The organism is Sphingomonas sandaracina, assembly GCF_036663695.1.
GTDB lineage: Bacteria > Pseudomonadota > Alphaproteobacteria > Sphingomonadales > Sphingomonadaceae > Sphingomonas.
The window spans coordinates 1-55866 of sequence record NZ_JAXOJK010000002.1 but is presented as its reverse complement, the minus strand read 5'-3'; the positions used below and the strand labels follow the sequence as shown (position 1 = coordinate 55866).

Genomic DNA, 55866 nt, shown 5'->3' with positions numbered 1-55866 from the left:
CGGCCGCGGTCAGGCTCGGCACCGCTTCGTCCTGCATCTGCGCGACGACGAACGCGCGCAACAGCGGGTCGGCGATCGCCTCATGGACGAACGCATGGCCGAGTTGCAGCCCGACATAGGCGAGCGTCGAATGGCTCGCGTTCAACAGCCGCAGCTTGGCGAGTTCGAACGGCGCGACGTCGTCGACGATCTGCGCGCCCGCGGTTTCCCAGGCGGGACGCGGGCCGGCGAAGCGGTCCTCGATCACCCATTGCCGGAACGGCTCGGTGACGATAGCCGCGGCATCGTCGACACCGATCGCCGCCGCTACGCTCGCGCGCTCGGCTTGCGTCGACGCCGGCACGATCCGGTCGATCATCGTATCGGGGGCCGCGACATGCGCGCGGACCCACGCGCCCAGATCGGGATCGCGGCGATCGACGAACGCAGTCAGCAGGCTCATCAACAGCGCGCCGTTGCCCGACAGATTGTCGCACGAGACGAGCGTGAGCCCTCCCGCTCCCGTGCCGCGCCGCCGATCGAGCGCCGCCGCGAGATAGCCGAAGATCGTCCGTGGCACGCCGCCGCCGAGATCGTTGGCGATCGCGGGATCGTCGGTGAGCAGCGCGCCGCTCGCCGGGTGCCGGTAATAGCCTTTTTCGGTGACCGTCAGCGTGACGACGTGCGTGTCGGCGTCGGCCAGCGCGGCGATCACGGCTTCCGGATCTTCGGCAGCCACCAAGAGCGTGTCGATCGCGGTGATCAGCCGGGTCGAGGTCGCGCCGTTCGCCCGTTCGGTCACGGTGTATAAGCCGTCCTGCGGCGCGAGTGTGTCGCGGACCTGCGGCGAGCGCAGCGAAACGCCGGTGATCCGCCAGCCGTCGTCGGCCGTCATCGCATCCTGCGTGTAGACCGCCTGGTGCGCGCGGTGGAACGCGCCGATCCCGAGATGGACGATCCGCCGCACGGGTGCGTCCGATGCAGCGGGCTGCGCAACGTTTTTACCGAGCGCCGCAAGGTTGTCGTGGGACAACCTCACAGCCGGTACGCCTTGCGCACGAGATCGTTGGTCAACTGGTGCGCAAGGTCCGCCGCCTCCCAATCCTCCAGCCGGTGCTCCGCGACCAGCCGCGCGAGGAAGCCGCAATCGACCCGCCGTGCGACATCGTGCCGCGCCGGGATCGAGAGGAACGCACGCGTATCGTCGTTGAAGCCGACGGTGTTGTAGAAGCCCGCTGTCTCGGTGGTCATCTCGCGGAACCGCCGCATGCCCTCCGGACTGTCGTGGAACCACCAGGCCGGCCCCAGCTTCAGGCACGGATAATGGCCCGCGAGCGGTGCCAGCTCCCGCGCGTAGACGCTCTCGTCGAGCGTGAAGAGGATGATCGACAACTCGGTCGAGGTGCCGAACCGGTCGAGCAGTGGCTTCAAGGCATGGACGTAATCGGTGCGCCCGGGAATGTCGGCGCCCTTGTCGCGACCGTGGCTGGCGAACAGCCCGGCATTGTGGTTGCGGACCGAGCCGGGGTGGATCTGCATGACCATGCCGTCCTCGATGCTCATCGCCGCCATTTCGGTGAGCATCTGTGCGCGGAAGAGTTCGGCGTCAGCGGTGGTCCAGGCGTTGCCGACGATGCGCGCGAACAGCGCTTCGCACTCGGGCGGCGACAGGTTGGCGGTCGCGGCGGTCGGGTGGCCGTGATCGGTTGCGGTCGCGCCGGCCGCGCGGAAATCGGCGCGGCGCTTGCGGTGCGCGGCGAGATAGCCCTGCCAGCTATACACGTCCTCGCCGGTCAGCTCGCCGAACCGCCGCAGCGCGCCTGCGAACTGCTCATGCTCGACGTCGATGACGCCATCGGGTCGGTAGGTCGTCACGACGCGGCCGTTCCAGTCGCTCGCCTGGATGCGGTGATGTGCGTCGAGGCTGTCGTGCGCGCCTTCGGTGGTGGCGAGGAAATCGATCCGGAACCTGTCGAACAGCGCGCGCGGGCGGAACGCCTCGGTCGCGAGCTTTTCGCCGATCGTGTCGAAATACAGGTCCGCGGTGGCCGGCTCGAACGCGACGTCGAACCCGAACACCTCGGCGAACACATGATCGAGCCACATCCGCGACGGCGTGCCGCGGAACAGCGGGTAATGCGCCGCGAGCGTCCGCCACGCCGACCGCGGATCGGCAGTGGGCGCGCCATCGAGACGCGGGATCGTCAGCGCATCCAGGTCGACGCCCTGGCTGTACAGCATCCGGAACAGGTAATGATCGGGCGCGAGCAGCAGCGAGGTCGCGTCGGTCCAGTTGCGGTCGTCGGCGAACCACGTCGGATCGGTGTGGCCGTGCGGGCTGACGATCGGCAGGTCGGCGATCTCCGCATACAGCGCGCGGGCGATGGCTCGCGTGGTCGGATCGGCGGGAAACAGCCGGTCGGGATGAAGTTCGAGGGGACGGGTCATGCCACTACTCCTGCCGCATAGGCGATGCCGCGTTCAAGTCCGCGCAGTTCGGCGAGTCCGCGCATCCGGCCGAGCAGCGAATAGCCCGGATTGGTCGTGCGCGTCAGGTCGTCGAGCATTTGATGCCCATGATCGGGCCGCATCGGAATGCTGCGCCCCTCGCGCACCGACAGTCGGTGGATCGCCGCCACCACCGCCGCCATGCCGGCATCGCCCTCGAGATGATCGGCCTCGTGGAACGCGCCATCAGCCTCGCGCTGGACCGAACGCAGGTGGACGAAGCCAATCCGCGCGCCGAGTCGGTCGACCATGCCGGGCAGGTCGTTGTCGGCGCGCACGCCGAACGAGCCGGTGCACAGGCACAGACCGTTCGATGCGTTCGGCACGCGGGCAAAGAGATCGGTCACGTCGGCCTCGGTGCTGACGATGCGGGGCAGTCCGAAGATCGGAAACGGCGGATCGTCGGGATGCACGACCAGCGCGATCCCGAGTTCGTCGGCGAGCGGACACACCGCGTCGAGAAACGCGACGTGATTGTCGCGCAGACGGGCGGCATCGATGTCGGCATAGGTCTCGATCGCCTGGAGAAACGCTGCGGACGTAAAGCCTTCTTCGCTGCCCGGCAGGCCGGCGATAATCGTGCGTTCGAGATGCGCTCGCGCCGCCTCGTCCATCCCGGCAAAGCGGTCCGCCGCAGCAGCCCGCACCGCCGCGTCGTAGCTGTCCTCGGCGCCCGGTCGTTGCAGGATGAACAGGTCGTACACCGCGACCGCGATCGCCTCGAAGCGCAGCGCGCGCGATCCGTCGGGCAGTTCCCAGCCGAGATCGGTCCGCGTCCAATCGAGCAGCGGCATGAAGTTATAGGTGACGACGCGGATGCCGCACGCCGCCAGATTGCGCAGGCTCTGCCGATACGCTTCGATCAGTCGGTCCCAGTCGGCCGAGCGGGTCTTGATACCCTCGTCGACCGGCAGGCTCTCGACCACCGTCCAGTCGAGACCGGCGTCCTGCACCAGCTGCTTGCGCGCCGCGATCGCCGCGCGTGTCCAGACTTCGCCGTTCGGAACCTCGTGCAGCGCGGTCACCACCTCGGTCGCGCCGGATTGGCGGATACCCTGCAAGGACACCGGATCGTTCGGCCCGAACCACCGCATCGTCTGGGTCATCAGACTCTGGGTCATCAACACGCTATTCATTGCTCTCAAACCCTCGAAACCGCTTGCGGCGTACCGCGCAGCAAACTCCACGGCACCACCGCCGCAATCCGGTATCGGTGCCACACTCGAACGCCCCCGCGTGCGCCGCCGGAGCGACCGGGCGACAGGTTGGCACCGTCGCGGGCATGGCGACGACTGCGACGCGCGCAGCTGCGACAGATCCCGTCTGCACAACCCTCTTCTTGCTGGCAGCTTAGCTAGCGCAAATCGGCCTTACCAGTCAAAACTTTTGGTATTGGGTGACCGCGCAGAGGCGAAATGAACGAAACTTTTCAGACAGACATATCGTAGCCCCTGAAGGGTTACGACGGCTGAGTCCGTCTGGTCAGGCCGATTGCTCGACAAAGCTGGTCAAGCTTGGACCGTATCGTCCGGTTCATAGAGTTCAACATGGACATATCAGGGTTACAGGCACGGGATGCCCTTATGTGAGGCACGCGAACCAAGGTTTGCCCGCCTAATCGTGACACAAGTGGAGGACGCGCATCTCAGTGCGTGGAACGCCGCGAACACGGTCGATCGTTCGGGCGGCGTTGCAAGGGCATGAAACCGGGATATGTCGACGCTAGCATCGGACGCGGCATCGGACGCTGGCATCGGCAGGGTCTTGTGATAGGGATTGCTCTGGAAACGCCAGGCGAGTGTTGAGATGGTACTTGGGTTCGATACACTGGCGATGGCTTCGCCCAAGACGGGCGGACGGTTGTATCAGCGACTGGCCGGGCAGCTGTTCGACCAATTGTCATCGGGGCGGTACGCGGTCGGTGACAGATTGCCCGCCGAACGTGAATTGTCGCTCGAACACGGCGTCAGCCGGCCCGCGGTCCGCGAGGCGCTGATCGCGTTGGAGGTGCAGGGCTATATCGACGTCCGCGTCGGCTCCGGGGCTTTCGTGCGGAAGCTGCCCGGCGAGGAAGAGCGCCCCGGGTTCGCGATCACCGCGTTCGAACTGACCGAAGCCCGGATCATGATCGAAGGCGAAGCGGCGGCGCTGGCTGCGATCCATGTTTCGGATGACGAACTGGTGCAGTTGGCGTTGTTGGTGGAACGGATCGACCAGGAAAACCTGCTGCCCGAAGTGACCGAGGACGCCGACCGCGATTTTCATTTCCTGATCGCCGCAGCGACCCGCAACGCCGCGATCCAGTTGGCGATCGAGGGATTCTGGCGGATCCGCGCGACCTCGCCGGAATGCGCGTTGCTGCACAACAAGGCCCGCAGTGCGAACGTCCGGCCGGTCGTCGCCGAACATCGCGCGATCCTCGATGCGTTGCGCGCGCATGATCCAGCCGCGTCGCGACTGGCGATGCGCGCGCACCTGTCGGCGGTCATGGACCATCTGCTGTTCACGACCGAGGAACAGGCAGTCGAGGAGGTTCGCCGCCAGCTGGCGTCCAGCCGCGCCCGGTACCGTGCGACGTCGCAGACGGACTGACCCATACGGACTGACACAGCCGGACTGACGATGCGCGGGTTGCGTTCGACCGCTCCCCTGCAACGGGGTTGATCGCGCGCGCATCCGATCCTAATCGCACACGATGCTGATGCGGCTCTTCCTCGTGCTATTGTTTGCCGCGTTCGCGCTGCCGGCCGCAGCGCCGGCCGCGTGCCACGGCGGATCGACCATGAGCGCGCATGCCGCGACGGCGATGACAGGCGATAGGGCGCACGTCAGGCGCGAGGACGCCGATCTCCGGGCGGCCGATCACACGCCTGCCCATCATGAGGCGGTCGCCGAGCATAGCTGCGTCGGCTGTATTCCCCCCTCGGCGTGGACCGTGGCACGGATCGACGATGTGCCACCGGCCGACACCGCCGCGCCGATCGAGCGGGCCGCCGTGTTCGACATCGGCATGACCGCCGCGCCCATGCTGCGACCACCCCGAACCGCGTGATCGTCGGGTGCACCTGCACCCTCGCCTTCACGCTTTATCGGGATTTCAGACGATGACACGATCAATGCTGCTCGCGGCGAGCGCCGCGGCGCTTTGCCTGCCACAGTCCGCCACCGCGCAACATGGCGCGGGCATGACCATGCCGATGCCGGCCGAGCCCGCGCGGGCCGACAAGACCAAGACGAAAAAGACGGTGCGCCCTGTGGCCAAGACGCGGTCCACCGCGGCCAGGCCAATGCACGCGCCCCTTGAAGCCACGAACGAAGACCACGGGGCAGCCGATCATCACACCGCATCCGCACCGGTCGCGGCGAAGCCTTCCCCCGCCGTGCCGATGATGCCCATGGATCGGGGGCATATGCGCGATGCTCCGATCGACCATTCGGCGATGGATCACGCCGCCATGGGGCATGCCGGCATGGATGACTCCGCCATGGATCACCCCACTGCAGATCACACCGCGATGGGGCATGCGATGATCGCCGACCCGGCGTATCGGGCGGCATCCGATGCCGCACTCGCCAGGGCACCGGCGGGGGCTGCGATGGCCGGGATGGCGATGGGGACGTCTGCGGGATTCTACAGCCAGGGTAGCGGGACGTCGCGGCTGCCTGCCGCCGAAGGGCCGATGCGCGGCTATATGACGCAGGCGGGCGAGTGGATGCTGATGGCGCATGGCTATGCCTGGGGCGTCGTGACCGACCAGGGCGGCCCGCGCGGGAAGAGCGAGGCGTTCGTCCAGTCGATGGCGATGCTGATGGCGGACCGCGATCTCGGCGACCGGTTTCATATCCAGCTGCGGACGATGAACAGCCTGGAGCCGCTGATGGGGGCGCGCGGATACACGAACTTGTTCGCGACCGGCGAGCTGGCGAACGAACGACCGCTGGTCGATCGGCAGCATCCGCACGACCTGTTCATGGAGCTTGCCGCCAAGCTCGATTACCGGCTGGGGAACGGGGCGACGCTGTTCCTGTATGGCGGGCCGGTCGGCGAGCCGGCGCTAGGGCCGAGCGCCTTCATGCACCGGGGATCGGCGCGGTATCAGCCGATGTCGCCGATCACGCATCACTGGTTCGATTCGACGCACATCACGTACGGGGTGGTGACGGCGGGCTATGCGACGCCCGCGTTCCAGCTGGAGGCGTCGGCGTTCAAGGGGCGCGAGCCGGACGAGCATCGCTGGGGGATCGAGGCGCCGCGGCTCGATTCGTGGAGCGTGCGGGGGACGTGGACGCCGTCGCCGTTCTGGGCGGTGCAGGTGAGCCATGGGCGGCTGAAGGAGCCCGAGGCACAGCACCCGGGGGAGGACGAGAGCCGCTCGACCGCCAGCGTCCAATATGCACGGGGCGGGCTGGCGACGACGTTCGCGTACAGCCTGAAGGATCGGGTGCCGGGGGAGAAGCTGAGCGCGTTCCTGGCGGAGGCGACGTACGAGCTTACGCCGCGGCATGCGGTGTTCGGGCGGGTCGAGAACGTGGCGAACGACGAACTTTTCCCCGATCATGACGATCCGCTGCACGACGCCAAGTTCCGGGTAACGAAGGCGGAGGCGGGGTATGCGTATCGGTTGCCGATCGTCGGGCCGCTTGGGTTGGCGCTCGGCGGGACGGTGGCGGCGTATGCGAAGCCGGCGGCGTTGGACGCGGCGTATGGGAAGACGCCGGTGAGCTGGACGTTGTTCAGCAAGCTGGCGGTGGGGCTGTAGGCCGACGGCTAGTGCTGAGTGTTGCGGGCGGCCACCTCCCTTTACCTCCCCGTCACTTCTTTTGCCTCCCCGGCGGAGGCCGGGGTTCAATTGGGTAGGCGGCAGTAACGAAGCGCAATGCCGATCAGCAACGCCCCCCAATTGGGCCCCGGCCTTCGCCGGGGTGGTGCTTCCCCTTGGACAGCCAGCTAGCCCATGCAAACGGTCGCTTTCGCTCGCCGTTCGTGCCGGGTAGGGATCGCGAAAAGTCGCCACCTGCTCGGGACGAACGGTTATGATGAAGAACGCGCTGGCTCTCCTCAGTTCTGCACTCGGGCTGACGCTCGCCGGGTGTGCGTATCCATATACGCCCCCTGCCCTTGCGCCGATTACCGCGCCTGCTCCGACGACCATTTCAGCCATGGCAATGCCGGGCGAGGTGCGCGCGCCGGTGACGATTCTCGTGTCGATCGACGGTTTCCGCCCGGATTACCTCGACCGTGGCGTGACGCCGGCCCTCAACCGGCTGCGCGCGGGCGGGGTGTTCGCGAGCATGCGGCCGTCGTTTCCGAGCGTCACCTTTCCCAATCACTGGACGCTGGTGACGGGGCTCCGGCCCGATCGCAGCGGGATCGTCGGCAACAGGATGGAGGATCCGGCGCGGCCGGGGGAGACGTTCACGATGGCGACCGACGATCCGTTCTGGTGGAACGAGAGCTCGCCGATCTGGGTCGATGCCGAGAAGGCGGGAATCCGGACTGCGACGATGTTCTGGCCGGGCGCGAACGTCGCGATCGGCGGCACGGTGAAGCCGGACAGTCACGGTGCGGTCGAAGGCGGTACGCGGCCGGAGGACTGGCAGCAGTTCAACCAGCAGGTGTCGGGTACGCAGCGGGTCAACGCGGTACTCGACTGGATGCGGCGACCGGCGGCGATCCGGCCGAAGCTGGTGACGCTGTATTTCGATACGGTCGACAGCGCCGGGCATGCGGGTGGGCCGGATAGCGCAGGCGTGACTCAGGCGGTGGCGGATGTCGATGCGAGCATTGGCGCGCTGGTCGACGGGTTGGCCGCGCTGGGGCAGCGGGCGAATCTGGTGATCGTCGCGGACCACGGCATGGCGGCGACGAGCAGCACACGGGTCGTGGCGCTCGATACGATCGCGGACAAGGCGGACTATCGCACCGTGGAGATGGGGCCGTACGCGACGTTGTTCGCGGTGCCGGGGCATGAGGCGGCGCTGGAGGCGCGGTTGCTCAAGCCACATGATCACCTGCAATGCTGGCGGAAGGGGGAGATCCCCGCGCGGTTCCATTATGGCCGCAACCCGCGGGTGCCGAGCTATCTGTGCCTCGCCGATGTCGGCTGGCGGGTCGATGCGAGCGCGCCGACCAAGGCTTCGGTCGGTGGGATGCATGGGTATGACAACATGGCGCCGGAGATGCGCGCGCTGTTCATCGCCAACGGGCCGGCGTTCGTTCGCGGCAAGACGATCCCGAGCTTCGACAACGTCGCGATCGAGCCCTTGCTGCGCGACCTGATCGGGTTGCCGGCCGAGGCGGGGCTGGACGGCACTGACGCACCCTTCCAGAAGGTGATGCAACGATAAGAGGAGAGGTTGTGCAGTATTTCGAGGATATCGAGGTCGGTCGGACCGCGTCGTTCGGGCGTTACGCCGTCACCCGCGAGGAGGTGATGGACTTCGCCGCGAAATACGATCCGCAGGCGTTCCATCTGTCCGACGAGGCGGCGGCGCAGACACATTTCGGGCGGTTGTCTGCGAGCGGCTGGCATACGTGCGCGATGACGATGGCGATGCTGGTCGCGCATCTGAAGGAGAACAGGCAGGCGGGGCTCGGGTCGCCGGGGATCGACGAGCTGAAATGGGTGAAGCCGGTATATCCGGGCGACACGCTACGGTGCGAGACCGAGGTACTGGAGAAGCGCGTGTCGGCGAGTCGGCCAGAGATGGGGATCTTCAAGAGCCGGATGAGGGTGTTCAATCAGGACGACGTGATGGTGATGACGTTCGTGTCGAACGGGCTGGTCGCGACGCGACCGACGGACGTTTGATCGGCAGGCTTTTGCCTCGGACGCCGACAGGCTTCTTAGGTGAAGCCGTTATGGTTCACGCGAAGGCGCGAAGGCGCGGAGAGAATTTTGAATGGTAGAGCCTCGGGTGAGCTTTGCTCTCACTACGGGGGGACCCCACTCTCCTTCTGAACTGTTCTCCGCGTCTCCGCGTGAGATCCGAGCCTTCTCTTCGCGCCTTCGCGCCTTCGCGTGAACCAAATCAGCTCTAGTTACCGCGACGGACGCCCGCCACCACGGTTGCCACCGCCCTGCCGTCCACCGCCGAAGCGCTGGCCGCCGCCGCCGCGATTGCCTCGGAACGCACCGTCGCCGCGATTGCCGCGGAAGCCACCCTGCGCTTGGGGCTGCTGCGGGTTGGCGGCTTGGCCTGGCTGCGTGGGCTGGCCGGGTTGACCGAACTGGCCACGGCCGGGACCACGGCCGCGATAGTCGCCGCGGCCGGGACCGCGGTTGCCGAACTGGCCCTGACCGGGCGTGCCGGGGTTGCCCTGATAACCCGGACGGTTGCCGCGCCAGCCGCCGTCTCGGCCGCCATTGCCGCGGTTGCCGAAACCGCCCCAGTTGCCACGCCCGTTATACCCGTTGCCGCGATACTGCTGGCGCCCCTGCCAATAACGCTGCTGGTTGCCGTTCCAGCGGTGCGGTCGACGGTAGCGATCGTAGACGAAGACGCCCGAGCCGGGATAATAATAGTCGCCGTTCCAGCCGTAATAGGAATTCAGGCCACCGAAGCCTCCGAGGCCGCCATAGCCCCCAAACCCGTCATAGCCTGCGCCGTAATAGCCGTTGCCATACCCGCCGCCGTAATAGGGGTCGCTGGCATAACCGACGCCAGCGCCGCCATAGCCGTAACCGTCCGTGCAGCCGGCGACACCCAATCCAAGGCCCAAGGCTAGGCCGATAATGCCGAAGCGTTTCATAAACATGGAAAATCTCCCGTACGCGGAGGGCGGACACTACGCGCCGCCATTCGTCGCACAACGGAGACGCTATGTCGCAAGTTCCATGAATGGGGTCTGACGGGATTCAGTACCGGAAGTGGGAAACGGGAACTGCGGATGCGGTTGGGGGCTGCTTCGTTGTTTTCTCGCGAACGCGGCGGCCAGGGTAGCGGTGCACTACGGTATTTAGCTGGGCCCCCGCGTCCGCGGGGGAACAACTGGTGGGCTCTCGCGTAAGCGCGTGGTCAGTGGCCGGGGAAGTGGATCAGGGCCGTCGCTTCGATGCCGTCGGTGCGCAGCGCATCCGCGCCGCCGAGATCGGGGAGGTCGACGAGGAACTGCGCCTGCGTGACGATCGCGCCGGCCTTGTGAAGCAGGCGGACGGCGGCGCGGGCGGTGCCGCCGGTGGCGATCAGGTCGTCGACCAGCAGGACGCGCGCGCCGGGTGCGAAGGCGTCGGCGTGGATCGCGATGCGGTCGGTGCCGTATTCGAGCGCGTAATCCTCCGCGATGGTCGCGCCGGGGAGCTTGCCGTCCTTGCGGATCAGCAGCACGCCGGCCTTGAGCGGCGCAGCGAGGGCGGCGGCGAACAGGAAGCCGCGGGCTTCGATACCGGCGACGAGATCGACCGGGCCGGAGACCGCCGCGACCATCCGCTCGATCACAGCCGCCCAGCCCTCCGGGTCGAGCAGCAGCGTGGTGATGTCGCGGAACTGGATGCCGGGCTTGGGGAAGTCCGGGATGGTGCGGATCAGCGCCTTGAGATCGGCATTGCGCGCATCGGTATCGAGCATGGAAGGTCCCTTCTCCCCACACCGGGGGCAGCGGATACGCCGGTACGCGATACTTGGCGCCCCGGCTGAAACGAAAGCGGCGGATCAGGCTCATCGCCCGTCCGCCGCCCCCTGTATCCGTGCGCCCTTACCGCGGGAGCGCGGCCGTCATCAATGCTTAACGTCGCGCCAGACGTTCTGATACGCGCCCCAGGCGAGGCCGCAGAAGATCAGGATGAAGATGATCGACGCGAACCCGGCGGCATGGCGTGCCTCGAGGTTAGGCTCGGCGGTCCAGGTCAGGAACGCGGAGACGTCGGTCGACATCTGGTCGATCGTCGGCTTGGTGCCGTCGGCATAGGTCACCTGACCGTTGGAGGTCAGCGGCGGCGGCATCGCGATGTTGAGGTTCGCGAAATACGGGTTGTAGTGCAGCCCCGCCGGCGTCTTGATATCCGGGAACTCCTTCAGCAGCGCCGCCGGCTGCTTCGTATAGCCGGTCAGCAGCGAGTGGACATACGCGGTACCCTCCTCGCGCGCCTTGGTGATCAGCGAGAGATCGGGCGGCAGCGCATTGTTGTTCGCGGCGCGGGCGGCGATCTCGTTGGCGAACGGCGACGGGAAACGATCCGACGGGATGTTCTTGCGCGTCGCCGGCTCGCCGGTTTCAGGATTGATCGAGGGCTGCTCGATCACCCACTGGCTGGCGATCGCCTTAACCTCGGGCTCCGAATAGCCGATCTTCTGCAGGTCGCGGAACGACACGAGCCGCAGCGAATGGCAGGCGGCGCAGACTTCCTTGTAGACCTGGAACCCGCGCTGCAACTGGCGACGATCGAACTTGCCGAACACGCCATTGGAGGCGAGCTCGAGTTCCTTGGGATGCTTGTGCGCGACGCTCTCGGCGGTCGGCGCGACGGGGTCGGTGATGACCCCGTAGACGCTGCCGAAGAGCGCGATGCCGAGCACCAGCACGAAGGCCGCGCCGACGAAGGATGCGATGAGACGAACCATGTGTGTGTCCTCTAGTTCGTATCAGTGCGCGACGTGCGGTGCAGGCGACGTCGTGGACGTCGCGAGCGCGGTCTTGGCCGGGCTGGTGCCACCGTGATTGGCCAGCACGGCCTCGGTGATCGAGTTGGGCAGCGGCCGCGGCCGTTCGGAGCGCGAGATGATCGGCAGGATGATCAGGAAATGCGCGAAGTAATACGCCGCACAGATCTGGCTGAGGATCACGTAGAACGCGTTGGCGGGGGCGCCACCGCAATAGCCGAGCACCAGAATGTCCGCGACCAGCACCCAGAACGCGATCCGCGCCTTGGGCCGGTAGTTCATCGAACGGACCGGCGAGCTGTCCAGCCAGGGCAGGAAGAACAGCAGCAGGATCGAGCCGAACATCGCCAGCACGCCCCAGAGCTTGGCCGGCAGGATGAAGTCCGCGGTGAAGGCGCGCAGGATCGCGTAGAACGGCCAGAAATACCATTCCGGCACGATGTGCGCGGGCGTCGAAAGCGGGTTCGCCGGGATGTAGTTGTCCGGGTGGCCGAGATAGTTCGGGAAGAAAAACAGCAGCGAAGCGAACACAAGCAGGAAGATGCCGAGCCCGAAGCCGTCCTTCGCCGTGTAATAGGGGTGGAACGGGACGGTGTCCTGCTCGCCCTTCACGTCGACGCCGGTCGGGTTGTTCGAGCCGGGGATGTGCAGCGCCCAGATGTGCAGGATGATAACGCCCGCGATCACGAACGGCAGCAGGTAATGCAACGAGAAGAAGCGGTTGAGCGCGGCGTTGTCCGGCGCGAATCCGCCAAGCAGCCAGATGCGGATGGTGTCGCCGATCAGCGGGATCGCCGAGAAGAACCCGGTGATGACCTGCGCGCCCCAGAAGCTCATCTGGCCCCACGGAAGCACGTAGCCCATGAACGCGGTCGCCATCATCAACAGGAAGATGACGACGCCGAGCAGCCACACCATCTCGCGCGGTGCCTTGTACGAGCCGTAATAGAGCCCGCGGAAGATGTGCGTGTAGACGACGATGAAGAACATCGAGGCGCCGTTCGCGTGGGCGTAGCGCAGGAACCAGCCCGCGTTGACGTCGCGCATGATGCTTTCGACCGAGTCGAACGCGACCGCGCCGTTGGCGGCGTAGTGCATCGCCAGCACGATGCCGGTGATGATCTGGATCGCCAATGCGGCGCCGGCGAGTACGCCGAAGTTCCAGAAGTAATTGAGGTTGCGCGGGACGGGATAGCCGCCGCCGAGTGAATTATAGACGAGCCGGGGAACGGGAAGCCGCTCATCCAGCCACCGCGTCAGCGGCAGCTTCGGTTCGTATTGCTTGGCCCAGGGAAAGCTCATGGTGTTTTCCTCAGCCTACCGTGACGACGGTGTCGGAGTTGAAGGCGTAGTCCGGCACGTGCAGGTTGGTCGGTGCGGGGCCTTTGCGAATGCGCGCGGCGGTGTCGTAGGCCGAACCGTGGCACGGGCAGAAATAGCCGCCGAACGGCCCCTTGTTCTCGCCCTCGCCCGCGCCGAGCGGGACGCAGCCGAGATGCGTGCAGACGCCCAGCGTGATCAGCCAGTTCTTCTTGCCCGCCTTGGTGCGCTCCTCGAGCGTCTGCGGATCGCGCAAGGTCGAGATATCGACCGCGTCGGCTTCCGAGATTTCCTTCGGCGTCAGGTTGCGTACGAACAACGGCTGCTTGCGGAAGCTGGTCTTGATCGCCTGGCCGGGGAGGATCTTCGACAGATCGATCTCGGTGGTCGACTGTGCGAGCACGTCTGCGCTCGGGTTCATCTGGTTGATGAGCGGCAGGACGATCGCGACCGCGCCGACGCCGGCGAAGGATACGGCGGCGATGTTGATGAAATCACGGCGGCGAGGATCGTGCGAGTCCTCGTGAAACGGCTCTGGCGATTCGCCGGGGGGAACCATGTCGTCGACTGTCGCCATTCATCTCGCCCTTGCACGTTATTTTTATCGTGGCCTGGCGGGGCTTCCGGTTTCGACGAACCCTACGTCCACCCTGCCCGACCGTCCCCACGGAGGCTGCGCTTTGATAGACGGCGGGGCGCGGGTTTGCCAACTGCATTTTGCTTTGGGTTACCCCCGGGGCCTTGCTGCGCTAGAGGATCGGGTATGCGTATTGCCCTCTACCAGCCCGATATCGCCGGAAATGTCGGCGCCATCCTGCGCACCGCCGCGTGCATGGGAATCGGCGTCGATCTGATCGAACCGATGGGATTCACCTGGAGCGACAAGGCGGTCGCGCGCTCGGGGATGGACTATGTCGGCGTGGTCGACGTGGTGCGGCATGTCGACTGGGGCGCGTTCCTCGCACAGGTGCGCGGGCGGATCGTGCTGCTGACGACGAAGGGCGCGGTACGGCTGGATGTGGCGGAGTTTCGCGAGGACGACGTGTTGCTGATGGGGAGCGAGGGGGCCGGGGTGCCTGAGGCGGTGCATGCTCGCGCCGACGTGCGCGTGCTGATCCCGATGCGGCCTGGGTTGCGGTCGATGAATATCTCGGTGGCGACGGGGATCGTTGCGGCCGAGGCGTTGCGGCAGACGGACGGGTGGCCCGCCTGACGTCTGTTAGTGCGGGGCGGCCCTGCCCCCCGTCATCCTGACGAAAGTCAGGATCCAGAGCCACGAAAGGCGGCGTCTGTTACCCTGGATCCTGACTTTCGTCAGGATGACGTAAATTCGCGGACAGTAGCGGTTACAGATCGACCTGCCCCCTCCCCGCCTCGCCACGGATTTGGTAGGCCCCCTCCATGACCGACCTCGACACCCAGCAAGCCGCCGCCCGCCACTGGTTCGAATCCCTGCGCGATCGTATCTGCGCCGAGTTCGAGGCGATCGAGCACGAGGCGGGCTCCGATGCGAGCTTCGAATACACCCCGTGGGACCGGATCGATCCCTCGGGCGAGCCCGGCGGCGGCGGCGTGCGCGGGGTGATGAAGGGCCGGGTGTTCGAGAAGGTCGGCGTCAACGTCTCGACCGTCGGCGGGACGTTCGAGGGCGACTTCGCCAAGTCGATTCACGGCGCGGGCGAAGACCCGCGGTTCTTCGCGACCGGGATCAGCCTGGTCGCGCACATGACCAACCCGCACGTGCCGGCTGTCCACATGAACTGCCGCTTCCTCAACACCACCAAGCGCTGGTTCGGCGGCGGTGGCGATCTCAACCCGCCGCTGCCGATCGAGGAAGACACCGCGGATTTCCACGCGACGATGAAGGCGGCGTGCGACGCGCATGACCCGGCCTACTACGCGCGGTTCAGGGAATGGGCGGAAACCTATTTCTACATTCCGCACCGGAAGGTCAGCCGCGGCGCAGGGGGCATCTTCTTCGATCATCTGGACGGTGATTTCGAAACGAATTTCGCCTTCACGCGCGACGTCGGCGAGGCGTTCCTCGATGCGTATCCGCGGATCGTGCGGCGGCGGATGGATACGCCGTTCGACGCCGCCGACGAGGCGCAGATGCTCGAGTGGCGTGGGCGCTATGCCGAGTTCAACCTCGTCTACGACCGGGGCACGTTGTTCGGGCTGAAGACCGGCGGCAATATCGACGCGATCCTGATGAGCCTGCCACCGCGCGCGACGTGGTCGTGAGATGGCGCTGATCCCGGTTGCCGACGACACGCTCGCGACGATCGTCACGACGCTGGAGATGCGGACGCGGCCACCGCTGCGGCCGAGCCCAGGATCGCGGTTGCGGCTGGTGCGGTGGGAGCGGCCGGCGCTGGACAAATACCGCGCGTTGTTCCGGCGAGTGGGGGGCCCGTGGCTCTGGTTCTCGCGGCTGGTGATGACGGACGACGGGCTGGCGGCGATCGTGCATGATGCGGGGATCGCGGTGTATGCGGTGCTCGACCCGGCGGGGATCGAAGTCGGGATGCTCGAACTCGACTTCCGCGAGAACGCCGCGTGCGAAATCTCGTATTTCGGGCTGATCCCGGAGCTTGCCGGGCAAGGCCATGGCCGCTGGCTGATGGCGGAGGCTTGCGCGCGGGCCTGGGCCAAGGGGGTCGAGCGGGTGTGGTTGCACACCTGCACGCTCGACCATCCAAGTGCGCTGGGCTTCTACCGCGCGCAGGGGTTCGTGGCGGTGAAGCGGACGATCGAGACGTTTCCCGATCCTCGGGCGACGGGGGTGTTGCCGGCCGAGACGGCGCCGCAGATTCCGTATCTGGCTAAACGGGGGTAGGCCACCTACTTCGTCACCCCGGACGTGTTCCGGGGTCCACCGTGCCGCAAACTAAACTCTATCGGGGGTGCGGATCGGTGGATGCCGGAACGAGCCCGGCATGACGGGGGTGGCCTTACCGCGCCAGCCGGCGGTAGGCCGAGATCGCGATCAGGGCCATCGCGATACCCGCCGCCATTGCGGCCACCGCAGCACCCGCATCGACGATCACGAGCGCGACCGGGTTGGCCTCGCCCGCCTCGCGAAGCGCACGATCGGCCATCATGAACGGCGCACCGACTAGCCAGCCGCTGATGTAGCTGAACGCCGCCAGCCCCATCAGCGGCAGCCCCGAGCCGCGGCTGAGCGTGAAGCTGCGGCGGATGGCACCGAGCGCACCGAGTGGGGCTTCGGCGAACAGTGCAGGCCCGGTCAGCATCGTCCGGCCGAGGATGTAGAGGCCGGGGATCGCGTACAGCAGCAGCCCTGCCCCAGCCGGCAGCGAGACGATCACCATCGCCAGCAGGAAGCGCGGGAAGATGCGCAGGCAGCGGGTCAACGCCTGCCGCAGGTCGAGCTGATCACGGTCGAGATACAGCGCGTAGAACAGCGACGTGCCGAAGAAGCTCATGACATAGGCGAGCAGGTACCAGCCGCCATGCGCCGCCGCCCAGGTCTGCACCGCGTCGGCCCAGACCACCGCCTGCGCCTCGCTGTTGCCGGCCGCAGCGTCCGGCATCGGCGGATCGGGAACGACCAGGGCGAGCGCGAACGCGGGCAGGAACAGGAACGGCGCGGCGATCCGCAGCAACAGGTCGCGGTCGCGCTTGAACAGCGTCCAGGCATCGGTGAGGACGGTCGCGAAATCGAGCTTCATCGGGGATTCATTCCTGGGGAAGTTTCTCTCTGACCGCGACGTAAAGCTGCGCGGTAAAGACCGCGGCCAACGCGGTGAAGACGGTGGTGACGATCGTCGCGACGATGCCCGACAGGAAGGTCGCCGTGGCGATTCCGTCGGCGCCGAGCGCGAGGCGGAAGATGATCCCGGTCACCGCCTGCGCGGCCCAGGTCGATATCAGCATGACGATCGCGAACAGGATCAGCACGCCGATGATCCGCCACGTCAGCCCCTTGGTGAGTTGCACCGAGCGACGCATCGCCCCGATCCCGCGGCGTTCGTTGAGGATGACCGGATTGAGCAGCACGAGCCGCGCGCTGATCCAGATCGCGATCAGCAGGTACGCCAGGCCGTACAGCCCGATGAACCCGGCCACACCCGGGCTCGGCGCCGTCATCTGCACGCTGCCGCTGGCGGCGGCCGCGAAATCGAACCCCGACTGGATCAGCACGACGACCGGCGGCAGCACGAGAAGTGCCGCGACCAGCGTGATCAAAACCGTGATGCCAAGCGCCGGCAGCACCCGTGCGCCGGCCTGGCGGCGGGCGGACGCGGCGTTGGTGGCGGGATCGGTCGCGATCGCGACGATCGCAAGCTGCGACCACAGCATCGAGATCAGCGTCCCGATCGCCAGAACGCTGCCGATCAGCGCGAAGCTCATCGTCCCCGGCGTCGAGAACGCGGCATAGCTGTCGCGGATCACACTGGGCACGACCATGCCGATCAGTGCGACAGGCGCAATCATGCCGGTCCGCCCGTTGAGTACCTCGATCGTGCGATCCCAGACCGTGCCCATCTTCACCATGCCGAACTCCCCCGTTCCCGTTCCTGCGCGGACTAGCCCAAGCCCCTGCACTTGACCACATGGCAGCGCGCGCCGGAGTTGCAACTTGGCGCATGGGTGCGCAATTGGGATCGGTGACCACCCCCCTCCCCTCCGATATCGAATGGCGGACCAGCGCCGGCCTGACCCCCTATGCCGATGCGCTGGCCGAGATGGAGGCCCGCGCGGCCGCGGTCGCCAGCGGCGCGGCGCGCGAACTGCTGTGGATGCTCGAACATCCGCCGGTCTACACCGCGGGCACCAGCGCCGAGCCGGGCGACCTGATCGATTCGCGCTTTCCCGTGATCAAGACCGGGCGCGGCGGCAAATACACCTATCACGGGCCGGGCCAGCGGATCGGCTATGTCGTGCTCGACCTGACGAAACGCGGGCGTGACGTGCGGTGCTACGTCCATGCGCTCGAATCCTGGGTCATCGCGGCGCTCGGCGAACTCGGCGTGGAGGCGTTCGCGGTCGATGGCCGGGTCGGCATCTGGACGCTTGATGGGGGTCGCGAAGCCAAGATCGGCGCGATCGGCGTGCGGGTGAGGCGCTGGGTGACGCTCCACGGCTTCTCGGTGAACGTCGACCCGGACCTGTCGCACTTCGGCGGCATCGTGCCCTGCGGCCTGCCCGAATACGGTGTTACCAGCCTGCAATCGCTCGGCATTCGTGCCGACCTTGCAACTTTCGACGCCGCTCTGGCGTTAACCACCGATGCTTTCCTTGAAACAGTTTCTTGCCCTTGAGAAAACGAGGCTTGAGGGCGAAGCGTTATCGGATTAATGTCCACTACGATTTGGGTATTAAGGGCGAGCAGCCAGCCAAATCCTCTATCTAGGGAGCTTCCACATGCGTGCACTCATTTCCAAGGTCCTGACCGGTTCGCTGATCGCCAGCGCAGCACTTGCCGTTTCGGCTTGCGGTCCGAAGACCGAGACGACGACCGACAACACGATGGTCACCGACATGAACGCCACTGAAGGCATGGACACCATGACCGACAACATGACCGCCGTCGACGGCGCGTCGAACGGTGGCATGATGGCCAACGACACCATGATGGCGAACGACACGATGATGTCGAACGACACCATGATGACCAACAACGCGATGTAATTTCCGAAAGGAAATTACTTCTGCGACGCGGTAGACCCTCTGGGCATACTGCGTCGCGAAAGGGCCGTCCGGGCAACCGGGCGGCCCTTTTTGTTTCATGGTGTATGTTCGCGGCGGCTGGCGCTTCGGGAACGGCCGCTGCCCCCACAGCCGCTCCGCTGCAATCCGGATCGGATCGACGCACGACAGGCCGAAAACGACGGAATCATTTCGCCTGCGACGAAAAACCGCCGAGATCCGCACGCGACGACCATAGCGGACTGCTTCTATAGTTAAATTCACTTGGGAGCGGCGGCGAAACGCTTTAGAATCGATGACTTGAAGATCCCGGGGAGGTTGGAATGAAGGTGTTGCGTACCGCGCTCGCGCTATGCGTGGCGGCGAGTGGACTGGCTGTAGCCCAGTCGGCGTCGGCGCAGTTCTTTTTGCAGTCGCGCGATTTTTCCGGCGCGGCGGTGATCGGCGACGAGGCCGACCTGGGTCAGGTGTTGCCCGGCGCGACGAAGGACGAAGTGCGCGCTGCGCTGGTGTGGCACATGCGCGCTGCGCTCAACGTGGCGGCGCTGCAATGCCAGTTCGAGCCGACGTTGCTGACCGTGCCCAACTATAACGCGATGATCGCCGATCATAGCGACGAGTTGAAGACCTCCTTCACCACGCTCACCAAATACTTCGCGCGCGTCAACAAGGCCGGAGGGGTCAAGGCCGGCCAGACCGCGCTCGATCAGTTCGGCACGCGCACCTATTCCAGCTTCGCCACGGTCGCCGCGCAATTCGGGTTCTGCCAGACCGCCGCCTCGATCGGCCGCGACGCGGTATTCGCGCCGCGCGGACACCTCTTCGAGGTCGCGCTGGCGCGCTCGCGTGAGTTGCGTAACAGCCTGATCCCGTGGGGCGAACAGCGCTTTCCGCGCTATATCGGTCGGGACCGCGCGACGATGCCGCGGCTTGATGCGATCTGCTGGAACAAGAAGGGCGAGTGGGTCCAGAAGAAGTGCGGCGCGCAGAACTGGCCGCCAGCGGGCGTCGGGATGGCGGGGCAGTAAGACCGGACGCCTATATCCGACAACATTTTACCGTCATTCCCGCGCAGGTGGGAACCCATATTGGCAAACGCTAGCGACATGATCGCGACCGTTTGAGCATCTGGGTCCCCGCTTCCGCGGGGATGACGGGCACATATAGGCAAGGAATACCGGCCGAACCCTGGCTGGCGCCCTCACCTTCCTCGTCCAACGTCAGAAGGCGATGCGCGCCAAACCTGCATATCCGAACTTTCGCCCAGAGGACGGGATACGAACCGCCGGCCCCGCGCTCCTTAGCGCAACCCCAGCAACTTGTGCGTCTGGAGCGACAGCCGCCATTGCGGGCGCTGCATCACCAGCTCCACGCAGGCCTCGCGGTTCGCGTCGGCCTGGGGATCGTCGAGCGGCTGGAGCAGCAGGTTCGCGAAGTCCCATGTCTCGACATCGTCGATATCCGTGCCGGGCTGCGGCCAGACCAGCTTCAGTTCGTGCCCCGAGCGCTGGACGACGATGCTGCCGGCCTTGGGGCTGATGCAGACCCAGTCGATACCGGGATGCGCGAGAATCGTCCCGTTGCTCTCCATCGCGATGCGGAATCCCTCGGCATGCAGCGCCGCGACGATCGCGTCGTCGATCTGGAGCATCGGCTCGCCCCCGGTCAGCACCACGAACCGGTCGCGCAGTCCGTCGCCCCAGAACCCGGCGACCGCAGCCGCAAGCGCCTGCGCGTCGGCGAACTTGCCGCCGCCCAGTCCGTCCGTGCCGACGAATTCGGTATCGCAGAACCGGCACACGGCGGTCGCGCGATCCTGCTCGCGGCCCGACCAGAGGTTACAGCCCGCGAACCGCACGAACACCGCCCGACGCCCGGCGTTCACGCCCTCGCCCTGCAGCGTCAGGAACATCTCCTTAACCGCGTAACTCATCGTCAGACGGGCTTCACGGCGTAAACGGTAGGGTCAGCGATCCCGGCCTCGTCGAAGCCGCGTGATCGAAGCCGGCAGCTGTCGCATTCGCCACAATGCTTGCCGTCGGGCGTCGGGTCGTAGCAGGACCAACTGAGCCCGAGGTCGAGCCCCAGTCGCGTGCCTTCGCGGACGATATCCGCCTTGGTCATGTGCTGGAGCGGGGCCTGAATGCGGAACGGTTCGCCTTCGACGCCGGCCTTGGTCGCCAGTTCGGCAAGCCCTTCGAACGCGGCGATGAATTCGGGACGACAATCGGGGTAACCCGAATAGTCGAGCGCGTTGACACCGATATAGATGTCGCGCGCGCCCGCCGCCTCGGCCCAGCCAAGCGCGAGGCTCAGGAAGATGGTGTTGCGCGCGGGGACATAAGTGACGGGGATGCCGCCGCCGTCTTCGGTACCGGCACCGTCCTTCGGCACGTCGATGTCGGCGGTTAGTGCAGAGCCCCCGAACGCGGACAGGTCCATCGGCAGGACGATGTGGCGTTCGGCACCCAAGGCGGTGGCGACGCGGCGCGCCGCATCGAGTTCGATCCGGTGGCGCTGGTTATAGTCGAACGACAGCGCGAGCACGCGCTGCCCGGCTTCACGCGCGAGAGCGGCGGATATCATCGAGTCGAGCCCGCCCGAGACGAGCGCGACCGCAAAGGGAGCAGGGGATGTCATGATGCGACGTCCGCTAGGCCAGCGGCGGGCAAAAAGAAAGGGGCCGCCCGGTAGGGCGGCCCCTGAGGTTGGCGCGGATCGCGCCACAAGGGAGAAAAAACGTGCTGAATAAAGAGCACGCCCCGACCTATACTCAATGCGGGTAAATAGGGTGTTAATTCCTTACCTCGTTATCTCACCCGATCGAAAAGAAGGCGGAGCGGGAAGAGGACCTTAGCCCTCCACCGGGACGGGAAATTTCGTCGCGCAAAACGCGCAGTCGACGATGATGAAGCCGCTCTCGTCCGCCATCGACCGACGTTCCTCGATCGGAAATTTCGAGATGACGCCCTTTATATACTCGGGATCGCAGCGGCAGCCGCGCATGATCGGAATGTCGGCGAGGATGCGGACATCCTCCTCTTCGTTGAACAGCCGCCACACCAGCGTTTCCAGCGGCAATGTCGCTTCGGTCAACTCGTCCGCGCCCATTGTGTTGCCGAGCGCGGCGACATGCTCCCATTCCGGGTGATCGAGCTTGGTATGCAGGCGTTCGCGACCGTCCTCCCCCTCTGGCAGATGCTGGAGGAACAGCCCGCCGGCGATGCAGCGACCGTCCGGGGCCTTCGCCATGCCGGTGCGGATCATCGTCGGAATCTGTTCCGACTGTGTGAAATAGCTCTGCGCGGCCTGCGACAGCGTGTCGCCATCGAGGGGCACGATGCCTTGATAGCGTTCGTTGCTGCTCGCCATGTCGAACGTGATTGCGAGATAGCCCGCACCGAAAAGGGCAAAGAGCGTGGGTTCGGCGGGGGCCTCGGCGAGCTTGTCCGGATCATATTCGATATAGCCGCGCACTTCGCCGCCGCGATAGTCGCAGACGAGCAGCTGGACGACGCCGTTGTCGGTCCGAGTCTGCATCGTCAGCTGGCCGCTCGCGTCCTTCAGCGTCGAACCGATCAGCGCGGCAAGCGTCAGCGCCTCGGCCAGCAGCTTCTCGATCGCGGGCGGATAGGCGTGTGCGGCCAGCACTTCGTCGAGCGCGGTGCCGAGCCGGACGATGCGGCCGCGGGCACTGCGCGCGGGAATCGCGAAGGCCAGCGCGCGGTCGAGATCGGTCATGGGGTCGTTCACCATCGTTCCTTCGTCATCCTCGCGCAGGCGGGGATCCATAATGGCGAACGGCAATGGAAGCCGAGCCGCTAGCGTCTATGGGTTCCCGCCTCCGCAGGAATGACGAAAATGGGGTGCTGGCCCCGTGGCTTCAACCGACCCAAGCAATCAACCGATCTGCCCGAAGCACCAGCGCAGGACCGACTTCTGCGCATGGAGCCGGTTCTCCGCCTCCTGCCAGATCAGCGACTGAGGCCCATCGATCACCTCGGGCGTGACTTCCTCGCCGCGGTGCGCGGGCAGGCAATGCAGGAACTTCGCCTCGGGCTTGGCGAGCGTCATCAACGCAGCGTCGACCTGGTACGGGGTCAGCGCCTTCAGCTTCGGCTCGGAATCGGTCTGGCCCATCGAGATCCAGGTATCGGTCACGACGATGTCCGCACCTTCGACCGCCTCGCGAGGGTCGGCCACGACGCGGGCTCGACCCGACGCCCGGACGATGGCCTCCTCTTCAGGCTGGAACCCCTGCGGACACGCCGCAACGACGTCGAACTGCATCAGCCCGGCCGCCTCGACGATCGAGGCGAGCACGTTGTTACCATCGCCGAGCCACGCGACCTTGAGGCCGGGCAGCGACTTGCCGCTCTCGATGATCGTCAGCAGGTCGGCCATGATCTGGCACGGGTGCGAGGCATCGGTCAGGCCGTTGATGACCGGCACGCTCGCGTAATGCGCCATCTCCTCGATCTTGGCATGATCGTCGGTGCGGATCATGATCGCATCGACATAGCCCGACAGGATGCGCGCGGTGTCGGCGATCGACTCACCGCGCCCGAGCTGCATCGAGCCGCCGTCGGACACGATAGAGGTGCCGCCGAGCTGGCGGATCGCCATGTCGAACGAGAAACGCGTACGGGTGGAGCTCTTTTCGAACACCATCGCGAGGGTGTGGCCGGCGAGCGGCGCATCGGCATCGGCCCGACCCTTGGGAAAGCCCGCGCGTGCCGCCTTGCGATCGAGCGCGTCGGCCAGCATCGCGGCGATGCCGTCGGCGCCGGCGTCGGTGAGATTCAGGAAATGTCGGGTCATAATATCCTCCCCGGCACGGGGAGGGGGACCGTTCGCATAGCGAATGGTGGAGGGAGTTTCAGGTCGGATCACCCCCGGGTGATCCTCGAACATACGGGGTATGTTCGACCTGAAACTCTCCACAAACGCAACACTTCGGGGCGATCCCCCTCCACCATGCTTCGCATGGTCCCCCTCCCCGTACCGGGGAGGATCAGTTTCAATCGTCGGCCGCGGGCACGTAGACGCGCGCGGCGGTCGACAGCTTGTCGATGCATTCGGCGATGTGGCTTTCGTCGATCACCAGCGGCGGCAGGATTCGGACGACGTTCTCGCCCGCCGACACCAGCAGCAGATTGTGATGATCGCGCGCAAACGCGACGAACGCGCGACTGTCGCTCTTGAGCTTCAGCCCGAGCATCAATCCTGTGCCGCGGACGCTGTCGAACAGGTGATCATGATTGGGGATCATCTGCTCGAGCCCCTGCCGCAACCTGTCGCCCATCGCGGTGACGTTCTCAAAGAACCCGTCCTCCAGCATCACGTCGAGGATCGCCTCGCCCGCCGCCATCGCCAACGGGTTGCCGCCATAGGTCGAGCCGTGCGTGCCAGCGACCATGCCCTTGGCCGCTTCCTCGGTCGCGAGGCAGGCGCCCAGCGGAAAGCCGCCGCCGATACCCTTGGCGACCGCCATGATGTCCGGCCTGATGCCGTACAGCTCATGCGCGAAGAACTTGCCGGTGCGCCCATAGCCGCACTGGACCTCGTCGAGCACCAGCAACAGCCCGTGCTCGTCGCAGGCCTTGCGCAGGCCGGTGAGGAACTCATGGCTCGCCTGGCGGATGCCGCCCTCGCCCTGGATCGGCTCGACCAGGAAGCCCGCGGTGTTGTCGTCGATCAGCGCCAGCGCGCCTTCGAGATCGTTGAACTTGGCATAGGCGAAGCCCGGCAACAGCGGCTCGAACCCGTCGCGCATCTTGGCCTGGTTGGTCGCCGAGATCGCTCCGAGCGTACGCCCGTGGAACGCGGTGTCGAACGTGATCAGCGTATGCCGCTGCGGATTGCCGTTGGCGAAATGATAGCGCCGCGCGGTCTTGATCGCGCACTCGACCGCTTCTGCGCCCGAGTTGGTGAAGAACACCGTGTCGGCAAACGTGTTGTCGACGAGGCGCTGCGCGAGATGCTCGCCCTGTGGGCTGCCGTACAGGTTCGACACATGCATCAGCGTCGCCGCCTGCTCGGCGATCGCCTTGGTCAGATGCGGGTGCGCGTGGCCGAGCGCGTTGACCGCGATACCACTGGCGAAATCGAGATATTGCTGGCCGTCCTCACCGAAGAGGTACGCGCCCTCGCCTCGGACCGGACGCACGCCACACCGCGGGTAGACGGGCATGAGCGGGGTGATGGTCACAAGCGCTTCCTTTCCGAAACGAGAAGGGCGACCCAATGGCCGCCCGCAAGGCCTAATACGGACGCGAGGGGAGGTGCGTCAACCTTGGCGGGGCTCCGCGGAGGTCAGACCTTGGCCTGGCGCAGCGCCTCGTTCATCCGCGACTGCCAGCCCGGGCCGGTCGCCCTGAACTTGTCGAGCACGTCGGGATCGAGCCGCAGCGTCACGACCTTCTTGGTCGGTGCCGACTGCGGTCCGCGGCGGCGGACCAGCACCGCCGCGACGTCCGGAGGCAGGACTTCGGATGCGGGCCGGGCACGAGCGAAATCCTCGCCCGTCCATTCGGGGTTTTCATCGTAATCGGCCGGTGGCGGTATGTTGTTCATAGCGCCACATCTCCTTTTCATGCACTCGTCGAAAACTGATGAGCCGAAGCATCGCCTCTCTTCGCACAAAGAGTCCCGACAGATTGTCAATACGATTTGCGTCTCAGGCGTCGATCGCTTCCTCGTCCATGCGGCCGGCATTTTCCTGGATGAAGGCGAAGCGGTGGGCGGGGTTGTTGCCCATCAGGCGGTCGACGAGGTCCTTCACCTGCGCACGTTCCTCGTATTCCTGCGGGAGCGTGATGCGGAGCATGCCGCGGGTGGCGGGGTCCATCGTGGTTTCGCGGAGCTGGCTCGGGTTCATCTCGCCGAGGCCCTTGAAGCGGCCGACATCGACCTTCTTGCCCTTGAAGACGGTACGTTCGAGTTCGGCGCGGTGCGCGTCGTCGCGCGCGTAGACGCTCTTGGTACCGACGGTCAGGCGGTAGAGCGGCGGTTGCGCGAGGTAGAGGTGCCCGCGGCGCACCAACTCCGGCATCTCCTGGAAGAAGAACGTCATCAGCAGCGTCGCGATGTGCGCGCCGTCGACGTCTGCGTCGGTCATGATGACGATGCGTTCGTAGCGCAGCGTGTCGGGCGTGCAGTCCTTCCGGGTGCCGCAGCCGAGCGCGAGCGTCAGGTCGGCGATCTCCTGATTGGCGAAGATCTTGGCGCTGGTGGCCGACGCGACGTTGAGAATCTTGCCGCGGATCGGGAGGATCGCCTGCGTCTTGCGGTCGCGCGCCTGCTTGGCCGAGCCGCCGGCCGAATCGCCCTCGACGATGAATAGCTCGGTGCCCTCGGGCGAGTTGGCGGAACAGTCGGTGAGCTTGCCCGGCAGCCGCAGCTTGCGCGCGGACGTCGCGGTCTTGCGCTTGACGTCGCGTTCCTGCTTGCGGCGCAGGCGTTCGTCCATCCGCTCCAGCACATAGTTCAGCAGCGCCTTGCCGCGCTCCATATTGTGGCTGAGGAAATGATCGAAATGATCGCGGACCGCCTTCTCGACGAGGCCGGCAGCTTCGGGGCTGGTCAGGCGATCCTTGGTCTGGCTCTGGAACTGCGGCTCACGGATGAAGACCGAGAGCATCAGTTCGCTGCCGACCATGACGTCGTCCGCGCTGATATCCTTGGTCTTCTTGTTGCCGACGAGATCGCCGAACGCGCGAAGCCCGCGGACGAGCGCCTGGCGGAGGCCCTGTTCGTGCGTGCCGCCGTCGGGGGTCGGGATGGTATTGCAATACCAGCTGTACGAGCCATCGCTCCACAGCGGCCACGCGACCGCCCATTCGACGCGGCCCTGCGTTTCGCCGTTCGCGCTAGGGAAATCCTGCGAGCCGGAGAAGAAGTCGGAGGTTGCGCATTCGCGGCCGGCGATCTGGTCGCGGAGGTGGTCGGCGAGACCGCCGGGGAACTGGAACACGGCCTGCGCGGGGGTATCGTCCGCAATCAGGTCGGGGGCGCAATGCCAGCGGATCTCGACGCCCGCGAACAGGTACGCCTTCGAGCGGACGAGCTTGTAGAGGCGTTGCGGCTTGAAGTTTAGTTCGGTGCCGAAGATCTCGGTGTCGGGCGTGAACGCGACGCTTGTGCCGCGGCGGTTGGGCGTGGCCCCGAGATGCTCGATCGGCCCAAGCGTCTGGCCCTTGGCGAAGCGCTGGCGGTACAGTTGCCGATCGCGCGCGACCTCGACGACCGTGTCCGACGACAGCGCATTGACGACGCTGATGCCGACGCCGTGCAAGCCACCGCTCGTGGCGTAGGCCTTACCGGCGAACTTGCCGCCCGAGTGGAGCGTCGAGAGGATCACCTCCAGCGCGGACTTGTCGGGAAATTTCGGATGCGGATCGACCGGGATGCCGCGGCCATTGTCGACGATCGTCAGGCGGTTGTTTGCCTCCAGCGTGACTTCGATGCGCGTTGCGTGGCCCGCGACCGCCTCGTCCATCGCATTGTCGAGCACTTCGGCGGCGAGGTGATGCAGCGCGCGTTCGTCGGTACCGCCGACATACATGCCGGGGCGGCGGCGCACGGGTTCGAGGCCTTCGAGCACCTCGATCGACGACGCGTCGTAGGTGTTGACGGCGGGTTTGCCGCCATGCGTATTCGAGGGCGCACCCTTAGACGCGAACAGATCTTCAGCCATGGTCGAAGCGTAGACGCTGGCCCGCGACAAAGCCACAGTCTCTGTTTGTTCCAACCTGTTACAAAAAGGTCACGGCGCCGGTTATTGTTGGCAACACAGGATAATTCTCCCCGCATCCGCCGTTTCTAACAAAGTTGTCATGTAACCTTCCGGGAGTGAACTATGAATGAGACGATGAAGGCGGCGCTTGCTGGTGCAGCGGTGTTCGGTGCGGCCCTGGGCTTGGCGGCACCCGCCGCCGCGCAGGAAACCACCGCGGATGCGCCGTTCAGCGGCGTCTATATCGGCGGTTCGTTCGGCTATGACGTGCAGCCCAACGACGTCGGCGAGACGATCGAGTTCGATCGCAATCTGGACGGCGTCTTCACCGACACCATCTCGACTGCGACCGTCACCGATGCGTTCTCGCCGGGCTTCTGCAACGGTCGCGCGACGAACAACGTTGCGCCCAGCCGCGGCGGCCCAGGTTGCCGCAACGACAAGGACGGCATCGCCTATTACGGCCGGGTCGGCGCCGATATCCAGCGTGGCAACATCGTGTTCGGTGTGGTCGGCGAATTCGGCAAGAGCGAGATCTCCGACAGCGTGTCCGCGTTCAGCACGACGCCTGCGTTCTACACGATGACGCGCGACCTGAAGTGGGAAGCCTCGGCCCGCGTGCGCGCCGGCTATGCCGCGAACACCACGCTGTTCTACGGCACGGCAGGCGGTGGCTATGCCAACATCGACAACAGCTTCACGACCGGCAACACCGCGAACACGTTTACCAGCAACGGCGACAGCAAGCAGTGGGGCCTCGTCGGCGGCGGCGGCATCGAGCAGAAGCTCGGCAAGAACTTCTCGATCGGCCTCGAATATCTGTTCCACCGCTACAAGGACACCGATTACCGCGTTCGCGCATCGGGTGGCCCCACCGGCGGCCCGTTCACGCGCGGCAACGCGTCGGGCACCGACTTCCGTCGCAACTTCGACTATTTCCGCTGGCACAGCCTGCGCGCTACGGCTGCGTTCCGGTTTTAAGGCCAAGGGCGGCCGCGGCCAATCTGGCAGCGGACTCGCCCAAGCCCGGCCGGCGCGGCAAGGCCGCGACCGACGACATGGGCTTTGCCCATGGCTAGCTGATGTAGAAAAGGCCGCGTCCCACACCAGGGCGCGGCCTTTTTCTATGTCTCGATCGATGTCCCACCCACCTCGTTATCCTGACGAAAGTCAGGATGACGGGGCTGTAAGGAATGCACCGCGGCTAAGCCGCGTCGTCGAACACGGCGTTGCCGCGCCGGCCGGGCTTGGGCGAGTCCGCTGCCAGCTCGGCAGCGGCCGCCCTGCGCCTCACCGAGGCCGCGGACCGCCGAACGGTAGCGGTGGTGTCGGACGGCGATCGCGGCGGGGCAACTGAGCCTGGTACGCGTGACCGCAGTGATCGACACAATACGGGAAGCCCGGGTTCACCGCCTTGCCGCAGAAGTGGAAGTCGGGCTCACCGGGATGGCCGAGCGGCCATTTGCAGATGCGGTCGTTTAGTTCGAGCAGGCTCGTCTTGTTCGCCATCTCGGCCGAGGGCTTGGCCGGGACGAGGCGACGCGGCGGTGCCGGCGTGCTTGGGGGCTGCTGCTCGCCGGGTGCCTGGCGAAGGAAGCCGCCGGGGCCGACCGAACGCAGGATCGGCTGCGGTGCCCGGGCGGGCGCGGCAACCGCCGGGGCAGCGTCGTCGTCATCCTCGTCCTCGTCTTCGTCCGCTGGCTCTTCGGCGACGGGCTCAGGCTCGACCGGCGCGGCGGGCTTTGCCGCGGCCACCGGCGGGGCGGCCGGTGCGGGCTTGGGCGCCTCGACCGGCTCGGGCGCTGCAACCGGCTCGGGCACCGCCGCGGCAACCGATGCAGAGGCCTCGGCCGCAGCCGCTGCCTTCGCTTCGGGATCGTTCGGCTTCACCGGCGACGGACGCGCCTGTAGTTCAAGACGATGGGCCTTGCCGATGACGGCGTTGCGGCTGACGCCACCCAGTGCTTCGGCGATCTGGCTGGCGGTCTGCCCGGCCTCCCACATCGTCTTGAGCGTCGCGATGCGCTCGTCGGTCCAGGACATGTTCGTTCCTTAGTCTACGTCAGTCGGCCAATCTTCAAGCCGGGTTGCGGGCGGCAGCGGCAGGGATTACCCGCAACTCCCATGAGCAGCCAGCCCCCAATCGGTGAAATCCAGTCGGCGGTGCATTCCGCCCCCGGCGTTCCCGTCATCAAGAGCGTGAACTGGGAGGGACTGCGAACTCTCTATATCAAGGAGGTGCGCCGGTTCTTCAAGGTGCAGCTTCAGACGGTGTGGGCGCCGGCAATAACGACGCTCCTGTTTCTGATCGTGTTCACGATCGCGACGGGCGCGAAAAGCCCGGTGCCGGTCGACGGCCAGATCGTCGATTTCGCCGATTTCATCGCGCCGGGGCTGATCATCGCGCAGGGCATGATGGGTCCTGCGTTCGCCAATGCGAGCTTCTCGCTGCTGGCCGGCAAGATGCAGGGCACGATCGTCGATTATCTCCAGCCGCCCTTGTCGACCGGCGAGTTGCTCAGCGCACTGGTCGGTGGCGCGGTGACGCGCGCGGTCATCGTCGGAATCGTCGTCTGGGCGGCGATGGCGCTGTATCCGGGCGTGCACGTCACGCCGCATGCGCCGCTCGCGATCGTCTGGTTCGGGCTGCTGGGCGCGGTGTTCCTGGCGCTGCTGGGCGTGCTGACGTCGATCTGGGCGGACAAGTTCGATCATGCCGCCGCGGTCACCAACTTCGTGATCGCACCGCTGTCGCTGCTGTCAGGCACCTTCTACTCCGTCGACAAGTTGGCGCCGGCGTTCCGTGCGTTCAGCCATGCCAACCCGTTTTTCTACATCATCTCGGGGTTCCGATACGGATTTCTCGGGATCGCCGACTCGCCGGTGATGATCGGCGGGATCGTGATCCTGGTGATCGACCTGGTGCTGGCGACGCTCTGCTACCGGTTGCTGAAGAGCGGTTGGAAGCTGAAGAACTGATGCGCAGGCTGGCGCTCTGGCTTGTGGCGCTGGCGGTGGCCTTGCTGCCGGTCGGCGCGGTCGCGCAGGGTGCTGTGGCGGACCCGGCGTTGCGGGCGAAGGCGGATGCGCTGGTCGCGATCCTCGATGGGCGCGGGGCGTATGATGCGTACTTCGCCGCGAGCTTTCGCGAGAAGGTACCGAAGGCGCAGTTCACGACGATCGCCGAGTCGCTGAAGGCGACGCTGGGCGCGCCGCAGAAGATCGAGTCGCTGACCGCGACGTCGGCATGGTCCGCGGACCTGGTCGTCGGCTATGCGCGCGGAACGGCGAGCGTTCGGTTGGTGCTAGACGCTGAGGCTCCGCATGCCGCGACCGGATTGCTGATCACCGGCACGGGTGCGCGGGACGATAGCCTGGCCAAGGTCGAAGCCGAGTTCCGCGCACTCCCGGGCGCTAGCGGGTTCGGCTTGTACGCACTCGGCGAGGGCAGGCCCGCGCCGATCCTCGAATACCGCGCCGACGTGGCGGCGCCGCTCGGGTCGGCGTTCAAGCTGTGGGTGCTGGCCGAGTTGGCGCGGCAGGTAGCGGCGGGCGAGCGGCACTGGGCAGACGTCGTGATGGTCGGAGCGCCATCCCTGCCGTCGGGCGTGTTGCAGACCTGGCCTGCCGGGTCGCCGGTAACGGTGCAGACGCTGGCGACGATGATGGTCTCGATCAGCGACAACACTGCAACGGATACGCTGCTGACGACGCTCGGGCGGGAGAAGGTCGACGCGATGGCGGAGGCGGCGGGCGGCAGCGTGCCGGTGATGACGACGCGCGAGATGTTCGCGCTGAAGGGGAATCCGGCGCTGACGAAGGCGTGGGCGGCCGGGTCGGTCGATGCGCGACGCGCGCTGCTGGTCGACAATGCGGTAAAGATCGCCACCGCCAAGCTCGACCCGACCGTGTTCGCAGGCAAGCCGGTGGCGATCGACAGTGTCGAATGGTTTGCCAGCCCCGCGGCGATGGCGGTCGTGCTGAACGCGTTGCGCCGGACGGACGATACGACACGTGCTGTGATGGCGGTGAATGCGGGGGTCGATCCGGCGGTCGCCAAGCGGTTTGGGTATGTCGGGTTCAAGGGTGGCGGCGAGCCGGGGGTGCTGAGCTTGAATTATGTCGTTCAGGCTAACGATGGCCGCTGGTATGCCGCGACCGGGAACTGGCATCGGGCGGACGATGCGGTGAACGAGATGCGGTTCGCAGGATTGATGGGCCGGGCGCTGGCTTTGCTGGCGGCGCGGTAGGGTTAGCTACCCCGCCCCGTCTCAAGGGCCACCACCCCGGCGAAGGCCGGGGTCCAATTGGGAAGCGCTGCTGACGGCGGGTAGCGCTTCGTTGTTTCCACCTTCCCAATTGGGCTCCGGCCTTCGCCGGGGTGGTGCGTATATTGCGGCGGTCAGCACCCCGGCTAAGCCCGCCCGGCCGCCTGCCAGCTATCCGCGCAGAGCCCGTAGATCAGGCTGTCTCGCAAGCCGAGATGCGTTTCCCATTCATCGCGGAGCAGGCGTTCGCGGCGGAAACCCAAGCGTTCCAGCAACACGATCGATGCGGTATTCTCGGTGTCCGCATCCGCGAACACGCGGCTCCGCCCTTCCGCGAACAGCCGGTCGATCACCGCCGACACCGCCTCGCGCGCAATCCCTCGGCCCCACGCCTCCCGCGCGAGGATGAAACCGATCTCCGTCACGCCTGCCCCGTCGGCCTCGCTGCCCGAGACCCAACCGATCGCGCGGTCGTCGCCGGTGCGGGTGATCGCCCAGGTGCGCTGGTTGCCCGGCGCGGCTTCCTCGGCAAGGTACGTGCGGACGTCGTCGACGCTGCCGAGCGGGCCGTCGGCGGAATAGGCCATCAAGTCTGCATCTGTGAGCATCGGGTGCAGCGCGGTCGCATCGCCCTCGACGAGCGGCCGCAACCGGAGCCGTCGCGTCCTGAGCACCGGCAGCACACCAGCGCGACGTGGCCTACGTCCCGGTAGTCTCACGCGGTCAGGGCATCCACGAGCGCGCGGACTTTCTTCTGGCGCCACTGCGGGAGCGGGGCGACGAGCCAATAGCCCCCCTTCGACGGCTGCGACTCGCCGATCAGCCGGACGCGAGCCTGTGCAAGATCGCGGCGGGCGAGCAGTTCGGGAACGGTCGCACGGCCAAGCCCCGCCGCCGCCGCATCGATCGCAAGCCCGGCATCGGTGACGCGGACCAGCGCGACCCCGTCCTCACCTGACCATGCGATCGCGGCCTCGGTATCGGTGCCTGGCTTGGCGATCGTCACCATGCCCTCGGACTCGAGTGCCTCGCCCTCATGCTCGCCCGGGCCCTCGCCCCAGCGGATCGCTAGGTCGAGATTGGCTTCGGTGAAATCAATATTCTCGTCAGCGGTGATCAGCACGAACCGGAGTTCGGGATCCGCCTCGGCGATCTGCGCCAGCCGCGGCATCAGCCACTTTTCGGTCAGGTCGCGCGGTGCTGCGATCGTCAGCGATTTCGACGACTGCCCGGCCTGCATCGCTCGCACGGCCTCTTCGAACTGGAGGAAGCCTCCACGGAGCGCTCCGAGACCGGCCTCGGCTTCCGGCGTCAATTCCAGCCCACGCGTGGTGCGGCGGAACAGCACGACCCCAAGCGTATCCTCCAGCGCGCGAATCTGCTGACCCACTGCCGCCGGCGTTACCGCGAGTTCGTCCGCAGCGCGCGTGAACGACAGATGCCGGGCCGCCGCATCGAGCACGCGCAGGCCGTTGAGCGGGAGATGCGTACGCTTCAATTCAACACCGCGGGTGCGAAGAGCGAGAAGCGGGGAATTTCGACCGCGAACACGGCGCCGTCTTCGCGGACCATCTGGTAGCTCCCCTGCATCGCACCCGACGGTGTCGCGAGGGGGCAGCCAGAGACGTAGTCGAAGCTCGCGCCCGGTTCGATCACCGGCTGTTCGCCGACCACGCCCTCGCCCTCGACCGAATGGCGCGCGCCGCGGCCGTCGGTGATGACCCAGTGGCGGGTGAGCAACTGGACGGTCTCGGTGCCCTCGTTCTCGAGGCGGATGTGATAGGCCCAGAACCAGCGGCCCCGCTCTGGCTCGGACTGTTCAGGCAAATAGCTGACCGACACGCGCACCGTCACCCCATCGGTCGTCGCCGCGTTGGGGAACAGCGCTTTCATAGACCGGCCTGCGTCAAAGCCTGGTCGAGGTCGTCGATCACGTCCTGCGCATCCTCGAGCCCGACGTTGATCCGCAACAGCCCCTCGGTCACGCCCATCTCGATCTGCTTGTCGGGCGATACGCTGGCGTGCGTGGTCGAGGCGGGGTGCGTCATCAGCGAGCGCGAGTCGCCGATATTGTTCGAGATATCGACGAGTTCGAGTCCGTCGAGCAAGGCGTGCGCCTGTTCGCGCCCCTCGACTTCGAACGCGAAGATCGGCCCGCAGGCGTCCATCTGGCGCTTGGCCAGTTCGTGCTGCGGATGGCTCGGCAGGAACGGATGCAGCACGCGAGGGACGCGGCCTTCGAGAAATTCACCGACCTTCATCGCGTTCTCGGACTGGCGGTGGATGCGCAGGTCAAGAGTTTCGAGGCCCTTGAGCACGACCCAGGCATTGAACGGCGACAGCGTCGGGCCGGTATTGCGCGTGAACGGCAACAGCGTGTTGGTTATAAAATCCTCGGTGCCACAAACGGCGCCGGCGAGCACGCGGCCCTGCCCGTCCATCATCTTGGTCGCGCTGTAGGCGGTGACGTCCGCGCCGAACTCCATCGGACGCTGCAAGGCTGGCGTCGCGAAGGCGTTATCGACCACCGTCGTGATGCCGCGCTCGCGCGCGATGTCGCAGATCGCCTTCAAGTCGGCGATGTCCATCGTCGGGTTGGCGGGCGTTTCGAAGAAGAACACCTTCGTCTCGGGGCGGACCGCGTCGAGAAACGCCTGAGGATCGCGCGCATCGACGATCGTCGTGGCGATGCCGAACTTGGGCAGCAGCGTATCCGTGAGCCAGCGGCACGAGCCGAACGCCGCGCGACCACCGACGAGGTGATCGCCGGTCTGGAGCTGGCAGAGTAGCGAGGCCGTCATTGCTGCCATGCCGGTCGCCATCGTCCGGCACGCCTCGGCACCTTCCAGCAACGCGATACGTTCTTCCAGCATCTGCACGGTCGGGTTCTGGAGTCGGGAATAGGTCATCCCCTCCTGCTCGCCGGCAAAGCGCGCCGCCGCGTCGCCCGCCTTGTCGTAGCAATAGCCCGAGGTGAGGAACAACGCCTCCGACGTCTCGCCATATTCGCTGCGGGCAGTGCCGCCGCGGATGGCGCGCGTCGCGGGACGCCAATTCTGGGTGATCGAACGATCCTGGCCGGTCTTGCGCTTCATGCGCGCCGCTTTGCCGATGGGGAGCCGCGATGACAAGCCTCGCGGGCGTGTAGGCTTGTTCCGGGGCCGTCATTCTCCCCTCCCTGGAAGGGAGGGGTTGGGGGTGGGTCGGGTTCCGGATCGTGGAACGGTAGCGACAAAAGCTGGCCTACCCACCCCCAGCCCCTCCGTTCCAGGGAGGGGAGCAGGGCGACTTAATACCGCCCCCAGGTGAATCTCGACGAGAGCGCGTAGTTCCAGACCGCGCCGACCAGCACGCCGACCAGCGCCGATACCGCCCAAGTCCCGTCCCGCGTCTCGTACAGGAACGCGGCTATGCCGACGTTGGCGACCGCCCCGACTGCACAGATCACCGCGAACGACACCCAGCCATCGACCAGTTGCCGCCACCCCTTGAGACGCCGGTCGCGATAGGTCAGCGCGTTGTTGAGGAAGAAGTTGAAAGTGAGCGCGGCAAGCGTCGCCCCGATCTCGCCGATCACGAAATTCGTGCCAAGCCCGACGAACAGCGCGGTCAGCACCGCCATGTGGATGCCGACGCCGAACACGCCAATCGCCGAGAACATCGCGAACCGTACGGGAACGACCCGACCGAACATCCGGTCGTAGATCGCGATCAGATATTCCATCGCCACGACGTGATCGAGCTTGCTCTCGCCCTCGGTGCGGCAGCGGAAGATGTAGGGGATTTCGACGAAGCGTAGCGGCGTCGGCGAGGCGGTGAGCAGGTCGAGCAGGATCTTAAACCCGATCGCCGACAGCGACGGCGCGAGGCGGCGGACGATGTCGGTGCGGATCATGAAAAAGCCGCTCATCGGATCGTTGAGGTCGCACTTCAGCACCCGGCGCGACATCCTCGTGGCGAGCGCCGACTTGGCGACGCGGTCACTGTCCCACTCTCCGGTGCAACCGCCGCTGACGAAGCGCGATCCGATCACCACGTCGGCCTCCTCGTCATCGAGCAGGTCCAGCATCGCCGGCAGCAGCGTCTCGTCATGCTGTAGATCGCCGTCGATTACGGCAACGACCGGCGCGGCGGTAGCGCACATCCCCTCGATGCACGCCGACGACAGCCCGCGCCGGCCGATCCGCTGGATCACGCGGACGCGCTTGTCGAGCCGGGCGATCGCGCGCGCGGCATCCGCCGTGCCGTCGGGGCTGTCGTCGTCGACGAAGATCGCTTCCCAGTTGCGCCCGGCCAGCGCCTGGTCGAGCTTGGCGATCAACGTCGGGACGTTGGCCTTCTCGTTGAACGTCGGGATGACGACCGCGAGTTCGAGCAGGTCGTCGATCATTGACGGGTCAGCCGAGTTCGGCGAGCACGGCGTCACCCATCGCACCGGTCGACAGCGTGCCGCCGAGGTCCGGGGTACGCGCGCCCTTCAGGATCGCAGCCGCCACCGCCGCCTCGATCCGGTCGGCCGCGTCCGGCAAACCCAGCGAATGACGCAGCATCATCGCCGCGGACAGGATCGCGGCGCACGGATTGGCCTTGCCCTGGCCGGCAATGTCGGGCGCGCTGCCGTGGATCGGCTCGTACATGCCGCGGCCGGTGCCATCCAGCGCGGCCGACGGGAGCATGCCGATCGAGCCCGCGCACATCGAGGCCTGATCCGACAGGATGTCGCCGAACAGGTTGCCGGTGACGATCACGTCGAACTGGCCGGGGTTGCGCACCAGCTGCATCGCCGCGTTGTCGACATACATGTGGCTGAGTGCGACGTCGGGATAGTCGGCCGACACCTCGATCACGACGTCGCGCCAGAGCTGCGAGGTCTCCAGGACGTTGGCCTTGTCGACCGACAGCATCTTGCCCTTGCGGGTGCGCGCGGTCTCGAAGCCGACGCGCGCGATGCGGGCGATCTCGGCCTCGTCGTAGCGCATCTCGTCATGGCCCTCGCGCAGCCCCTCAGGCGTCGTGCGGATGCCCTTCGCGCCGAAATACACGTCGCCGGTCAGTTCGCGGACGATGACCATGTCGATCGCACGCGCAATCTCGGGACGCAGCGCCGACGCGTCTTCCAGGCCGGCGAACAGCTTGGCGGGGCGAAGGTTCGCGAACAGGCCGAGCGCCTTGCGCAGGCCCAGGATCGCCTGCTCCGGCCGGAACTGGCGTTCGAGCGCGTCGCAGGACGGATCGCCGACCGCGCCGAACAGGACGGCATCCGTGCGGCGGGCGAGGGCGAGCGTCTCGGGAGGGAGCGGATGGCCGACGGCGCGGTACGCGACACCGCCCACCAGACCCTCTTCATAGGTCAGGTCCAGGCCGAGCGTATCGAGCACGCGGCGCGCTTGCGCTGTGACTTCGGGTCCGATGCCGTCGCCGGCCAGTATCGCGATCAAGGGCATGTGCGTTCCTCCTGCGCGGCCCTTGCCGGGCGGTGCGCGCTCACGCAACCGCCCTTTTAAGCCGATCGACCAGCCGGTCGCGCGCCGCCAACGGGTCGGCGCGACGATCGACGAGGATGTCGCGCGCAAGGAAATGTCCGGTCAATTGCAGGCCGTCGAAGATGTCGGACCAGTCCGCCTCGCCGCCGGCCTTGAGGAAGGGCGGCAATCTAAGCAGCTTGGCCTCATAGCCGAACGCGGCCCCGCGCGAGACCGCCGCGCCGCTTTTAGGCGACACGAAGCCGAGATCGTCTTCGGTGCCGCTGGCAACGCAGCGATCCAGGTCGAGGCCGAAACCGAGTTCGGCAAGCACCAGCAATTCATACCGCACCAGGGCCGCAGCCCAGCCACGCGCCGATGGCGCCGCCTCGATCGCGCCGAGCACGCCCTCCAGCGCATCGTGGATATGTGGATAGGGCTGCGCTTCGGGCAGCGCCGCGGCGGTCAGCGCAGTGGCCCATTCGAGCGCGCCCGCGGCCAGCGGTTCGCCGTGCATCTGCGCGCGGCTATGGATCAGCTCGGCGGTCAGCGAGGCGAGTTGCTCACCAGTCCGCGCGCGCCATTCGCCCTGGATGACGTTCGCCTGGAGCAGCACCGGCCGCATCGCGCGCGAGCGGCCGCCGCGGACGTAACCGGGCTGGATACCGTCATTACGGGTCAGCGCTCGCACGATCGCGCCATGCTCGCCATGCTGGCGGACGGCGACGACGATGGCGGCTGTGCGGAGGTGCATGGGATGCTCTTAGCCCGCTCCCGTCGGGAGAGGGAGGGGTGGGCAGCAACGGGGGAGGGATCAGGCTTTCGAAAGCGCGTGCCCTCACTCTTCCGGCGTAAACGCGCCTCCCCTCTCTCCCCGAAGGGAGAGGGGGTGAAGGGCCTTCTGCCCCCCTCCCTGGAAGGGAGGGGTCGGGGGTGGGTCGGCCGGCTTCAGCCACCCAGCGTCAGAATGTGCGGAAGCCGACCCACCCCCCAGCCCCTCCCTTCCAGGGAGGGGAGAAGATCAGCGCCGGACCTTTTTCGCCAGCCTGGCCAGCACCGGATGCATCGCGGCGCGCTTGGCCATCGCCATCGCCCCATCGAACCCCCGCAACGCCCCCACCACGCCATGATTCACCACTGTCGCCCGCAGCAGCAGAACATCGGCGCACGCCGTCCCCCCGGTCGAGAATTGCCGCTTGTGCTGCCCCTCCCCTTCGGTGAAATCGAACCGCGCAAATCGCCCCTCGACGAACAACTCGTGCATCGCCTCGACCTGGAGCACGGCACCGGGAGACAGATCGTTATGCGCCGGGTCATGCCCGACATAGGTATAGCACAGCGAGTCCCCGTCGGCCGTACAGCACAAATACGCGACCGGCGTGCCATCCAGGAACAATAGCCACGCACGCAAACGGTCCTGCGCCGCTAGCGATGCGAGATGTCGAACCGAGCTCGCATCGTCGGGCAGGCCCGACCCGAGCAGCTTCTCCTGATACGTCGTCCTGGACACCGCGCGGGCGAGCGGATGAAAGTCCGCGAACGCCTCTGCATCGTGATACGGCCGGATGTCGAGCAGCCCGCCATTCGCGGCGGCGAGCTTCTTGGCCTTGCGCTTCATGCCCGACCGGGCGCTGGCGGACAGACTTGCCATCCAGGCATCAACGCCGGCGTGCAGATCGACATGATAGCGCAGGTAGCGCTGACGAACGAATCGTAGCAGGCCGCCACTCTCGATTTCGGCCAGCGCGACGTCCGGCACCGACGTCAGCAGATATCCGTCGGCCCCGGTCGGCAGCGGGGGTATCGGCAGGGGTTTGGCAGCCAGCGCATCGGCAAGCGAGTAGGAGACCCGGACCAGCTGTCGCGGAATCGTCGCCAGCGTCCGCGCACCGACCTGGAACTTCAACGCGATATGCTGCGTCGTCATCGCCGCCGCGTCGATCCGGGACGCTCTTCGACCCAGTTCGACCAGAGCTGCTCCGCCTGGCGCCAGCGCGTGCGAAGCGCATCGGGACCCAGCGGTACGTCGGCACGACCGAGCGCCAGCGTCGGGCGGTCGGCGAAATGCACCGTCGGCAACACCTCGCGCATCTCCGACAGCATGCCGCACAGCGCCCGGAAACGGCGGACATGGACCGCGTTCGGCCTGGTGCCGCGACGGTTGGCAAGCTCGAAGCCGTGGCTGACGATCGTCACCGCCGAATGTCCCGATACCGCTGCGTGCTCCAACGCGTCGTAACTCTCGCCCGCCGACAGCGCGCACAGCTGGAACGTGCGGACCCTGCCGCGGACGTCCTCGATAACCGTTACGGGAACTTCGACTATGCAGCGTTCGCTGCCGGCGGCGTCGTCGACGCACCAGGCGACGGGCGCGATCTGTTGGGCCGCCAGGGAAATGCGGCTGATCTTCGGCGCTTCCGATCCGTTGTGGCTGCTGTCGTAGCTGAAGCCGAGCAGGGCCAGGGCGGTCAGCGTATCGTCGTTCGCGGCATAGCTTCCGGCGCGAAAGGCGATCGGCTTGGGTGCGCCACCTTCGATCAGCAGATCGGTCGCCCGACCGAGAATGTCGAGTTGTTCGGCAAGGCTGTACTCGAACAGTTCGAAGCGGGCATGCGCGGCCCCGCGATCCCCGGCTCTGGCGTCGGTCCAGTTGGGGTGGATGTGAAGCTGGACCTCCTGCCCCGCCTCGAGAATCGTCTCGATCATGCGCCGTACAGGGGCCATGCCGAAGGTGATCGCGGGCATCGGATCGACGAAGAAACACGCTTTCAGATCGTGCCGTGCCAACTCGGCGAGCTGATAACCAATCCCGACCCCCGCCGGTTCGAGCGACTTCGCATAGATCGCCTCGCAGTCGAGACCCGCCGCGTGATGCCGCCAGGCGAACTCGGTATCGACGGTAAGGAATACGGATGTCGTCACCGCACCGGCCAATATCGAATCGTGATGAATATTAGGTTAGCTCGCTCTAACCCCGCCCGGAACGGCGCATGACGTCAGCGCGAGTGATAAAAGTCATAGACCTGTTGCGCGACCCCAGCCGATACGCCGGGCGCCTGTTGCAGATCCTGGAGACTCGCGTTGCGCACCGCACGGCCGGTGCCGAAGTGCATCAGCAGCGCCTTCTTCCGTGCGGGGCCGATGCCGGGGACCTCGTCGAGCGGGCTGGCGCCGATCGCCTTGCTGCGCTTGTCGCGGTGGACGCCGATCGCGAACCGGTGGACCTCGTCGCGCAGCCGCTGGAGGTAGAACAGCACCGGCGCGTTGACGGGCAGCTGGAACTCGCGACCGTCGAGCATGTGGAACACCTCGCGACCATCGCGGCCATGCTCGGGCCCCTTGGCGATCCCGACCAGGCACACGTCCTCGACGCCGATCTCCTCGAGCGCGGCCTTCACCGTGTTGAGCTGCCCCTTGCCGCCATCGATCAGCACCAGATCCGGCCAGTCCCCCGAATCGCGATCGGGATCCTCGGCCTGCGCACGCGAGAACCGCCGGGTGAAGACCTCGCGCATCATCGCGAAATCGTCGCCCGGCGCGGTATCCTTGTTCTTGATGTTGAACTTTCGATACTGGCCCTTGCGGAAGCCCTCGGGGCCAGCAACGACCATCGCGCCGGTCGCGGCGGTGCCCTGGATGTGGCTGTTGTCGTAGATCTCGATGCGCTGCGGCGGCTCGGCGAGGTCGAACAGGTCGGCGACTTCGCGCAGGAGTTTCGCCTGCGTGGTCGATTCGGCCTGGCGGCGTTCGATCGCCTCGATCGCGTTGCGCTTGGCCTGGTCCATCAGGCGGCGGCGATCGCCACGTTGCGGGACCTGTAGCGCGATCTTGTAGCCGGCGCGTTCGCCTAGTGCTTCGGCAAGCAGCGCGCCTTCCGTAAGTTCGCGGTCGAGCAGGATCTGCTTGGGCGGCGGGACTTCCTCGTAGAACTGGCCGAGGAAGCTGGTCAGCACCTCGTCCTCGGGAACGTCGTTGGTATGTTGCGGGAAGAAGCTGCGATGACCCCAGTTCTGGCCGCCGCGGATGAAGAACGCCTGGATGCCGATCAGGCCGTCCTTGCACGCCATCGCGAAGATGTCGGCGTCGCCGACGCCCTCCGCGTTGATCGCCTGCGTACCCTGGATAAACGTGAGCGCACGAAGACGGTCGCGGAGCAGCGCCGCGAGTTCGAAGTCCATATTCTCGGCGGCGGCCTGCATCTGCGCGCCGAGCTTGGCCTGCACACCGGTCGACTTGCCACCAAGGAACGCCTTCGCGTCCTCGACCAGCTCCTTGTACGCAGCCTCGTCGATCCGGCCGACGCACGGCGCCGAGCAGCGCTTGATCTGGTAGAGCAGGCAGGGCCGGTCCCGGGTCTTGAAGAAGCTGTCGGTGCAACTGCGCAGGAGGAACAGCTTCTGGAGCGCGTTGAGCGTGTTGTTGACCGACCCGGCACTCGCGAACGGCCCGTAGTAATTGCCCTTTGCCCGGCGCGCGCCGCGGTGTTTCTGGACACGCGGGAAGGCGTGGTCGTCGCGCAGGAGGATGAACGGGAAGCTCTTATCGTCGCGCAGCAGCACGTTGTAGGCGGGGCGATAACGCTTGATCAGCTGCGATTCGAGCAGCAGCGCCTCGGCTTCGTTGTTGGTCGTGACGATCGTCATCGACCGGGTCTGCGACACCATCCGCTGGAGGCGTTTCGTCAGCCGCTCGACCTGGACGTAGTTGGCGACACGGTTCCGCAGCGCGCGCGCCTTGCCGACGTAGAGGACATCACCGCGCGCGTCCTGCATGCGGTAGACGCCGGGACGGATCGGCAGCGTCTCGAGCACGTTACGGATCGCCGCCACGCCGGCCGCGAGATCGGGCACCTCGCCGCCACCGCGGACGGCGAAGGTGGATTTGTCTTCGTTGAACCGGTCGGGGGAATTGGGGGAGGACATCGCTGCGGAATCTAGGGAGTGCGAGGGGGTTATGCCAGCGGAAGGCAGTGATGTTCACGCGAAGGCGCTAAGGCGCGAAGAGAAGGGGTAGTTTGGTTCACGCGGAGACGCGGAGCCGCGGAGAGAAGTTTAGATCGACAACCTTCGCTCAAAACCGCCGGAGGCTTATATCCGCTTGCGGTTGGTCGGGGCATTAGCCCGAAACACAACACCTCCGCGTCTCCGCGCCTCCGCGTGAACCATACTTCTCTTCGCGCCTTTGCGCCTTCGCGTGAATCACCCTTCTCAATGCCCTGCGGGCGAAGAGTGTCAGGCTTGGGCGAAGACCTTGGTGCCGACGATGCCGACCACGGTCAGTGCCATGAAGCAGGCCTGGATGCCGCTAACCTTGTCGCCGAACAGGATGACGCCGCCGATGATGACACCGATCGCCCCCGCGCCGGTCCAGATCGCGTAGGCGGTGCCGGCGGGGAGGCCGCGCATCGCGAGCGCGAGCAGGCCCATGTTGACGAAGCTGAGGACGATCGGGACGCTGGAGGCCTGCCACGTGGCGATCGTAGCCGCCCATTTTAGGCTGAGCGCCCAGCAGATTTCGGTGACGACAGCGACCGCGAGGATGAGCCAGGACATAGTTGTTCTCCAACGGGCTCAGATTGGAGACTCGGCCGCCGGAAACCCGGGAAGAGACGGCCGTCTGTGAGAAACGAAAAATCGCCATGCGAACTACCGTTCCCCCGCGGAGGCGGGGGTCCAGGGTTGCAGGCGCTGTCCTATGAGATCCTGGACCCCCGCCTTCGCGGGGGAACGACAGCGCCTGTCGCGCTGCCTCCGATTAGTTCAGGCGGCCTAGACCCAAGATCGAGCGGTCGACCATCGCGCGGTCGGCGGCGGCGTCGTGGTGCTCGGCGATCAGGATACCGGCAGCCTTGGCCGCAGCATCGGCCGCCCGCGCGCGGACTTCGGCAATCGCGGCGCGTTCGGCGGCGGCGATCTTGTCCTCGGCCATCTTCGCGCGACGGGCCATCAGGTCCTCGGCGCCAGCCTTCGCCTTGGCGATGATCGCCGCGGCTTCATGATGCGCATGGGCCTTCATCGCTTCGGCCTCGACATGCGCCGTCTTGGCCTTCGCCTCGTACTCGGTGCGGATCGCCTCGGCTTCGGCACGGAGCGCCTTGGCTTCGTCGAGCTGCGTGCGGATGCCGGCGATGCGCGCGTCGAGCATCTTGCCGATCATCCCTGGAACCTTCTTCCAGATCATCAGCAGGATCACGACGATCATCGCCACCGCGACCCAGCCGGTCGAGGTCAAGCCGAGCGCGGTCGGATCGGCGACGTGCTCGACGCCGCCGGGCGCGGTCGTGTGACCCTGAATGCCCTGGTTGTCGATCACACCTTCGGGCGCCATGCCCTCTTCGTGGATGACCTTTGCGGCCGAATCTGGATTAGCCATGCGCCGTCGTCCTGCGTACCGCGTCGCTCGCCGCGTCCAGGCTGACCTGGAGCCCGGCGACCTTGGCGGCCAATTGCTGTGCTGCCTCGGCAGCGACACCCTGAAGGTTCGCGAGTGCCTCGGCCTTAGCGTTCGCGACCGCCAGGTCGTGATGACCCAGACGCTCGGCGAGTTCGACGTCGGCCGCATGGACCTGCTGCTCGAACGCCGTCGCCGCACGCTTCGCAGCGGCCGCGGTCTCGGCCTGTGCCGCGGTACGCGCCGCGTCCATTTCGGCCTGCCAGTTCGCCTGGACCGTATCGGCCTGCGCACGGGCAGCGACTGCCGCCGCCAGATCGCCGGCGATCTTGCCTTCGCGCGAGTCCACGTGGGACACGATCTTCGGCACCATTCCCTTGCCGATCCCGAAATACAGGATGCCGAAGGTGAGGAGCAGCCAGAAGATCTGCGAGGCGTAGGTAGCGGCTATCTGGGCAATCTGGGGCATTGGTCTGTCCTGCGTTAATCCGGCCGGGCGCGGTTGCCCGGCCAAATCACCGAGTGGTTAGGCGACGAACACCAGGATGATCATGGTGACGAAGGCGAGCAGACCGAGAAGCTCGGCTGCTGCGAAACCGATGAACAGACGGCCCTGCTGGCTGTCGGCTGCGCCCGGGTTGCGGAGGGCGCCGGCGAGGAACTGGGCGAACACGTTGCCCACGCCGAGGGCTGCGAGGCCCATGCCGATCGCTGCGAGGCCGGCACCGATCATCTTTGCTGCTTGTGCGTCCATGGTAAATTCCCTTTGAAAATCAGTTAGGTAATGGAAAACTTAGTGAAGATTGACGGCGTCGTTCAGATAGACCGACGTCAGCAACGCGAAAACATAGGCCTGGATCGCGGCGACCAGCAGCTCGAGCAGCGTGATGCCGATCATCAGCAACATGCTCGGCGCGGTCACCAGGCCGATATACATCCCGCCGAGGTTCAGACCGTTGATCACGAACGCGGCCAGCACCTTGAGCAGGATATGCCCCGCGGTCATCGCCACGAACAGTCGCAGACCGAGCGAGAACGGACGCACCAGGAACGACATCAGCTCGACCACGAAGATCAGCGGGATCATCAGTGCGGGCGTGCCGCTCGGCACGAACAGCGAGAAGAAGTGGAAGCCGTGCTTGCCGAAGCCGACGAGCAGCACGATCGCGAAGCTGATCAGCGCCAGCACGCCGGTGACGGTCATGTGGCTGGTCACGGTGAACGGATGCACGCCGGGGACGATGCCGAACGGGAGCAAGCCGATGATGTTCGCGAACAGGATGAACATGAACAGCGAGAAGACATAGGGCACGAAGCGCTTGCCGCCGGGGCCGACATTCTGCTCGAGCATGCCCGAGATGAAGCCGGTGAAGCCCTCGACCGCCATCTGCCAGCGACCGGGCACGAGCTCGCGCTTCATCCCGCCGATCATGAACGCCCAAAGCGCGACCAGCGTCACCACCATCCACAATGCGGAGTTGGTGAACGACAGGTCATAGCCACCTACGATCCAGTGCGAGCCGAACGCCGGCTCGATCAGGAACTGGTGCATCGGATCGATCTTGCCGCCCTGTTCTGCCGCCACGTGGAATCCCTGCCGTCTTGATACGACAAACGCCCGGTTACTCCGGGCGTTCGCCTGAAATTCGAATGATCTGCCTGAACGCGACCGCTATCCCGAGGAACAGCAGCACGATCAGTCCCCAAGGGCCAGTGCCGAACCAATGGTCTATCAACCACCCGATCAACGCACTGCCGACGAGACTCCCGATCAGAGCGGAAATGACGCGATTGCCTTGCGAGTAGCCCCGCTCGGCGTCCGCCCCCTTCTGCCCCTTTGCGAGCGTTTCCCGAGCCTTGACCTCTCTCAATCGCTCATCGAGCGCGGAAAGTCGCGGATCGTCAACACCCTGGGGGTCCTGTCCGGGTTCGATCTCCGCCACGCACGTTCCTCCACCTGATAGCGCATCGGGGAGGAAGCAAGCAGCGACGAACGATCCCGCCAAGGCGCGGTCCGTTTAGAAAAGGGGGGGGTGCAAGTCAACCGGTGTGACACGGGCGTCATTAATGGGGGCGGATGGGATTGGGCCAACCCTACTTCTTCCCCCCTCCCTAGAAGGGAGGGGCCGGGGGTGGGTCGGCCGGTTGGCTGGCCTCACGGTCCCCAAGCAGCCTACCCACCCCCAACCCCTCCCTTGTCAGGGAGGGGAGCACGTTAGCTTAAACGCAGCGCGAATCGCGTTCGGGCGCGCCGGCGGTGCGGGTCTTCCACACGCCGTTCGGGGTTTTGTACTTCTCGCCGGGGTTGGTCTGCAGGATCAGGTTGCAGCCGCTGGTGAACGCGAGCTGCTCGACCGTCGCGCCGCTCGCCTGCGCCTTTTGCGTATAGGCCGACTTGCGCTGGATATTGATGTTGTTGACCAGCGCGCGCAGATCGCCGCTCGCCGCGCCGACGAGGCCAAGATAGCCGTCGGGCTGCTCGCCGACCTCGCCACCCGCGCGCGCCGCGGCATAGGCCGGATCGCGCTGCGCGGTTGCCGCGACAGACAGGCCACCGAGAGCCGCCGCTGCGGCAACCATCATAAGGACCTTGGTCTTCATCTTAGAATATCCCCGGATTCTGCTGGATCAACGATTTCGCCTCGCCATCGAGACGATAGACCACTTCCTGCGTGACGTTGATGTTGAGGTTGATCTCGATCGGCTTGTCGGGCGCCGACACGTTGATGCAGCCCGGCAGGGCGGCCGTCAGCGCGACAATAGCGATCGTCCTCGTCATCCTATGCAAGATCGGCCTTTGCTCCAGCTTCTTCAATCCTGTTTCGGTCATGGCACGATCCTGCTTGCGGGAGGCTGAATAGTCGGGAGTGTAGGCGTTGGTTTGGACGGCGGTTCGGGCGGCGGCGGGGCGGCTTGCTGCTGGAGCAGAGCCGGCAGGTTGCGCTGAATCAGACGCTTCGGATCGTAGAAGCTCTGCGCCGAATCCAGCAGCCCGCGGAACGGCGCCTTGATGCGGATATTAAAGACGAACGGCAGCTTTTGCAGGCGACGGACAATGAAGTTCGACTTCGCGCCCTCGCCCTGGCTGATCCCGGCGAACCGCACGTCGGTGACCATCTCGCCCGCCAGCGGCCCGTTCAGCCCGACGCGCAAGGACTGATACCGCAGCGACTTCAGCGCGCCGAACGCGATGTTCGCCCAGACGCCGAGATCCTTCTGGCTGAGATCGCCGACATAGGCGAGCGTACCGCCACCCTTCCTGACTTGAAGATCGCCACCCTCGATCCGCCCGCCGGTCTGATCGAAGATCATCGGCAGCACGCCGTCGAAGATCCCAGTCGCATTGAGATTCTTGAAATCGAACTGCTGGAGGAACTGGTCGGCGGACATGTTGGCGACGTGGAAGGTCATCCGCCGCTCGGACTGCGCGGAGAAATCGAGCAGAGTCGGATCGAGCGTCAACGATCCGCCGGCGAACGGCCATGATCCGCCCTCGACCTGTACGCGCGCGCCGGGCAGCGTCTGATAGCGGATCGTGCCGTCGGTGACCGGGATACCGGGGTTGAGCGTGCGGATCGTCGCGACCTGCCCCGGTGCGCTCTGCAGATTGAGCAGGTCGGCGAAGCGGATTTCGGTGGCGATTCCCGTGACCGGGCCGAATGCTGCGGCCAGATCGGTGCCCGCGGTGCGGAACACGCCGGTGCTGGTCACGCCGGCGGGGGTCCAGGCGATATGCCCCTCGCCGCTGACCGATCCGTTGACGTCGGCGATCACGCCGAAGGTTAGCGGGGTCAGCGCGTCGGGTTGCAGATTGTCCTTGGCGAACGCGATCGCGGGAACGTCGAGGTCGGCCCTGCCCGCCCCGGCGCCCAGCGCATGGGTCAGCGTGACGTCGGCGACCTTGGTGTTGGTCGTCGGTTCGAACAGCGTACCCGCAGCGGTGATCCTGCCGTTGACCAGCGCGAGCGTCACGGTACGTGCAGCGAGCGGCTTGAACCGCGGCGTCGGGGCGGCATCGGACACGCCCATCGCGCCGGTAACGTTCAGCGCGCCGCCGACCAGCGTCCAGTCGCCCGCGGCCTCGCCGAGCAACAGCGGAACGTTGGCGATCTGGCCCGAGCCGCCGGTAAAGGTGCCGGCCAAGCCCCGCCCGGTCATGCGGCCAGCGACGGTGCCGAAATCGAGTCGCGTGACGCGTTCGGGTGCGCCGATGCGCGTCTGCACGCCATCGATCTGGAAGCCGCGATCCGCCAGCCGAAGCGACGACCCCGCGGTGACGAGCCGAATCGGCGTGGTGCCGAGCCGCCCTGTGAGGGTCGCCGCCGCGATCCTGGCACCACCGCCGAGCCGCGATCCGTCGGTGCGAAGCAGCGCCCCGTCGACCGGGCACAACGTCAGCCGTGCGGTATCCAGCACGAGCCCGGATACCGCGAGGCGCTGCACCGCCAGCGGCGTGCAACCGGTGTTGACGACCAGCCGCCCCCGCCCGTCCCACCACGCCGCGACCGGCATCAACAGCCCATCGACTCGGTTGCCGGCACCCCCAGCTCCGATCGGTCCCGCCAGCGTGACGCGCGTCGCGATCGAGGTCGCACCGCCCGGCGTCGCGCTGAAGGTGACGGGGGTCAGCGCCAGACGCGCACCGCCCGCGGCATAGGGCGCGATAGTAGCCACGCCGCGGATCGCTGCGCCCGGTTTCGCCTGCGCGAGCGACACGCGCGCCTCGGGCAATCCGCCGCCGCGCATCGCAAGGATGGTGTCGAGCCGAACGCCGCCATTCGGCCAGTCGAACGCGACGCCGCTCCCACCGCCGAGCGCCACGCGCGCCCCGCTTGCCGAAGCGAGCGCGAGGCGCGACAGTACGGCCTTGCCGCGCCCGCCATCGATCCGCAGGCGAAGGTCGGCGTCCGCGGCAAATCCGCGGCCGGCCTTCTGGACGGCCTGCGTCACCGCGCTTGCCAACGGCGCTACGGGCGTCCCCGCGGCCGCACCACCGATGCCCGCCAGCCCCGCGAGTCGCTTCCGAGCTACCGCCGCGCCGCTTGCTTGAACACGCCCGTCGAACGCGATCTGCTTGCCGATCCGGTAGGCGCCCGCGAGCGAAACCCGGCGCGCGCCGCCCTCGGTGGTGCGAACCGTGTCGGCGGCGATGTCCGCCTTGCCGCCGGTCGCCGCCGCGGTTCCGGTGAAGTCGATGGTGCCCCCGACACCGGCCAAAGTCGCGCCCGGCGTCCGTGCCGCGCCCGTCTTGAGCGTCGCCTTGCCCTGCCAGCGATCGAGCGCCGCGGAGAGGCCGACGTCCAGATCCGCCACGATCCGCTCCGCCTGCGTCGTGCCGCACGCAAGCCGCGACACGCGTACCGGTCCCGTCACCGTCGGTCTGGCCGCGTCGATCCGCAGTTTCACCGTCGCCGCGAGCCGGTCGATCACGCACCCGCCGATATCGAGCCGCTCACTGATCGCCGCCAGCGTCCCGCGAAACCCGTCGTCGAGCTTGCCCGATCCGGCCAGCTTCAGCCCGACGATCCCCTGCGCAGTCTCCAGCCGCATCCGCCCATCGGCGACCGACACATCGAGCGCGGGCAACGCGAACGGCTTGCCCGACGGGGCCGGCAGCAACCGGTCAATCGCGCCGAGCGATACCTTGCCGTCCACGAGCCGCCCGCGCAGCCGGACCCTGCCCGCGCGCACGCCCTCCAGATACGGTCCCGACAAGCCGACGCCGGTCCGCGTCTCGACCCAGTCGGCGACGAGATCGGGATGTGCCGGATCGCCGATCACGACGTTGGTGAGCCGCTGGCCGCCGAGCGCGAGGTTGGCGATGTCGTACCGCGCGGGCACGCCGGCCTTGGCGAGTTCGCGGTCGATGAACCCCTCGGCGATCGGTTTCCGCACCAGCCAGAGCATGATTAGCCCGGCGAGCAGAAGCAGCGCCACCGCCAGCGCAACGCGGCGGGCAGTCGCAGGACGGCGAGGGTGGGCCCCGGGGTCGGCCCCGCTCTCGCTCTGCTCCATCACCCACGCACTCCGCCACTCTCCGATCCCCTGCATAGGCGGGAGCGGGGGCGTCATGCAATTGTGCGTGGATGTGCTAGCCTATCGCTATGGCCGAACCGGACGACGCGATCGACGACCTGAAGGGCCACCGCGCGCGCCTTCGCAAACGCCTGTTCGATGGCGGCGGCGATGCGTTGCTCGACCACGAACTCATCGAGTACCTGCTCGCGATCGCCATACCCCGCGGCGATACGAAGGCGCTCGCCAAGGCCCTGATGCGCGAGTTCGGCGGGATCGGCGGGGTGCTCACCGCGGATGCCGAGGCGCTCGGGCGGGTGAAGGGCATGGGCGAAATCTCGACCGCCGCCATCAAGATCGCGCACGCCGCCGCGATCCGTCTGCTGCAATCGCGCGTAAGCGACCGGCCGGTGCTCGCAAACTGGCAGGCCTTGCTCGACTATCTCCGCGCGGACATGGCGCATCACGCGATCGAGCGGTTCCGCGTGCTGCACCTCAACACGAAGAACATGCTGATTCGCGACGAGGTGATGAGCAAGGGCTCGATCGACCAGGCCGCGGTGTATGTTCGCGAGGTGATCCGCCACGCGATCGACCTGGGCTCGGCATCGATCATCCTCGTCCACAACCACCCGAGCGGAGACCCCTCCCCCAGCCGTGCCGATATCGACATCACGCGGACTATCGCCGAGGCGGGTAAACGGCTTGGCATCACGGTCCACGACCATATCGTCATGGGTACCGGCGGCCATGCCAGCCTGCGTGCGCAAGGGTTGATCTAACGCAACCAGATTACCGCGTCAGTTCCTGCAAAGTACGAGACGTTTTCCGCGTATCTTCGTTGTGCCCGCAAAGGAATTGCATATGGACAACAAGCTACACGACGAACCCTCGGTCGTAACTGCGGAACATGGCCAGGTTCTGGTCGATGGGCCGGACGGTGTAGCGGTGTCGTTGACACCTGATGCCGCGGCGGAAACATCCGATCGGCTGCTTCATGCCGCCGCCGAAGCACAGGGTCAGATCTTGACGGAAGAGTTGGCCGAACGGGAGAAAGCGGCGCGGAGAGCGAGCTGATCTCTGCCACGCCGCCCCAAGGGGCCGGCGGATCGAGGCGTGTCGATAATAGACGCCGTCGACCCGCGGTCTTGGCTTAGCCTTGGGTCAGGAAGCTGGTGACTTCGGTCTTCGTCAGCGACTTGTTCTTGTCGGCATCCGCCTGTGCGAAGGCGGCAGAGACCCATTTCTTCGTCTCGGGGGCGTTCGGCTTCGTCGACGGATCCGTCTTCGTCTTCAGCGCCACCATCCAGCCGGAGAACTCGGTCGCGCTGAGCTTGCCGTCACCGTTTTTGTCATAGGTGGGAAATTCGGTGTCGACGACCTGCGCGACCTGACTACCCGTGGCCGGCTGCTCGCGCGCGGCGGACTGCATGGGCACGGGATCGGTCGGCGTGCCGGACTGAGGGGTCGACGCCGGGTCCGACTGCACCTGCGTGGTAATGGCGCCGCCAGACGGCGCAGTCTGCGAGGATGTCGCGGCCGTCTGCGCCAGCACCGGTGCAGCAATCAACGTCGCGCCGGCCAGCATAGCATATTTCAACATTGCGTCTCTCCGGTAGTGTTCTACGCATCTACTAAGCGGTTGCACGGTCGAGCCTGCAATGTACTCGGTGCCGTGGACCGCTCACTCACTATATACACGCCGGACTGCCGGATTTATATGCGGCGATGGGGTGTTTGAACCTTCCCCTGCGTCCTGCTACCGCGTTTCGACCTGCTAGAGCGGGGCCTCGAAACGGGGACCGCCACCGCAGCATCGCGTTCATATCCGTCAGCAGCCCCGAGGAAACCCATGGTCCCCCGCTATTCCCGCCCCGACATGGTCGCGATCTGGACGCCCGAAGCGCGCTTCAGGATCTGGTTCGAGATCGAGGCGCACGCCACCGACGCGCTCGCCGAGCTGGGCGTCGTGCCGAAGGAAGCCGCCGCCGCAATCTGGGAAAAGGGTGCGTTCGAGGTCGACCGGATCGACGAGATCGAGCGCGAGACCAAGCACGACGTCATCGCCTTCCTGACCAACGTCGCCGAGCATGTCGGGCCCGAGGCGCGCTTCATGCACCAGGGCATGACCTCGTCCGACGTGCTCGACACCTGCCTGGCGGTACAGCTGGCCAAGGCGAGCGACATCCTGATCGCCGATCTCGACGCGCTGCTGGTGGTGCTCGAACGCCGCGCGCGCGAACACAAGATGACGCCGACGATCGGCCGCAGCCACGGCATCCATGCCGAGCCGGTGACGTTCGGGCTGAAGCTCGCCCAGGCGCACGCCGAGTTCGCGCGCAACCGAGCTCGCCTGTTGGCGGCGCGCGAGGACGTCGCGACCTGTGCGATCTCGGGCGCGGTGGGGACGTTTGCGAACATCGATCCGTTCGTCGAGGAGTATGTCGCGGGCAAGCTGGGCCTGTCGGTCGAGCCGGTCTCGACGCAGGTGATCCCGCGCGATCGACACGCGATGTTCTTCGCGACGCTGGGCGTGATCGCCAGCTCGATCGAGCGGCTCGCGACCGAAGTGCGCCATCTGCAGCGCACCGAAGTGCTCGAGGCGGAAGAGTTCTTCTCGCCCGGCCAGAAGGGTTCGTCGGCGATGCCGCACAAGCGCAACCCGGTGCTGACCGAGAACCTGACAGGCCTCGCGCGGATGGTGCGCGGGTATGTGACGCCGGCGCTGGAGAACGTCGCGCTGTGGCATGAGCGCGACATCTCGCACTCGTCGGTCGAGCGCTATATCGGGCCGGACGCGACGATCACGCTCGATTTCGCGCTCGCGCGGCTTACGGGCGTGATGGACAAGCTGGTCGTGTACCCTGAGCGGATGTTGAAGAACCTCAACAAGATGGGCGGGCTCGTCCATTCGCAGCGCGTGCTGCTGGCGCTGACTCAGGCCGGCGTGAGCCGCGAAGACGCGTATCGGCTGGTGCAGCGCAACGCGATGAAGGTGTGGGATTCCGATGGCGCGCTGTCGCTGCTGGAGTTGCTGAAGGCTGATCCGGAAGTGACGCTCAGCGATGCCGAGCTGGAGGACAAGTTCGACCTCGGCTATCACCTGAAGCATGTCGACACGATCTTCGCCCGGGTCTTCGGGGCTGCTTAAACGCCGCTACGCTTACTCCCAATTCCTCCGTCACCCCGGGCTCGTCCGGGGTCCACCGTTCCGCAAACCTAAGCCGTCGAGTTTGCGGACCCGTGGATGCCGGAACAAGCCCGGCATGACGGAGTGGTGGGGGATGCGCACCCCGCGTACCGAACCGCCCAAAGTGCACGCAACGCAACTGCGATGCCGTGTTACAAAATTGCGACACCGCGCAACTATACCCATATCCCGCTTACCGGATATTGTTCCGGTATCGGAGATCCACCCATGCGCATGTTCGAAACCGTGACCAGCACCATGCTGGCGATCGCGGCTCAAGCGCTGGTGGTCGGGGTGGTCGTTTCCACCCTCTGATCCATCGGCCCGCCCGCCCCCTCCCGAGGGGGCGCGGCTAGGCCGACAGTTTCAAGACCCGCGTGCGGCTATCGCTTCCGAGGGTAGCGCGCGGCGAACTCTTCGTCGGACATCATCAGATAGCGGATCATGTCGATCAACGCCCAAGGCGCACTGATGACGATGCCGATCACCGTGATGGTGAGTACCAGCATGACGATCCCGGAGCCGATGCGGCCGAGGTAGAAGCGGTGGATACCAAGCGTGCCGATCACGAACGCCATGACGGCAGCGACGTATTTGTTGCGGTCGTTGGTCGGGAGGGCCTCGGGCGGGGCCGCACGACGCGGGCCGGGCGCGGTCGGCATCGGGAACACGCTGAGCGCACGATCGTTGGCGGCTTCGAAATCGACTTCCAAGCCGATCGCGGGTTCGCCGCGATGCGCCCAGTCTTCGCGGGCGAACCGGTAACGCTGTCCGTCGTGTCCTGTGACGAGCCCTTCGCCCGTGTGGGGATCGACGCCTAAAACCTGTCCGCGCATATCATTCCTCGGTGTTCGAGGTACATTCTGGCGGATAATGCGGGTGAGGCAAGCCTGAACTCGTGCCCCGGACGATCAGGCAGCGAGTGCGGTTTCACGCCAGTGTCTGTCGTCATCATTGTCGGCGACCATCGGCCGCGTCTTCCGTGAGCGAACGCCGCGCTGACGAGCTTTTGCGACCGAGGAGCCGGCAAATATCCCGAGACAGCGCGCCATGACGCTGCGGATGCGCAGACCAGAGACCGCCGCAGCCAGCGTCACGAGAACGTCGAGATATGCCGACACCTCGAGCGTAGCGATCCAGATCGCGACATCGGGTGCCGCCAAGGCGACCAACCGGATGCCGTCGCCTTCACCGACGAGTGTGACCATCGCCGCTGCCATCATCAGGAGAAACATCACGGCAGCGTCACCGCGGGAGAAGCGCGCCAGACGCGCTGCCGGCCGGTCGATCAGCACGCGCCGAATAGTCTTACCGATGGCGGTTTCGGGGGCGGCGACGAGGACCAGCCAACATGCGATCGCCGTGGAAAAACATGCCAGCATCGTGCCCCCCTACCGTTTAGTATCGAATCGACCTTACTCCCCGGCGAACACGCCCTTCAACTTGGCGAAGAAACCCTGGCTCGCCGGGCATTCGTCGCCCGTTTCCGTCTCGCGGAACATCTCGAGCAGTTCCTTCTGGCGATTGCTGAGACGCGTGGGGGTTTCGACGTCGATCTGGACGACGAGGTCGCCGTGGCCGCGGCCCTGGAGGACGGGCATGCCGGCACCGCGTTGGCGGAGCTGCTTGCCCGACTGGATGCCGGCGGGGATCTTCACCTCGTGGGTGCGACCGTCGAGGCCGGGGATCGAGAGAGATCCACCCAACGACGCAACCGTGAAGCTGATCGGCGCACGCGCGAACAGCGTCGTGCCTTCGCGTTCGAACAGAGTGTGCTTGGTCACGTGGAGGAAGATGTAGAGATCGCCGGACGGCGCGCCGCGGGCGCCCGCTTCGCCTTCGCCGGACATGCGGATACGCGTGCCTTCGTCGACACCGGGCGGGACGTTGATCGACAGCGTCTTGGTCTTCTCTACGCGACCTTCGCCCCGACAATCAGGGCATGGATCGGCGATGACTTGTCCGGCGCCGTTGCAGACCGGGCAGGCGCGCTCGACCACGAAGAAGCCCTGCTGCGCACGGACCTTGCCGTGGCCGCCGCAATGCTGGCAGGTTTTGGCGCGGGTGCCGGCCTTGGCGCCCGATCCGTCGCAGGTATCGCAAAGCGCCGAGACATCGATCGTGATCTCGGTCGCCTTGCCGTGGAAGGCCTCTTCCAGGCTGACTTCCATGTCGTAGCGCAGGTCCGCGCCGCGCCGTGCCGCCGAGCGGCCACCGCCACGCTGCGCGCCGCCCATGAACTCGCCGAAGACGCTCTCGAAGATGTCGCTGAAGCCGCCGAAATCCTGCGCGCCGCCACCGTGACCACCGCCGCCACCGTTCTGGAACGCGGCGTGGCCGAAGCGATCATAGGCCGCGCGCTTCTGCGGATCCTTGAGGCACTCGTACGCCTCGCTGACCGCCTTGAACTGCGCTTCGGAATCCTTGCAGCCGGCATTCTTGTCCGGGTGATACTTCATCGCGAGCTTGCGGTAGGACGACTTGATCGTCCCCGCATCCGCGGTCCGCTCGCATTCGAGCAGTTCGTAATAATCTGTCTGAGTACTCATACCGGCCCTCTTAAGCCCTCTCCCCTCCGGGGAGAGGGTTTGGGTGAGGGGCAGTTCCGGGCGGCAACGCTCGTGGCGGGGGGGGGCCCCCCCCCCCCCCCCCCCCCGGGGCGGGGGGGTGGGGGGGGCGGGCGGGGGGGGGGGGGGGGGGCCGGAGAGCCGGGCGGGCCCG

General features: G+C 66.3%; 59 protein-coding genes (1 of these 59 only partly in view). 18 read left to right on the top strand and 41 right to left on the bottom strand.

Annotated features, from left to right (window positions below; genetic code table 11):
- The 3 genes in view from U1707_RS05590 to uxuA are tightly spaced (each overlapping or abutting the next) and all read right to left on the bottom strand, a layout consistent with a single transcriptional unit that may run on beyond the window.
- On the bottom strand, positions 1–1018 hold the 5' portion of the coding sequence (locus U1707_RS05590) for a mannitol dehydrogenase family protein (RefSeq protein WP_332799121.1). It extends 437 nt beyond the left edge of the window; 1018 of the gene's 1455 nt are visible here — the first part of the coding sequence; it begins with the start codon at positions 1016–1018; its stop codon lies off the left edge, out of view.
- Complete coding sequence (gene uxaC, locus U1707_RS05585; protein WP_332799120.1) at positions 1015–2427, bottom strand: glucuronate isomerase; 1413 nt, start codon at positions 2425–2427, stop codon at positions 1015–1017. Before uxaC ends, U1707_RS05590 begins: the two co-directional genes overlap by 4 nt.
- Positions 2424–3608 (bottom strand): mannonate dehydratase, encoded by a 1185-nt coding sequence (gene uxuA, locus U1707_RS05580; RefSeq protein WP_332799119.1) that lies wholly within the window; start codon positions 3606–3608, stop codon positions 2424–2426. Before uxuA ends, uxaC begins: the two co-directional genes overlap by 4 nt.
- Before the next feature lie 685 nt (positions 3609–4293).
- Between uxuA and U1707_RS05575 the strand changes: the two genes are divergently transcribed.
- The 5 genes from U1707_RS05575 to U1707_RS05555 all read left to right on the top strand — a co-directional run bounded on the left by U1707_RS05575 (position 4294) and on the right by U1707_RS05555 (position 9299).
- A complete protein-coding gene (locus U1707_RS05575; protein WP_332799118.1) occupies positions 4294–5079 on the top strand; it encodes a FadR/GntR family transcriptional regulator in 786 nt (261 codons plus the stop codon).
- A 109-nt stretch (positions 5080–5188) separates the two neighbouring features.
- A complete protein-coding gene (locus tag U1707_RS05570) occupies positions 5189–5539 on the top strand; it encodes a hypothetical protein (protein ID WP_332799117.1) in 351 nt (116 codons plus the stop codon).
- Positions 5540–5591: 52 nt separating this feature from the next.
- The gene (locus U1707_RS05565; RefSeq protein ID WP_332799116.1) at positions 5592–7247 is read left to right on the top strand and encodes a hypothetical protein; all 1656 of its coding nucleotides are present in this window, start codon (positions 5592–5594) and stop codon (positions 7245–7247) included.
- A 277-nt stretch (positions 7248–7524) separates the two neighbouring features.
- Entirely contained in the window at positions 7525–8835 is a 1311-nt protein-coding gene (locus U1707_RS05560) for an alkaline phosphatase family protein (RefSeq protein ID WP_443025657.1), read from the top strand.
- An 11-nt stretch (positions 8836–8846) separates the two neighbouring features.
- On the top strand, positions 8847–9299 hold the full coding sequence (locus U1707_RS05555) for a MaoC family dehydratase (protein ID WP_332799115.1): 453 nt from the start codon (positions 8847–8849) through the stop codon (positions 9297–9299).
- Between the two features lie 230 nt (positions 9300–9529).
- On the opposite strand, the gene U1707_RS05550 is transcribed toward U1707_RS05555, so the two are convergent.
- From U1707_RS05550 to petA, 5 genes are all read right to left on the bottom strand, one after another.
- Positions 9530–10246: a hypothetical protein gene (locus tag U1707_RS05550; RefSeq protein ID WP_332799114.1), complete on the bottom strand. Its 717-nt coding sequence runs from the start codon at positions 10244–10246 to the stop codon at positions 9530–9532.
- A gap of 260 nt (positions 10247–10506) precedes the next feature.
- Entirely contained in the window at positions 10507–11055 is a 549-nt protein-coding gene (locus U1707_RS05545; protein WP_332799113.1) for an adenine phosphoribosyltransferase, read from the bottom strand.
- Between the two features lie 150 nt (positions 11056–11205).
- Positions 11206–12048, bottom strand: coding sequence for a cytochrome c1 (locus tag U1707_RS05540; protein ID WP_332799112.1), 843 nt, complete (start codon positions 12046–12048; stop codon positions 11206–11208).
- Between the two features lie 21 nt (positions 12049–12069).
- Positions 12070–13389 (bottom strand): cytochrome b, encoded by a 1320-nt coding sequence (locus U1707_RS05535; RefSeq protein WP_332799111.1) that lies wholly within the window; start codon positions 13387–13389, stop codon positions 12070–12072.
- A gap of 10 nt (positions 13390–13399) precedes the next feature.
- Entirely contained in the window at positions 13400–13966 is a 567-nt protein-coding gene (gene petA, locus U1707_RS05530) for a ubiquinol-cytochrome c reductase iron-sulfur subunit (RefSeq protein ID WP_332799771.1), read from the bottom strand.
- Between the two features lie 204 nt (positions 13967–14170).
- On the opposite strand from petA, the gene U1707_RS05525 reads away from it, so the two are divergent.
- The 3 genes from U1707_RS05525 to U1707_RS05515 all read left to right on the top strand — a co-directional run bounded on the left by U1707_RS05525 (position 14171) and on the right by U1707_RS05515 (position 16246).
- Positions 14171–14620, top strand: a complete 450-nt coding sequence (locus tag U1707_RS05525; protein ID WP_332799110.1) for a tRNA (cytidine(34)-2'-O)-methyltransferase — start codon at positions 14171–14173, stop codon at positions 14618–14620.
- A gap of 188 nt (positions 14621–14808) precedes the next feature.
- Complete coding sequence (hemF, locus tag U1707_RS05520; protein ID WP_332799109.1) at positions 14809–15651, top strand: oxygen-dependent coproporphyrinogen oxidase; 843 nt, start codon at positions 14809–14811, stop codon at positions 15649–15651.
- A gap of 1 nt (position 15652) precedes the next feature.
- Positions 15653–16246 carry a GNAT family N-acetyltransferase gene (locus tag U1707_RS05515; protein ID WP_332799108.1) on the top strand — a complete coding sequence of 198 codons (594 nt, stop codon included), beginning with the start codon at positions 15653–15655 and terminating at the stop codon, positions 16244–16246.
- A gap of 115 nt (positions 16247–16361) precedes the next feature.
- Here U1707_RS05515 and U1707_RS05510 read toward each other — a convergent pair whose 3' ends face one another.
- Complete coding sequence (locus U1707_RS05510) at positions 16362–17102, bottom strand: hypothetical protein (protein WP_332799107.1); 741 nt, start codon at positions 17100–17102, stop codon at positions 16362–16364.
- A gap of 7 nt (positions 17103–17109) precedes the next feature.
- Entirely contained in the window at positions 17110–17928 is an 819-nt protein-coding gene (locus U1707_RS05505; protein ID WP_332799106.1) for a glycerophosphoryl diester phosphodiesterase membrane domain-containing protein, read from the bottom strand.
- 92 nt (positions 17929–18020) lie between these two features.
- Between U1707_RS05505 and lipB the strand changes: the two genes are divergently transcribed.
- From lipB to U1707_RS05490, 3 genes are all read left to right on the top strand, one after another.
- The gene (lipB, locus tag U1707_RS05500; RefSeq protein WP_332799105.1) at positions 18021–18695 is read left to right on the top strand and encodes a lipoyl(octanoyl) transferase LipB; all 675 of its coding nucleotides are present in this window, start codon (positions 18021–18023) and stop codon (positions 18693–18695) included.
- A gap of 103 nt (positions 18696–18798) precedes the next feature.
- Positions 18799–19065, top strand: coding sequence for a hypothetical protein (locus U1707_RS05495; protein ID WP_055881015.1), 267 nt, complete (start codon positions 18799–18801; stop codon positions 19063–19065).
- 341 nt (positions 19066–19406) lie between these two features.
- A complete protein-coding gene (locus tag U1707_RS05490; protein ID WP_332799104.1) occupies positions 19407–20111 on the top strand; it encodes a hypothetical protein in 705 nt (234 codons plus the stop codon).
- 272 nt (positions 20112–20383) lie between these two features.
- Here the strand turns inward: U1707_RS05490 and queE are convergent, their stop codons facing one another.
- The 7 genes from queE to parE all read right to left on the bottom strand — a co-directional run bounded on the left by queE (position 20384) and on the right by parE (position 27781).
- On the bottom strand, positions 20384–21016 hold the full coding sequence (gene queE / locus U1707_RS05485; protein WP_332799103.1) for a 7-carboxy-7-deazaguanine synthase: 633 nt from the start codon (positions 21014–21016) through the stop codon (positions 20384–20386).
- 2 nt (positions 21017–21018) lie between these two features.
- Positions 21019–21723: a 7-cyano-7-deazaguanine synthase QueC gene (queC, locus tag U1707_RS05480; protein WP_332799102.1), complete on the bottom strand. Its 705-nt coding sequence runs from the start codon at positions 21721–21723 to the stop codon at positions 21019–21021.
- Between the two features lie 213 nt (positions 21724–21936).
- Positions 21937–22839: an Hsp33 family molecular chaperone HslO gene (gene hslO / locus U1707_RS05475; RefSeq protein ID WP_332799101.1), complete on the bottom strand. Its 903-nt coding sequence runs from the start codon at positions 22837–22839 to the stop codon at positions 21937–21939.
- A 144-nt stretch (positions 22840–22983) separates the two neighbouring features.
- Positions 22984–23904, bottom strand: coding sequence for an ornithine carbamoyltransferase (gene argF / locus U1707_RS05470; RefSeq protein ID WP_332799100.1), 921 nt, complete (start codon positions 23902–23904; stop codon positions 22984–22986).
- 199 nt (positions 23905–24103) lie between these two features.
- On the bottom strand, positions 24104–25294 hold the full coding sequence (locus U1707_RS05465; protein WP_332799099.1) for an aspartate aminotransferase family protein: 1191 nt from the start codon (positions 25292–25294) through the stop codon (positions 24104–24106).
- Between the two features lie 104 nt (positions 25295–25398).
- Positions 25399–25659, bottom strand: coding sequence for a BrnA antitoxin family protein (locus tag U1707_RS05460; RefSeq protein WP_332799098.1), 261 nt, complete (start codon positions 25657–25659; stop codon positions 25399–25401).
- 103 nt (positions 25660–25762) lie between these two features.
- Positions 25763–27781, bottom strand: coding sequence for a DNA topoisomerase IV subunit B (gene parE, locus U1707_RS05455; protein WP_332799097.1), 2019 nt, complete (start codon positions 27779–27781; stop codon positions 25763–25765).
- 162 nt (positions 27782–27943) lie between these two features.
- Between parE and U1707_RS05450 the strand changes: the two genes are divergently transcribed.
- Complete coding sequence (locus U1707_RS05450) at positions 27944–28801, top strand: outer membrane protein (protein WP_332799096.1); 858 nt, start codon at positions 27944–27946, stop codon at positions 28799–28801.
- Positions 28802–29110: 309 nt separating this feature from the next.
- On the opposite strand, the gene U1707_RS05445 is transcribed toward U1707_RS05450, so the two are convergent.
- Entirely contained in the window at positions 29111–29863 is a 753-nt protein-coding gene (locus U1707_RS05445) for a GcrA family cell cycle regulator (RefSeq protein WP_332799095.1), read from the bottom strand.
- 81 nt (positions 29864–29944) lie between these two features.
- Here U1707_RS05445 and U1707_RS05440 point away from each other — a divergent pair, with 81 nt between their 5' ends.
- Together U1707_RS05440 and U1707_RS05435 are read left to right on the top strand one after the other, a co-directional pair.
- Complete coding sequence (locus tag U1707_RS05440) at positions 29945–30799, top strand: ABC transporter permease (protein WP_332799094.1); 855 nt, start codon at positions 29945–29947, stop codon at positions 30797–30799.
- Positions 30799–32070: a serine hydrolase gene (locus U1707_RS05435; protein ID WP_332799093.1), complete on the top strand. Its 1272-nt coding sequence runs from the start codon at positions 30799–30801 to the stop codon at positions 32068–32070. Before U1707_RS05440 ends, U1707_RS05435 begins: the two co-directional genes overlap by 1 nt.
- Positions 32071–32234: 164 nt before the next feature.
- On the opposite strand, the gene U1707_RS05430 is transcribed toward U1707_RS05435, so the two are convergent.
- From U1707_RS05430 to U1707_RS05340, 19 genes are all read right to left on the bottom strand, one after another.
- Positions 32235–32738 (bottom strand): GNAT family N-acetyltransferase, encoded by a 504-nt coding sequence (locus tag U1707_RS05430; RefSeq protein ID WP_332799092.1) that lies wholly within the window; start codon positions 32736–32738, stop codon positions 32235–32237.
- A 65-nt stretch (positions 32739–32803) separates the two neighbouring features.
- Positions 32804–33586 carry a LysR family transcriptional regulator gene (locus U1707_RS05425; RefSeq protein WP_332799091.1) on the bottom strand — a complete coding sequence of 261 codons (783 nt, stop codon included), beginning with the start codon at positions 33584–33586 and terminating at the stop codon, positions 32804–32806.
- The gene (gene apaG, locus U1707_RS05420; RefSeq protein ID WP_056488567.1) at positions 33583–33981 is read right to left on the bottom strand and encodes a Co2+/Mg2+ efflux facilitator ApaG/CorD; all 399 of its coding nucleotides are present in this window, start codon (positions 33979–33981) and stop codon (positions 33583–33585) included. The genes U1707_RS05425 and apaG overlap by 4 nt, the downstream gene beginning before the upstream one ends.
- Positions 33978–35183: a trans-sulfuration enzyme family protein gene (locus U1707_RS05415; RefSeq protein WP_332799090.1), complete on the bottom strand. Its 1206-nt coding sequence runs from the start codon at positions 35181–35183 to the stop codon at positions 33978–33980. The genes apaG and U1707_RS05415 overlap by 4 nt, the downstream gene beginning before the upstream one ends.
- A gap of 194 nt (positions 35184–35377) precedes the next feature.
- Positions 35378–36478, bottom strand: a complete 1101-nt coding sequence (locus tag U1707_RS05410) for a glycosyltransferase family 2 protein (RefSeq protein WP_443025656.1) — start codon at positions 36476–36478, stop codon at positions 35378–35380.
- Positions 36479–36485: 7 nt separating this feature from the next.
- Positions 36486–37532, bottom strand: a complete 1047-nt coding sequence (gene leuB / locus U1707_RS05405; RefSeq protein WP_332799769.1) for a 3-isopropylmalate dehydrogenase — start codon at positions 37530–37532, stop codon at positions 36486–36488.
- 40 nt (positions 37533–37572) lie between these two features.
- Positions 37573–38304 (bottom strand): DNA repair protein RecO, encoded by a 732-nt coding sequence (gene recO / locus U1707_RS05400; protein WP_332799089.1) that lies wholly within the window; start codon positions 38302–38304, stop codon positions 37573–37575.
- A gap of 267 nt (positions 38305–38571) precedes the next feature.
- Positions 38572–39477, bottom strand: coding sequence for a GNAT family N-acetyltransferase (locus U1707_RS05395; RefSeq protein ID WP_332799088.1), 906 nt, complete (start codon positions 39475–39477; stop codon positions 38572–38574).
- Positions 39474–40472 carry a polysaccharide deacetylase family protein gene (locus tag U1707_RS05390; protein ID WP_332799087.1) on the bottom strand — a complete coding sequence of 333 codons (999 nt, stop codon included), beginning with the start codon at positions 40470–40472 and terminating at the stop codon, positions 39474–39476. Before U1707_RS05390 ends, U1707_RS05395 begins: the two co-directional genes overlap by 4 nt.
- A gap of 74 nt (positions 40473–40546) precedes the next feature.
- Positions 40547–42472, bottom strand: coding sequence for an excinuclease ABC subunit UvrC (uvrC, locus tag U1707_RS05385; RefSeq protein WP_332799086.1), 1926 nt, complete (start codon positions 42470–42472; stop codon positions 40547–40549).
- Between the two features lie 309 nt (positions 42473–42781).
- Positions 42782–43102: a DMT family transporter gene (locus tag U1707_RS05380; protein ID WP_093399741.1), complete on the bottom strand. Its 321-nt coding sequence runs from the start codon at positions 43100–43102 to the stop codon at positions 42782–42784.
- A 202-nt stretch (positions 43103–43304) separates the two neighbouring features.
- Positions 43305–43922 carry a F0F1 ATP synthase subunit B family protein gene (locus tag U1707_RS05375; RefSeq protein WP_332799085.1) on the bottom strand — a complete coding sequence of 206 codons (618 nt, stop codon included), beginning with the start codon at positions 43920–43922 and terminating at the stop codon, positions 43305–43307.
- Complete coding sequence (locus tag U1707_RS05370) at positions 43915–44409, bottom strand: F0F1 ATP synthase subunit B family protein (protein ID WP_332799084.1); 495 nt, start codon at positions 44407–44409, stop codon at positions 43915–43917. Before U1707_RS05370 ends, U1707_RS05375 begins: the two co-directional genes overlap by 8 nt.
- Positions 44410–44466: 57 nt before the next feature.
- A complete protein-coding gene (locus U1707_RS05365) occupies positions 44467–44694 on the bottom strand; it encodes a F0F1 ATP synthase subunit C (RefSeq protein ID WP_055873230.1) in 228 nt (75 codons plus the stop codon).
- A gap of 39 nt (positions 44695–44733) precedes the next feature.
- A complete protein-coding gene (locus tag U1707_RS05360) occupies positions 44734–45492 on the bottom strand; it encodes a F0F1 ATP synthase subunit A (protein ID WP_060527334.1) in 759 nt (252 codons plus the stop codon).
- 70 nt (positions 45493–45562) lie between these two features.
- Entirely contained in the window at positions 45563–45883 is a 321-nt protein-coding gene (locus U1707_RS05355) for an AtpZ/AtpI family protein (protein WP_332799083.1), read from the bottom strand.
- A gap of 277 nt (positions 45884–46160) precedes the next feature.
- Complete coding sequence (locus U1707_RS05350) at positions 46161–46541, bottom strand: YdbL family probable chaperone protein (protein WP_056065119.1); 381 nt, start codon at positions 46539–46541, stop codon at positions 46161–46163.
- A gap of 1 nt (position 46542) precedes the next feature.
- The gene (locus U1707_RS05345; RefSeq protein ID WP_443025676.1) at positions 46543–46719 is read right to left on the bottom strand and encodes a YnbE family lipoprotein; all 177 of its coding nucleotides are present in this window, start codon (positions 46717–46719) and stop codon (positions 46543–46545) included.
- Positions 46720–46766: 47 nt separating this feature from the next.
- Positions 46767–50012, bottom strand: coding sequence for an intermembrane phospholipid transport YdbH family protein (locus U1707_RS05340; protein ID WP_332799081.1), 3246 nt, complete (start codon positions 50010–50012; stop codon positions 46767–46769).
- A 32-nt stretch (positions 50013–50044) separates the two neighbouring features.
- Between U1707_RS05340 and radC the strand changes: the two genes are divergently transcribed.
- Both radC and U1707_RS05330 read left to right on the top strand, forming a co-directional pair.
- The gene (gene radC / locus U1707_RS05335; RefSeq protein ID WP_332799080.1) at positions 50045–50737 is read left to right on the top strand and encodes a RadC family protein; all 693 of its coding nucleotides are present in this window, start codon (positions 50045–50047) and stop codon (positions 50735–50737) included.
- Between the two features lie 82 nt (positions 50738–50819).
- Positions 50820–51032 carry a hypothetical protein gene (locus U1707_RS05330; protein WP_332799079.1) on the top strand — a complete coding sequence of 71 codons (213 nt, stop codon included), beginning with the start codon at positions 50820–50822 and terminating at the stop codon, positions 51030–51032.
- Positions 51033–51108: 76 nt separating this feature from the next.
- Here U1707_RS05330 and U1707_RS05325 read toward each other — a convergent pair whose 3' ends face one another.
- Entirely contained in the window at positions 51109–51558 is a 450-nt protein-coding gene (locus U1707_RS05325) for an EF-hand domain-containing protein (protein ID WP_332799078.1), read from the bottom strand.
- A 249-nt stretch (positions 51559–51807) separates the two neighbouring features.
- Here U1707_RS05325 and purB point away from each other — a divergent pair, with 249 nt between their 5' ends.
- Together purB and U1707_RS05315 are read left to right on the top strand one after the other, a co-directional pair.
- A complete protein-coding gene (purB, locus tag U1707_RS05320) occupies positions 51808–53106 on the top strand; it encodes an adenylosuccinate lyase (protein WP_332799077.1) in 1299 nt (432 codons plus the stop codon).
- 96 nt (positions 53107–53202) lie between these two features.
- Positions 53203–53460, top strand: coding sequence for a hypothetical protein (locus U1707_RS05315; RefSeq protein WP_332799076.1), 258 nt, complete (start codon positions 53203–53205; stop codon positions 53458–53460).
- A 68-nt stretch (positions 53461–53528) separates the two neighbouring features.
- Here the strand turns inward: U1707_RS05315 and U1707_RS05310 are convergent, their stop codons facing one another.
- The 3 genes from U1707_RS05310 to dnaJ all read right to left on the bottom strand — a co-directional run bounded on the left by U1707_RS05310 (position 53529) and on the right by dnaJ (position 55694).
- Complete coding sequence (locus tag U1707_RS05310; RefSeq protein ID WP_332799075.1) at positions 53529–53981, bottom strand: TM2 domain-containing protein; 453 nt, start codon at positions 53979–53981, stop codon at positions 53529–53531.
- 75 nt (positions 53982–54056) lie between these two features.
- A complete protein-coding gene (locus U1707_RS05305) occupies positions 54057–54527 on the bottom strand; it encodes a hypothetical protein (RefSeq protein WP_332799074.1) in 471 nt (156 codons plus the stop codon).
- Between the two features lie 33 nt (positions 54528–54560).
- Positions 54561–55694: a molecular chaperone DnaJ gene (gene dnaJ, locus U1707_RS05300; RefSeq protein ID WP_332799073.1), complete on the bottom strand. Its 1134-nt coding sequence runs from the start codon at positions 55692–55694 to the stop codon at positions 54561–54563.
- Positions 55695–55866: the final 172 nt, after the last annotated feature.

Coding starts and splice junctions, on each gene's coding strand:
- U1707_RS05575 (WP_332799118.1), top strand. CDS start 4,294: ATGGTACTTGGGTTCGATACACTGGCGATGGCTTCGCCCAAGACGGGC.
- U1707_RS05380 (WP_093399741.1), bottom strand. CDS start 43,102: ATGTCCTGGCTCATCCTCGCGGTCGCTGTCGTCACCGAAATCTGCTGG.
- U1707_RS05305 (WP_332799074.1), bottom strand. CDS start 54,527: ATGCTGGCATGTTTTTCCACGGCGATCGCATGTTGGCTGGTCCTCGTC.
- U1707_RS05445 (WP_332799095.1), bottom strand. CDS start 29,863: ATGTCCTGGACCGACGAGCGCATCGCGACGCTCAAGACGATGTGGGAG.
- purB (WP_332799077.1), top strand. CDS start 51,808: ATGGTCCCCCGCTATTCCCGCCCCGACATGGTCGCGATCTGGACGCCC.
- U1707_RS05375 (WP_332799085.1), bottom strand. CDS start 43,922: ATGGCTAATCCAGATTCGGCCGCAAAGGTCATCCACGAAGAGGGCATG.
- queC (WP_332799102.1), bottom strand. CDS start 21,723: ATGACATCCCCTGCTCCCTTTGCGGTCGCGCTCGTCTCGGGCGGGCTC.
- U1707_RS05410 (WP_443025656.1), bottom strand. CDS start 36,478: ATGATCGACGACCTGCTCGAACTCGCGGTCGTCATCCCGACGTTCAAC.
- U1707_RS05515 (WP_332799108.1), top strand. CDS start 15,653: ATGGCGCTGATCCCGGTTGCCGACGACACGCTCGCGACGATCGTCACG.
- U1707_RS05540 (WP_332799112.1), bottom strand. CDS start 12,048: ATGGTTCGTCTCATCGCATCCTTCGTCGGCGCGGCCTTCGTGCTGGTG.
- U1707_RS05360 (WP_060527334.1), bottom strand. CDS start 45,492: ATGCACCAGTTCCTGATCGAGCCGGCGTTCGGCTCGCACTGGATCGTA.
- U1707_RS05395 (WP_332799088.1), bottom strand. CDS start 39,477: ATGACGACGCAGCATATCGCGTTGAAGTTCCAGGTCGGTGCGCGGACG.
- hslO (WP_332799101.1), bottom strand. CDS start 22,839: ATGGTGAACGACCCCATGACCGATCTCGACCGCGCGCTGGCCTTCGCG.
- recO (WP_332799089.1), bottom strand. CDS start 38,304: ATGCACCTCCGCACAGCCGCCATCGTCGTCGCCGTCCGCCAGCATGGC.
- uvrC (WP_332799086.1), bottom strand. CDS start 42,472: ATGTCCTCCCCCAATTCCCCCGACCGGTTCAACGAAGACAAATCCACC.
- U1707_RS05365 (WP_055873230.1), bottom strand. CDS start 44,694: ATGGACGCACAAGCAGCAAAGATGATCGGTGCCGGCCTCGCAGCGATC.
- petA (WP_332799771.1), bottom strand. CDS start 13,966: ATGGTTCCCCCCGGCGAATCGCCAGAGCCGTTTCACGAGGACTCGCAC.
- argF (WP_332799100.1), bottom strand. CDS start 23,904: ATGACCCGACATTTCCTGAATCTCACCGACGCCGGCGCCGACGGCATC.
- U1707_RS05510 (WP_332799107.1), bottom strand. CDS start 17,102: ATGAAGCTCGATTTCGCGACCGTCCTCACCGATGCCTGGACGCTGTTC.
- uxuA (WP_332799119.1), bottom strand. CDS start 3,608: ATGACCCAGAGTCTGATGACCCAGACGATGCGGTGGTTCGGGCCGAAC.
- U1707_RS05490 (WP_332799104.1), top strand. CDS start 19,407: ATGAAGGTGTTGCGTACCGCGCTCGCGCTATGCGTGGCGGCGAGTGGA.
- U1707_RS05505 (WP_332799106.1), bottom strand. CDS start 17,928: ATGGTGAAGATGGGCACGGTCTGGGATCGCACGATCGAGGTACTCAAC.
- U1707_RS05535 (WP_332799111.1), bottom strand. CDS start 13,389: ATGAGCTTTCCCTGGGCCAAGCAATACGAACCGAAGCTGCCGCTGACG.
- U1707_RS05315 (WP_332799076.1), top strand. CDS start 53,203: ATGCCGGAACAAGCCCGGCATGACGGAGTGGTGGGGGATGCGCACCCC.
- parE (WP_332799097.1), bottom strand. CDS start 27,781: ATGGCTGAAGATCTGTTCGCGTCTAAGGGTGCGCCCTCGAATACGCAT.
- U1707_RS05525 (WP_332799110.1), top strand. CDS start 14,171: ATGCGTATTGCCCTCTACCAGCCCGATATCGCCGGAAATGTCGGCGCC.
- U1707_RS05560 (WP_443025657.1), top strand. CDS start 7,525: ATGAAGAACGCGCTGGCTCTCCTCAGTTCTGCACTCGGGCTGACGCTC.
- U1707_RS05550 (WP_332799114.1), bottom strand. CDS start 10,246: ATGTTTATGAAACGCTTCGGCATTATCGGCCTAGCCTTGGGCCTTGGA.
- leuB (WP_332799769.1), bottom strand. CDS start 37,532: ATGCCCTTGATCGCGATACTGGCCGGCGACGGCATCGGACCCGAAGTC.
- U1707_RS05370 (WP_332799084.1), bottom strand. CDS start 44,409: ATGCCCCAGATTGCCCAGATAGCCGCTACCTACGCCTCGCAGATCTTC.
- U1707_RS05495 (WP_055881015.1), top strand. CDS start 18,799: ATGCGTGCACTCATTTCCAAGGTCCTGACCGGTTCGCTGATCGCCAGC.
- U1707_RS05325 (WP_332799078.1), bottom strand. CDS start 51,558: ATGTTGAAATATGCTATGCTGGCCGGCGCGACGTTGATTGCTGCACCG.
- U1707_RS05310 (WP_332799075.1), bottom strand. CDS start 53,981: ATGCGCGGACAGGTTTTAGGCGTCGATCCCCACACGGGCGAAGGGCTC.
- U1707_RS05415 (WP_332799090.1), bottom strand. CDS start 35,183: ATGAAGCGCAAGACCGGCCAGGATCGTTCGATCACCCAGAATTGGCGT.
- hemF (WP_332799109.1), top strand. CDS start 14,809: ATGACCGACCTCGACACCCAGCAAGCCGCCGCCCGCCACTGGTTCGAA.
- U1707_RS05545 (WP_332799113.1), bottom strand. CDS start 11,055: ATGCTCGATACCGATGCGCGCAATGCCGATCTCAAGGCGCTGATCCGC.
- apaG (WP_056488567.1), bottom strand. CDS start 33,981: ATGAAAGCGCTGTTCCCCAACGCGGCGACGACCGATGGGGTGACGGTG.
- queE (WP_332799103.1), bottom strand. CDS start 21,016: ATGAGTTACGCGGTTAAGGAGATGTTCCTGACGCTGCAGGGCGAGGGC.
- U1707_RS05460 (WP_332799098.1), bottom strand. CDS start 25,659: ATGAACAACATACCGCCACCGGCCGATTACGATGAAAACCCCGAATGG.
- U1707_RS05345 (WP_443025676.1), bottom strand. CDS start 46,719: ATGACGAGGACGATCGCTATTGTCGCGCTGACGGCCGCCCTGCCGGGC.
- U1707_RS05570 (WP_332799117.1), top strand. CDS start 5,189: ATGCGGCTCTTCCTCGTGCTATTGTTTGCCGCGTTCGCGCTGCCGGCC.
- U1707_RS05440 (WP_332799094.1), top strand. CDS start 29,945: ATGAGCAGCCAGCCCCCAATCGGTGAAATCCAGTCGGCGGTGCATTCC.
- U1707_RS05340 (WP_332799081.1), bottom strand. CDS start 50,012: ATGACGCCCCCGCTCCCGCCTATGCAGGGGATCGGAGAGTGGCGGAGT.
- U1707_RS05450 (WP_332799096.1), top strand. CDS start 27,944: ATGAATGAGACGATGAAGGCGGCGCTTGCTGGTGCAGCGGTGTTCGGT.
- radC (WP_332799080.1), top strand. CDS start 50,045: ATGGCCGAACCGGACGACGCGATCGACGACCTGAAGGGCCACCGCGCG.
- U1707_RS05435 (WP_332799093.1), top strand. CDS start 30,799: ATGCGCAGGCTGGCGCTCTGGCTTGTGGCGCTGGCGGTGGCCTTGCTG.
- U1707_RS05330 (WP_332799079.1), top strand. CDS start 50,820: ATGGACAACAAGCTACACGACGAACCCTCGGTCGTAACTGCGGAACAT.
- dnaJ (WP_332799073.1), bottom strand. CDS start 55,694: ATGAGTACTCAGACAGATTATTACGAACTGCTCGAATGCGAGCGGACC.
- U1707_RS05565 (WP_332799116.1), top strand. CDS start 5,592: ATGACACGATCAATGCTGCTCGCGGCGAGCGCCGCGGCGCTTTGCCTG.
- lipB (WP_332799105.1), top strand. CDS start 18,021: ATGGGTGCGCAATTGGGATCGGTGACCACCCCCCTCCCCTCCGATATC.
- U1707_RS05350 (WP_056065119.1), bottom strand. CDS start 46,541: ATGAAGACCAAGGTCCTTATGATGGTTGCCGCAGCGGCGGCTCTCGGT.
- uxaC (WP_332799120.1), bottom strand. CDS start 2,427: ATGACCCGTCCCCTCGAACTTCATCCCGACCGGCTGTTTCCCGCCGAT.